The 50676-nt window shown below is 72.1% G+C and carries 30 protein-coding genes, 3 tRNA genes and 1 pseudogene; 24 read left to right on the top strand and 10 right to left on the bottom strand.

Annotation, left to right across the window (positions count from 1 at the left end; genetic code table 11):
- The 3 genes from ACFQ79_RS24145 to ACFQ79_RS24135 all read right to left on the bottom strand — a co-directional run.
- Window positions 1–1142 (bottom strand): ABC transporter ATP-binding protein (locus tag ACFQ79_RS24145; RefSeq protein ID WP_383586769.1); only part of this gene is annotated, 1142 nt, incomplete at its 3' end.
- Between the two features lie 135 nt (window positions 1143–1277).
- Window positions 1278–2717, bottom strand: a complete 1440-nt coding sequence (locus ACFQ79_RS24140) for an FGGY family carbohydrate kinase (RefSeq protein WP_383586767.1) — start codon at window positions 2715–2717, stop codon at window positions 1278–1280.
- A 30-nt stretch (window positions 2718–2747) separates the two neighbouring features.
- Window positions 2748–3059 carry a YtxH domain-containing protein gene (locus ACFQ79_RS24135; RefSeq protein ID WP_383586766.1) on the bottom strand — a complete coding sequence of 104 codons (312 nt, stop codon included), beginning with the start codon at window positions 3057–3059 and terminating at the stop codon, window positions 2748–2750.
- 203 nt (window positions 3060–3262) lie between these two features.
- On the opposite strand from ACFQ79_RS24135, the gene ACFQ79_RS24130 reads away from it, so the two are divergent.
- From ACFQ79_RS24130 to ACFQ79_RS24120, 3 genes are all read left to right on the top strand, one after another.
- Window positions 3263–3335 (top strand) — tRNA-Asn (locus tag ACFQ79_RS24130).
- A gap of 5 nt (window positions 3336–3340) precedes the next feature.
- Window positions 3341–3413, top strand: a tRNA-Asn gene (locus ACFQ79_RS24125).
- A 166-nt stretch (window positions 3414–3579) separates the two neighbouring features.
- Window positions 3580–3656 (top strand) — tRNA-Ile (locus ACFQ79_RS24120).
- Window positions 3657–3967: 311 nt separating this feature from the next.
- On the opposite strand, the gene ACFQ79_RS24115 is transcribed toward ACFQ79_RS24120, so the two are convergent.
- Both ACFQ79_RS24115 and ACFQ79_RS24110 read right to left on the bottom strand, forming a co-directional pair.
- Window positions 3968–6154 (bottom strand): FG-GAP repeat domain-containing protein, encoded by a 2187-nt coding sequence (locus tag ACFQ79_RS24115; protein ID WP_383586764.1) that lies wholly within the window; start codon window positions 6152–6154, stop codon window positions 3968–3970.
- 288 nt (window positions 6155–6442) lie between these two features.
- Entirely contained in the window at window positions 6443–7438 is a 996-nt protein-coding gene (locus ACFQ79_RS24110) for a LuxR C-terminal-related transcriptional regulator (protein WP_383586762.1), read from the bottom strand.
- Window positions 7439–7623: 185 nt separating this feature from the next.
- On the opposite strand from ACFQ79_RS24110, the gene ACFQ79_RS24105 reads away from it, so the two are divergent.
- The 16 genes and pseudogenes from ACFQ79_RS24105 (at window position 7624) to ACFQ79_RS24030 (ending at window position 34714) form a co-directional block, all read left to right on the top strand.
- The gene (locus ACFQ79_RS24105) at window positions 7624–8010 is read left to right on the top strand and encodes a hypothetical protein (RefSeq protein ID WP_383586760.1); all 387 of its coding nucleotides are present in this window, start codon (window positions 7624–7626) and stop codon (window positions 8008–8010) included.
- A gap of 98 nt (window positions 8011–8108) precedes the next feature.
- Complete coding sequence (locus tag ACFQ79_RS24100; RefSeq protein WP_383586758.1) at window positions 8109–8279, top strand: hypothetical protein; 171 nt, start codon at window positions 8109–8111, stop codon at window positions 8277–8279.
- Between the two features lie 168 nt (window positions 8280–8447).
- Window positions 8448–15024 (top strand): annotated as a pseudogene (locus ACFQ79_RS24095) (RHS repeat-associated core domain-containing protein).
- Between the two features lie 75 nt (window positions 15025–15099).
- A complete protein-coding gene (locus tag ACFQ79_RS24090) occupies window positions 15100–15495 on the top strand; it encodes a hypothetical protein (protein WP_383586756.1) in 396 nt (131 codons plus the stop codon).
- 161 nt (window positions 15496–15656) lie between these two features.
- The gene (locus tag ACFQ79_RS24085; protein WP_383586754.1) at window positions 15657–16448 is read left to right on the top strand and encodes an FG-GAP repeat domain-containing protein; all 792 of its coding nucleotides are present in this window, start codon (window positions 15657–15659) and stop codon (window positions 16446–16448) included.
- 174 nt (window positions 16449–16622) lie between these two features.
- On the top strand, window positions 16623–20306 hold the full coding sequence (locus ACFQ79_RS24080) for a LamG domain-containing protein (RefSeq protein WP_383586752.1): 3684 nt from the start codon (window positions 16623–16625) through the stop codon (window positions 20304–20306).
- Window positions 20307–20825: 519 nt separating this feature from the next.
- Window positions 20826–21245 carry a hypothetical protein gene (locus tag ACFQ79_RS24075; protein ID WP_383586750.1) on the top strand — a complete coding sequence of 140 codons (420 nt, stop codon included), beginning with the start codon at window positions 20826–20828 and terminating at the stop codon, window positions 21243–21245.
- Window positions 21242–22258, top strand: a complete 1017-nt coding sequence (gene pstC / locus ACFQ79_RS24070) for a phosphate ABC transporter permease subunit PstC (RefSeq protein WP_383586748.1) — start codon at window positions 21242–21244, stop codon at window positions 22256–22258. Before ACFQ79_RS24075 ends, pstC begins: the two co-directional genes overlap by 4 nt.
- A complete protein-coding gene (pstA, locus tag ACFQ79_RS24065) occupies window positions 22255–23481 on the top strand; it encodes a phosphate ABC transporter permease PstA (RefSeq protein WP_383586746.1) in 1227 nt (408 codons plus the stop codon). The genes pstC and pstA overlap by 4 nt, the downstream gene beginning before the upstream one ends.
- A 114-nt stretch (window positions 23482–23595) precedes the next feature.
- A complete protein-coding gene (pstS, locus tag ACFQ79_RS24060) occupies window positions 23596–25428 on the top strand; it encodes a phosphate ABC transporter substrate-binding protein PstS (protein WP_383586744.1) in 1833 nt (610 codons plus the stop codon).
- Window positions 25425–28121 (top strand): hypothetical protein, encoded by a 2697-nt coding sequence (locus ACFQ79_RS24055; RefSeq protein WP_383586742.1) that lies wholly within the window; start codon window positions 25425–25427, stop codon window positions 28119–28121. Before pstS ends, ACFQ79_RS24055 begins: the two co-directional genes overlap by 4 nt.
- A gap of 95 nt (window positions 28122–28216) precedes the next feature.
- The gene (locus ACFQ79_RS24050) at window positions 28217–29212 is read left to right on the top strand and encodes a hypothetical protein (RefSeq protein WP_383586740.1); all 996 of its coding nucleotides are present in this window, start codon (window positions 28217–28219) and stop codon (window positions 29210–29212) included.
- Window positions 29213–29228: 16 nt separating this feature from the next.
- The gene (locus tag ACFQ79_RS24045) at window positions 29229–30800 is read left to right on the top strand and encodes an Ig-like domain repeat protein (protein WP_383586738.1); all 1572 of its coding nucleotides are present in this window, start codon (window positions 29229–29231) and stop codon (window positions 30798–30800) included.
- A gap of 97 nt (window positions 30801–30897) precedes the next feature.
- Entirely contained in the window at window positions 30898–32958 is a 2061-nt protein-coding gene (locus ACFQ79_RS24040) for a WxL protein peptidoglycan domain-containing protein (RefSeq protein WP_383586736.1), read from the top strand.
- 17 nt (window positions 32959–32975) lie between these two features.
- Window positions 32976–33929, top strand: coding sequence for a class E sortase (locus ACFQ79_RS24035; RefSeq protein ID WP_383586734.1), 954 nt, complete (start codon window positions 32976–32978; stop codon window positions 33927–33929).
- Window positions 33930–33937: 8 nt separating this feature from the next.
- Window positions 33938–34714 (top strand): phosphate ABC transporter ATP-binding protein, encoded by a 777-nt coding sequence (locus ACFQ79_RS24030; RefSeq protein ID WP_229314289.1) that lies wholly within the window; start codon window positions 33938–33940, stop codon window positions 34712–34714.
- Window positions 34715–34833: 119 nt separating this feature from the next.
- Here ACFQ79_RS24030 and ACFQ79_RS24025 read toward each other — a convergent pair whose 3' ends face one another.
- Together ACFQ79_RS24025 and ACFQ79_RS24020 are read right to left on the bottom strand one after the other, a co-directional pair.
- Window positions 34834–36888 carry a phosphocholine-specific phospholipase C gene (locus ACFQ79_RS24025; protein ID WP_383586732.1) on the bottom strand — a complete coding sequence of 685 codons (2055 nt, stop codon included), beginning with the start codon at window positions 36886–36888 and terminating at the stop codon, window positions 34834–34836.
- Window positions 36889–37121: 233 nt separating this feature from the next.
- A complete protein-coding gene (locus ACFQ79_RS24020) occupies window positions 37122–37538 on the bottom strand; it encodes an organic hydroperoxide resistance protein (protein ID WP_383586730.1) in 417 nt (138 codons plus the stop codon).
- Between the two features lie 113 nt (window positions 37539–37651).
- On the opposite strand from ACFQ79_RS24020, the gene ACFQ79_RS24015 reads away from it, so the two are divergent.
- Window positions 37652–38134 carry a MarR family winged helix-turn-helix transcriptional regulator gene (locus ACFQ79_RS24015; RefSeq protein WP_383586728.1) on the top strand — a complete coding sequence of 161 codons (483 nt, stop codon included), beginning with the start codon at window positions 37652–37654 and terminating at the stop codon, window positions 38132–38134.
- 121 nt (window positions 38135–38255) lie between these two features.
- Here ACFQ79_RS24015 and ACFQ79_RS24010 read toward each other — a convergent pair whose 3' ends face one another.
- The 3 genes from ACFQ79_RS24010 to ACFQ79_RS24000 all read right to left on the bottom strand — a co-directional run bounded on the left by ACFQ79_RS24010 (window position 38256) and on the right by ACFQ79_RS24000 (window position 41320).
- Window positions 38256–39737 (bottom strand): MFS transporter, encoded by a 1482-nt coding sequence (locus tag ACFQ79_RS24010; protein WP_383586726.1) that lies wholly within the window; start codon window positions 39735–39737, stop codon window positions 38256–38258.
- The gene (locus ACFQ79_RS24005; RefSeq protein WP_383586724.1) at window positions 39734–40444 is read right to left on the bottom strand and encodes an NAD(P)H oxidoreductase; all 711 of its coding nucleotides are present in this window, start codon (window positions 40442–40444) and stop codon (window positions 39734–39736) included. Before ACFQ79_RS24005 ends, ACFQ79_RS24010 begins: the two co-directional genes overlap by 4 nt.
- A gap of 108 nt (window positions 40445–40552) precedes the next feature.
- Window positions 40553–41320: an SDR family oxidoreductase gene (locus ACFQ79_RS24000; RefSeq protein ID WP_383586722.1), complete on the bottom strand. Its 768-nt coding sequence runs from the start codon at window positions 41318–41320 to the stop codon at window positions 40553–40555.
- Between the two features lie 211 nt (window positions 41321–41531).
- On the opposite strand from ACFQ79_RS24000, the gene ACFQ79_RS23995 reads away from it, so the two are divergent.
- The 4 genes from ACFQ79_RS23995 to ACFQ79_RS23980 all read left to right on the top strand — a co-directional run bounded on the left by ACFQ79_RS23995 (window position 41532) and on the right by ACFQ79_RS23980 (window position 50618).
- Complete coding sequence (locus ACFQ79_RS23995) at window positions 41532–44990, top strand: BTAD domain-containing putative transcriptional regulator (RefSeq protein WP_383586720.1); 3459 nt, start codon at window positions 41532–41534, stop codon at window positions 44988–44990.
- Window positions 44991–45025: 35 nt separating this feature from the next.
- On the top strand, window positions 45026–45472 hold the full coding sequence (locus ACFQ79_RS23990; protein ID WP_383586718.1) for a GNAT family N-acetyltransferase: 447 nt from the start codon (window positions 45026–45028) through the stop codon (window positions 45470–45472).
- Complete coding sequence (locus ACFQ79_RS23985) at window positions 45469–46776, top strand: MFS transporter (RefSeq protein ID WP_383586716.1); 1308 nt, start codon at window positions 45469–45471, stop codon at window positions 46774–46776. The genes ACFQ79_RS23990 and ACFQ79_RS23985 overlap by 4 nt, the downstream gene beginning before the upstream one ends.
- Window positions 46777–46931: 155 nt before the next feature.
- The gene (locus ACFQ79_RS23980; protein ID WP_383586714.1) at window positions 46932–50618 is read left to right on the top strand and encodes a S8 family serine peptidase; all 3687 of its coding nucleotides are present in this window, start codon (window positions 46932–46934) and stop codon (window positions 50616–50618) included.
- The last annotated feature ends 58 nt before the right edge of the window (window positions 50619–50676 follow it).

Raw genomic sequence — 50676 nt, 5'->3', positions numbered from 1 at the left:
ACGAGTCCGAGGAGGGTCGACTTGCCGCTGCCGGTGGAGCCGATGATCGCGGTCGTCTCGCCCGGCCGGGCTTCGAGCCCGACGTCCCTGAGGACGGACTCCTCCGCACCCGGGTACCGGAAGTCCGCACCACGGACCTCCAGATGACCCCGCCGGCCGAGCTCGGTCACCGGGTTCGCCGGCGGCACCACGCTGGACTCGGTCGCGAGGACCTCCTCGACGCGCTCGGCACAGACCTCGGCCCGCGGCACCATCATGAACATGAAGGTGGCCATCATGACCGCCATCACGATCTGCATCAGATAGGCGAGGAACGCGGTCAGCGCGCCGATCTGCATCCCGCCGCTGTCGATGCGGTGCGCACCGAACCAGACGACCGCCACGCTGGAGATGTTCACGACGGTCATGACCACCGGGAACATCAGGGCCATCAGCCGGCCGGTCGCCATCGAGACATCGGTCAGCTCCGCGTTGGCGCCGCGGAACCGCTCCTCCTCGTAGTCGTCCTTCACGAACGCCCGGATCACGCGGTTGCCGGTGATCTGCTCGCGCAGCACCCGGTTCACCGTGTCGAGACGCTCCTGCATCGTCCGGAAGAGCGGCCGCATCTTCCGCACGATTAGGGAGACCGAGACGGCGAGGATCGGCACCACGGCGAGCAGCACGGCCGAGAGCGGCACGTCCTGGCCGAGGGCCATCACGATGCCGCCGACGCACATGATGGGCGCCGAGACCATCAGGGTGAACGCCATCAGGACCAGCATCTGGATCTGCTGCACGTCATTGGTCGTACGGGTGATCAGCGAGGGTGCGCCGAACTGCCCCAGCTCCCGGGCGGAGAACGACTGCACCCGGTCGAAGACCGCGGCACGCACGTCCCGGCCCAGGGCGGACGCGGTGCGGGCACCGTAGAACACGGCTCCGATGTTGCAGACGACCTGGACGACGGAGACGCCGACCATCAGGGCGCCGAAACGCAGGATGTATCCGGTGTCCCCCTCGACGACACCGTTGTCGATGATGTCCGCGTTCAGTGTCGGCAGGTAGAGGCTCGCGCAGGTCTGCAGGAACTGCAGCAGCACGAGCAGGGCGATGGGTTTTCGATAGGGCCGGAGGTGGGTTCGGAGAAGTCTTATGAGCACGGCTCCACTATCGCCCGCACGCCCGGGGCGTTACGACTCCGTTTCGGGGTGCGGGGCGAGCCCTGGGAAAGACTTTACGAACGGGGATTCGGGCCCCGGGGGACGTGACGGACGGGGTGCGATCCCCCGGTGACGCTACGAACCGAAGGCGCCCGGGTGGAGCTGGTCCCGCGTCGCCACGTACTGCTGCCGCACCGCCCGTCCCGCGGCCAGGTCCTCGCCCGGCTCCAGGATCTGTGCTGCCGCGCCCTGCCAGGCCGGGGGAGTGGACGGCGACAGCGTGCCCCGCGCCACCCCGAGGGCCCAGGCGGCCTGCCGGGCCGCGCCGAGCGCCGCGTAGTCGGCGGGCTGGGGGACGACGACCTGCGCGCCGAACAGCGCGGGCGCGAGCGCCTGCACCGCCGGAAGCGCGGCCGCGGCGCCGAGCAGGAATACCCGGCGCACCTCGACACCGCGGCCGCGCAGCACGTCCATGGCGTCGGTGAGCGCGCAGAGCATGCCCTCGAACGACGCCCGCGCCAGGTGCTCGGGCTTCATCGACTCGCGCCGCAGTCCGCTGAGCGTGCCCGCGGTGTGCGGCAGGTTCGGGGTCCGCTCGCCCTCCAGATAGGGCAGCAGGACGAGCCCGGAGGCGCCGGGCGTCGACTTCAGGGCCAGCGCGGACAGCTCTTCGAGGGAGTCGACGCCCAGCATCTCGGCGGTGCCGCGCAGCGCGCGCACGGCGTTCGAGGTGTGGACGACGGGCAGGTGCATGCCGGTGGCGTCGGCGAAGGAGGTGATCATGCCGCTGGGGTCGGCGAGGGCCTCGTGGTGGACGGCCATCACGGAGCCGGAGGCGCCGAGCGAGACCACCGCGTCCCCGGGGCCGAGCCCCAGGCCCAGCGCGGCGGCCATCGTCTCGCCCGTGCCGGCGGAGATGAGGAGCCCCTCGGGCGTGGTGCCGGCCGCGTCGGCCGGGCCGAGGACCTCGGGCAGCACCGCCTGGTGGCCGAGGGCCAGCTCGACGAGGTCGGGGCGGTACGTGCCGGTGCGGGCCGACCAGTAGCCGGTGCCGGAGGCGGCGCCGCGATCGGTGGTGCGCCGGGCGGGCCGGCCGAGGAGCTGCCAGACCAGCCAGTCGTGCGGCTGGAGGACCATCGCGACCCGCCGGGCGTGCTCGGGCTCGGTACGGGCCAGCCAGCGCAGCTTGGCCACCGGCTGCCCGGCGCCGGGCACGGAGCCGACGGCCTCGGCCCAGGCCTGCCGGCCGCCGAGCGACTCGACGAGGTCGGCGGCGGCGATCTGGGCCCGCTTGTCGTTGCGGACGAGCGCGGGCCGCACCAGGCCGCCCTGCGCGTCGAGCGGTACGAGTCCGTGCTGCTGTGCGGACACGCCGATGGCCTGCACGCCCTCCAGGAGCCCGCCGGTGGCGGCCTCCCCGAGCGAGAGCAGCCAGGTCTGCGGGTCGACGTCGACGGCCTTGGGTTCGCCCGGGTGAGGGGCGTAACCCTGCCGCAGTACGGCACCCGTGTCCGTGTCACAGACGACGATGCGTGTGAACTCCGCTGAGCTGTCGAGTCCGGCGACTATCCCCATGACACTTGATTCTGCCGCACGCGGGGCGGTTCAGGTGTTGGTGGTGCCCCAGTCGTCGTCCTCGACCTTCCCGTTGGCCCCGCCGCGCCCGGACAGCGAGTGGAACCGGTCGGTCACCGAGGCCGGCAGCCTGTCGCCCACCTTGTCGCCCACGACGTGCGCGGCCTTGCCCGCGACCTGCCGTCCGGTCTGGGCGGCTGACTCGGCGGCGTTGCGCACGGCCGGGTTCTGCGCGAACTCCTTGGCGGACTTCTTCATCTGCTCGTAGCGCTCGCGTCCGGCCCGCGTGCCGACCACGTAACCGAGGGCGAGTCCTACGACGAACGTCAGCTTGTATCGCATGGCCACCACCTTCCCTGGAGAGGTTCCCTGATGCCTGCCCGACGCGTCTCCGACGTGTCGGGGATGCGTCGCCGGTGCCCGGGCGGTGCCCCCGGCGATACCGATTGGCGGAGCACCCCCCTGCTTGCGCTAATGTATGTGTCGCAGCGAGCAACCGCCCGCCCGGAGCATCCGGAGTGGGTACGTTCGGTGCAACGCAGCAATCCCCTGTAGCTCAATTGGCAGAGCAGCCGGCTGTTAACCGGCAGGTTACTGGTTCGAGTCCAGTCGGGGGAGCGCGATCCCCTGTAGCTCAATTGGCAGAGCATTCGGCTGTTAACCGGAGGGTTACTGGTTCGAGTCCAGTCGGGGGAGCGGAACGGAAAAGGACCCTTAGGGGTCCTTTTTCGCGTCTCGGGGAACCATGCGGAGCGCGGTGCGGTCTTCATGGTCGAGCAGAGCCGATCTTCCGGAGCAGGAGATCGTATGAGCGGCTATGCTGCGGCAGACGGCGCGCACACATGTACGCGCCTCACCGTTCGGGGCGGTAGCTCAGCCGGTTAGAGCAGCGGACTCATAATCCGTCGGCCGTGGGTTCGAGTCCCACCCGCCCCACCATAGAAAAACGTTCTGACCTGCGACAACGCCCCCGAAGGGGTGGTTCCGCGGGTGGCGGTCGCCTCGCATCGGTGCGGCGAAACGGATGTCACCGGCCTGCCTCGCCCCGTCCGTGCCGTGGTGACCCGCGGTGGTGGCCGGAGCGTCGAGGCGGAACCACATCGATGGTCCCATGGCGATCCTGCGGATCCCGCGTGTGACACGCCGCACATTCCGTCTCCGGCTCGTCGAGTCGTACGGCCGGGGCATCCGGCTCGGGGCGGAGGAGCCGGCGCCGGGACGGCCCGGGGGCCGTGCCGGCGCCGGGACGGTCAGCCCAGCAGGGTGTCGTCGTAGTCCCCGCCGCGGAGCTCCTGCGGACGGGTGTACGGCGCGGTCCAGTAGCCCGTGCCGAGGTAGAGCCTGGCGTCGCCGAGGCCGTTGATGCCGACGAGGTCGTCGACGCCGTTGCCGTTCGCGTCCGCCACCGAGGTGACGTCGGTGTAGGCGTTCCAGCCGCCGCCGATCTTCGTCCGGGCCGCGAAGGTGCCGTCTCCCCTGCCCAGGTAGAGCCAGAGGACACCGGACCGGTCGCGGGCGACGAGGTCGCCGGACGGGTCGCCGCCGATGTTCCCGGTCGCGGCGATGCGGTCATAGGCGTTCCAGCCGTGCCCGATCCTCGTGCGGGAGGCGAAGGGGGCCTTGGCGACACCGGTGCCCTTGTAGAGCCAGAGGGCGCCGGCCTTGTCGGTGGCGACGAGGTCGGGGCGCCCGTCGCGGTTCAGGTCGGAGCCGGCCGCGATCTGGTCGTAGACCTGCCAGCCGCCGCCGATCCGGCTGCGGCCGTCGTACCCGCCCTCGTTGTTGCCCTGGTAGAGCCAGAGGTCGCCCTTCTTGTCGCGGGCGACGAGGTCGGGCAGCGCCGAGCCGGCGATGTTCCGGGTGGTCTCGACGCGGTCGTAGATGGACCAGGCGTAGCCGATCTCGGTGCGGACGGTACCGAAGCCCGGCATCGCCGAGGAGTGGGTGAGGTCCAGGCGGTCGAGGTTGCCGTTGTTCCGGACGATCAGGTCCGGGGAGCCGTTGTCCGTCAGGTCGCTCGCGTTCGCCTTGCGAACGACGGTGAACGAGCCGGAGGCCGTGGCCGCCGGGCCGAGCCGGTCCTGCGGGGTGGCGGTCACCTGCCAGTCGTAGGCGCCGTTGAAGGCGCGCCCGCCGCCGTCGAGGGTGCCGTCCCAGGCGAAGCGGAGCAGGTTCTCGGCGACGTAGTCGTTGCTCGACGGGTGGATGACCGTGGTGCGCGCCGTGCCGGTGCGCTGGTGGCGGAGGGTGACGGTGACCTCGGCGTTGAGCCGGGACAGCGGCCAGTCGAGGTTCACGCCGGTGCGGTGCTTGTCGAGGTCGAGCACCGCCGGGATCTTCGAGGGGCCGATGGTGAGCTTCACCGGCTTGTCGTTGGAGGCGATCCGGGTCGCCTCCGGCCTGCCGTCGGCGCCGATGCGGATCCGGTAGAGGCCCTGGCCGTCGGCCAGGGTGCCGCCCTGGACGAGGAGCGAGCCGTCGGGCTCGTCGACGGCCTTCGTGACGGTGTCGAGGAGGCGGACCTCTTCGCCGGCCACGGTCCGGCCGCGGAGCGACTGGACCGGGGACGGCTCGTAGAAGGTCCGGGCGTCGGCGAAGAGCACCCAGTCGCCGAGGGCGCGGACCACCGGGCGGTAGGTGTTCCCGAGGTCGACGGAGGACCGGGCGCCGCTCTTCAGGTCCTCGATGACGAGGGGCGTGTGGTTGTTCGCCTGCCAGGCGCGGGTGGTCTCCGACTGGTCGCCGGCCCAGGCGTTGAGCGGGAACGAGGAGCGTTCGGCGCTGCTGACCGTGCTCGTCGCGAGGTCGAGCACGGCGTTGTACCGCACGCGGCCGACCTCGTAGCCGACGGCGACGGTGCCGCCCTTGACCGTACCGACAGCGACTCTCGTCGCGTCGGAAGGCAGGCCGGTCGCGAGGGTGGTCGCGTCGGGGCGGTACACGTGCAGCTTCTGGAATCCTGTGGTCCCGTCCGTGGAGAGGGACAGGAGGGTGGAGCCGACGGCACCCAGGACGGACTCCTGGTACAGCGCGGAGTTGGGGACGGTCCGGACGACCGCGCCCGTCGTCATGTCCCGGATCGTCGCGCTGACGCGGTCCTCGGAGACGACGCTGTCCGAGCCGTTGAGGTGCCGGACGGTGTAGTCGTTGGGTATCAGGGTCGCCGCACCGTCGGAGTAGCGGACCCAGCGGAAGTGGACGCCCTCGCGTCCCAGGTCCTCGCGGGTCAGGTAACCGCTCGTCCCCGTCCCCGCGAGGATGCCCCGCAGCGGCAGGAGCTGCCCGGTCGCGTCGGCGGCGGCCGGGGCGGAGACGGTGGTCGGGGCGGCGACGGCCGGCGGCGTCAGGGCGACGCCGGCGGTGACGGCGAGCACCGTTCCGGCCGCGACGGCGAGCGCGCGACGGGTCGGACGGGTCGGACGGAGGGGGAGGGGCATGGCGTGGTCCTCGTGGACGGGTCCGGTGAAAGGAGATGCGGGTGTGACGGAGGTTCCGTCACACCCGCGAGACCCACGAGGATGTCGAAAGGTTGTACGACCGAGCTGCCCGGGATGACGGCGACGGGACGAACGGGTCGCCCTTCGGGCGGATCGGGCGTGGCCGGGACCTGGCGACCAGATCGGCCTTGGCTCCGGAGTCGCCGCCGATCCTCGTACGAGGGCGAAGGCACCGCCGCTCGCTGGGGATTGGCCTGCACTCTTGCCCGTGACGCGGCCTTCCGGCCGCTACACGGACCTCGGCAGCCAGCCCCGCTGGACCGCGCGGGCGCCTGCCTCGAAGCGGCTGCGCGCGCCGAGCCGGTCCATGAGGTCGGTGGCGATCCGCCGGGACGTGCGGGAGGAGACGCCGAGACGCTTGGCTATGGCGTCGTCCGTGTGTCCGGCGGCAAGGAGCTGCAGAGCCGTGCTCTGCTGACCGGTGAGACCGTGCTCGTCCTGGGCGGAGCCGGACCCGAGGGGCCGGGCGGAGGCCCAGATGGTCTCGAAGAGCGCGCAGAGGGCCGTGACGATGCCGTCGCTCGTCAGACACACGGCGCCCATCGCCGTGTCATGGCTGGTGAGCGGGATGACCGCGGTCTTGCGGTCGACCACGATCATCCGGGTCGGCAGCGTCGGAGCGGTACGGACCTGGCCCCCGGCATCGGTCAGCCAGTCCGCGTACCCGAGCGTCGGTTCGTCGTTGCGGACGCTGTCGAGATAGACGGTCCGCATCCGCACGCCGCGGTCGAGGAGGTCCTGGTCCAGGGGGCGGGACGCCTCCATGGCCTCGGCGGTCTGGGCTCCGTCGGTGTTGAGGCCCAGTACCTCGTCACGTACGTCCCGGGTCAGGGCGGTGAGCCGGTCGCGGATCTGGTCCAGGCCCATGAGCTGCTCGACTCCCGGGCCACTGATCGTGGGCGTCAGGGCCGCGTAGTCGGCGATGAGGCGGGCGGCTGCGGCACGCGAGTCCTCCAGGCGCTGTTGCCGTGCGGCGAGCTCGGCCTGTTGGCGGGCCATCAGGACTTCCATGCCCAGAGCGGGGGGCACGGCTCGCATCCGGTCCCGGGACTCGTACGACGGGCGGACGAGCGTCAGTTCGCTGAGCGTGTCCAGGGCGCGACGGACCTCGGCCTCGGTGAGGTCCAGCAGCCCCGCGATGGCATGCACCCCGTGCCGGGGGTGGGCGAGCATGGTCCGGTACACGGCCTCCGCCGTGCCGTCCAGCCCGAGTTCGGTAAGCATCTCTGAACATCCCCCCCGGAACGCCTTCGATGTGGAATCGACGATCGCGAATCATGCCAGGTGAATATGCGCCATGGCCAGGCAGGAAGGCATCGCCTCCAGGCCCGGGGACGGTTTCGGCCGTGGCCCAAACCGTCCCTGCCGTGAACGGTCCGCTGGGGTACCGGATTTGGAACCCTGGGCGTATGTATCTGGTTCACGCCCACATGCGTTCTCCCGCAGGTGCCCACATTCCGGAGGGGATCGGCATATGGGTGGCGGACGCGGCCGATTCCGGTGATATCGAGCACGTCACCGTCCATGCCTCGACGCTCGCCCACCCCGTGCTCGGCGTGTTCGTGCTCGCCGACCGTCTGGAGGAGGCCGAGGAGGTGGTGGTGGCGGCCTGCCGCCGCATGCTGGCCACCCGGCCCGAGTTGCGGGGGTGGGAACTCGCCGAGGGGCACGTGCCCCTGCTCGCACCTCTCTATGACGCCGTAGGCGGCGACGGTCCGGCCCTGGACGAAACCGTCCAGGGCCGATTCCGTCCACGCGGAAGCCCTTCACCCGCGCCCGAACCGGGGGAAATCTAGTAGGTGCCGACCGGGAGACCGGTCGGGGCACCGGATTCGCCATCACCGCGGGATGCGATCCGGAGTCGTATCGCCCACTCGGAAGAAGGAACCACGTCATGCTGCGCACCCGCATCGCCGAGACCGCCGCGGTCGCCGTCCTCGCCCTCGGTGCCGTCCTCCTCGGCTCCGCCGTCGCCACCGCTCCGGCGGGCGCCGGGTCCGTCGTCGCCGAGGCGCCCGCGGTCGCCGCTCCGGCCGTCGGAACCCACAACATGACCTGGCAGTAGCCATGCCTCGCCCGGGAAGGGCGGCACACGATCCTCGCGCGGGGGCCGCCGGGGCGGCGTGACACCTCCGCCGCACCCCGGGCCCTCGCTCGCCCGCGCGCTCCTCCTCTCCGTCACCGGTGCCTCGGGGCGGCGGTGACGATCTGTCGGATTCTCACTTCAGTACGGATGGAGGCGGAACGCACCTTGTTCGGCACAAGCACCACAAGACAGCCGTCGCGCAGCGCGCCACGGCGCCGCAGACGGTTCCTGGCCCACTCGCTGGTCCTGGCCCTCCTTGCTCCCCTGGGTGCCGCATCGGTGGCGCAGGCCGACCCCGGCACGACCGGGCTCGGCCGTCCCGAGCTGCCCGCACCGCGGGCGAGCAAGGTCAGGACGCTCGACGGACCAGGGGCGAAGCAGGCCCGGGACAAGGTCGCGAAGGACCGCAGGACCAATGAGGAGCAGGCCCGACGTGCACGGGCCGAGCAGACCTCCGGGACCTGGCCCGCACCCGGCACCGCCAAGGTCGAGCTGACGACCGGCAGGGTCAGGACCGCCGCAGGAGGACTGCCGCTGTCCCTGGCACCGGCGGCCGGTGCGAAGGGCTCCGCCCCGGCGGGCACCTCCGCCGACGTCAACCTGCTGGACCAGAAGACGGCCGAGCGCCTCGGCATCACGGGTGTGGTTCTCACCGCCGCCGCGGAGACCGCGGGGCGCGCCGACATCAGCGTCGGCTACGGGGACTTCGCGTCCGCGCTCGGCGGAGGCTGGGCGGGCCGTCTGCGTCTCGTGCGGCTTCCCGCCTGCGCGCTGACCACCCCGGAGAAGGCCGCCTGCCGCACCCAGACGCCACTCGGTTCGACCAACGACACCCGCGCCGGAACGGTCTCCGCCCAGGTGCCGCTCGCCGCGGCGCCGGACGGGCTCGCAGCCCGCAAGAGCTCCGCCACGTCCGGCGTCACGGTGCTGGCCCTCACCGCCTCGTCCGCCGGAGCGGGCGAGTCGGCCTCCGGCAGCGGTGACTTCTCCGCCACCGAGCTGTCCGAGTCGTCCTCCTGGGCCGCCGGCAGCAGCTCCGGCACGTTCACCTGGTCGCACGACTTCAAGCTCCCGCTCGCGGCTGCCGGGCCCGCTCCGAAGATCTCGCTGTCGTACGACTCCGGGAGCGTCGACGGGCGTACCGCCACGACCAACAACCAGGGGACGTCCGTCGGCGAGGGCTTCGGTCTCACCGAGTCCTACGTGGAGCGTTCGTACGGCAGTTGTGACGACGACGGACAGACGGACGTCTTCGACCAGTGCTGGAAGTACGACAACGCCCGGCTCGTGCTCAACGGCAAGTCCTCCACCCTGGTGAAGGACGACACCTCGGGCGAATGGCGTCTCCAGGGCGACGACGCCTCGGTCGTCACCCGCTCCGTCGGCGCGGAGAACGGCGACGACAACGGCGAGTACTGGACCGTGATCACCGGCGACGGATCGAAGTACGTCTTCGGCCTCGACAAGCTCGCCGGAGCGGCCGGCCAGCGCACCAACTCCGTGTGGACCGTGCCCGTGTTCGGCGACGACACCGGCGAACCGGGCTACGCCGGAGGCTCCGCCTTCGCCGACCGGTCCCTGACCCAGGCATGGCGCTGGAACCTCGACTACGTCGAGGACACCCGGGGCAACGCCGCCACCTACTGGTACACGGCCGAGAAGAACCACTACCGGAAGAACAAGGCGACCAAGGCCGACGCGGAGTACACGCGGGGCGGCTACCTCACGGAGGTCAAGTACGGCCTGCGCAAGGACGCCCTGTTCACCGATGACGCCGACGCCAGGCTCACCCTGTCGTACGCCGAGCGCTGCACCGCCTCGGACTGCGGGTCGCTGACCAAGGCGACGGCCGACCGCTGGCCCGACGTGCCCTTCGACGCCCTCTGCACCGAGGGAGCCGACGACTGCCAGGCCCTCGCCCCCGCGTTCTTCACCCGCAAGCGCCTGACGAACATCGACACCTTCACCTGGTCGACCGCGGGCAAGGCCTACGAAGCGGTGGACTCCTGGGCGCTGACCCAGGAGTACCTGGACGGCGGAGACATAGGCGACACCTCCGACCAGGTGCTCACCCTGAAGTCCCTCAAGCGCACCGCGAAGGCCGGCACGGCCATCGGCCTCGACCCGATCTCCTTCACCTACCACATGCGGCCGAACCGGGTGGACGCCACCGATGACGTCCTTCCCCTGACAAGGCCCCGCATCTCCACGATCACCTCCGAGGCCGGCGCGATCACGACGGTCGCCCTCTCCTCACCCGAGTGCGTCCGCAGCGAGGTCCTCGGTGCGGCGGAGGACACCAACACCCGTAGCTGCTATCCGCAGTACTGGAACATCAACGGCGCCGCGGACGCGTCGGTGGACTGGTTCCACAAGTACCGCGTCCTCGCCGTGATGACCTCCGACCCCGCCGGACAGAACGAGGCGGTCGAACAGGCCTACAGCTACACGGGCGCGGCCTGGCACTACAACGACTCGCCGTTCGTCCCCGAGGACGAGCGGACCTGGTCGGACTGGCGCGGCTACCGCCAGGTGACGGTGTCCAAGGGCGCCGTCGGCGTACCGGGCCGCGCCAAGACGGTCTCCGTGTACATGCAGGGCATGAACGGCGACCCGAAGAAGGACGGGACGACCAAGTCCGTCACCCTCTCCGCCGTCCCGGTCACCGGTCTGTCGATCCCCTCGCTCGCCGACGACGGCGCCTTCGGCGGACAGTTGCGCCAGCAGATCACCTATGAGGGCGGCACGCCCGTCGCCGTCGTCGTCAACGCACCCTGGGCGTCGGAGACGGCACGGCAGAAGGTGCCCGGTGCGGGCGACCACGTCGCGCGGTACGTCCGTACCCGAGCGACCACGACCCACACCTACCTGACCGTTCCGGAGACCTGGCGGTCCCGCACCGTCACGACCGAGTACGACGCCTTCGGCATGCCGTTCAAGGTGGAGGACGGCGGCGACGCGGCCGTCACCGACGACGAGACCTGCACCCGTACCTGGTACGGCCGCAACACCGAGGCCGGTATCACGGCTCTGCCCTCCCGCACCCGAGCGGTCGGCAGGAAGTGCGCCGTCCTCGACGCCCTTCTGGACCTGCCGGTCAACGAAGAGAGCAGGGGGGACGTGCTGTCGGACACGGCCGTCGCCTACGACGGAGTGACCTGGTCGGTCGGAAGCTCAGAAGCCGACCAAGGGGCTCGCCACCTGGACCGGTCGTGCCTCCGCGTACAGCACCGCGGACCTGCCGACCTGGCAGACCGTGTCCACCACTGCCTACGACACCCTGGGGCGTCCGACCAGCGTCGCCGACGCCGACGGCAAGACCACGACGACGGCCTACACCCCGTCCGCCGCAGGCCCGCTGACCCAGACCGTCACCACCAACGCCCTGGGCTTCAAGACGACCAGCGTCCTCGACCCGCGGCGCAGCCAGCCCGTGCGGACCTATGACGCCAACTCGAGGAAGACCGAGGCGTCCTATGACGCCCTCGGCCGGCTGACCGATGTCTGGCTGCCCCACCGCAACCGTGCCGCCGGACAGATCCCCAGCCAGAAGTTCGCCTATCAGCTCAGCAACTCCAAGCCGTCGGCCGTCTCCACCTCGGTCCTGAAGAAGGACGGCGAGACCTACAACACCAGCTACGCGATCTACGACGCCCTGCTGCGGCCGCTCCAGACGCAGACGCCGACCCCGCAGGGCGGCCGCATCCTCACCGACACCCGCTACGACTCCCGCGGTCTCGCCTACGAGACGTTCGCGGACATCTTCGACACCTCGACCACGCCGAACCCGGACTACACCCGGGCCGAGTACGGTGAGTCCCCGACCCAGACGGAGATCGTCTTCGACGGCGCAGGCCGGGAGACCTCGCGGTCGGTCTACTTCTTCGGTGTGAAGAAGTGGACCACCTCCACCGTCCACACCGGTGACTCGACCGCCTCGACGGCGCTCGCGGGCGGCACGGCCCGGCGCGTCATCGTCGACGCCCGAGGCCGTACGGTCGAGACCCGCACCTATGCCGGCCCGAACCCGGTCGACCCCGACTACGGCGGCGGCCTCGGCACCTCCCACACCAAGGTCAAGACCAGCTACACCCTGGATGCCAAGGAGACCTCCGTCACCGGTCCCGACGGCAGCGCCTGGTCGTACGGCTACGACCTGTTCGGGCGCCGCACCAGCGCCGAGGACCCGGACAAGGGCGAGGCACGCACGGCGTACAACGCCCTGGACCAGGTCACCAGGATCACCGATGAGCGCAAGCAGGCGGTCATCACCGCCTACGACCAGATCGGCCGCATCACCGGCACCTGGGCCAACACCAAGACCGACGCCAACCAGCTCACCGCGCACACCTACGACACGGTGCTGAAGGGCAAGCCGACCGCGTCCATCCGCTATGTCAACGGCAGGAACGGCCTGGCATACGGCCGGGAGGTCACGGCCTACGACACGCTGGACCGCCCGGTCGGAACCAGGATCACCCTGCCCGCCTCCGACCCCCTGGTCGTCGCGGGCGCCCCGCAGTCCATCGCGTTCTCCGGGTACTACAACATCGACGGCACCCGTCAGAACTCCGTGGAACCGGCCCTGGGCGGACTGCCCTCCGAGGTCGTCGAGTACGGCTACAACGGTCTCGGCGACGTCAAGTCCATCGTGGGCACGACGGGTTACCTGCTGAACACCGACTACTCGGCACTCGGACGGCCCCAGCAGCTCGTCCTCGGCGCGGCCGACACCGAGGCGCACCGGAAGATGTACGTCACCAACACGTACGAGGAGGGCACCGGCCGGCTCACCCGCAGCCACGTCACGGACCAGACCCACCCGTACATGCTGCAGGACCTCAACTACAGCTACGACCAGGCCGGCAACGTGACGTCGGTGGCGGACCCGACCACCCTCGGTGGCACCGGCAAGGCCGAGACGCAGTGCTTCGCGTACGACGGCTTCCGCCGCCTCGTCGAGGCGTGGACGCCCGCGTCCCAGTCGTGCGGCAGCGCCCCGCAGGCCGGCAGTCTCTCCGGCCCCGCCCCGTACTGGACCGGCTACACCTACGACAACGCCGGCCAGCGCACCTCCGAGACACAGCACCGGACCGGGGGAGACACCACCACGACCTACTGCTACGAAGGGGCCCAGCCGCACACCCTGACCGGTACGAGCACCAAGGACGACTGTGAGGCTCCCAGCCGCACATACGGCTACGACGCCTCCGGCAACACCACGTCCCGGCCCGGTGCCACCGGCGCGCAGATCCTCACGTGGAACGCCGAGGGCAGGCTCAGCGGGCTGACCGAGGGAGCGAAGGCCACCGACTACCTCTACGACGCCGACGGCAACCTGCTCATCCGCACCGAGAAGAACGGCGAGCGGGTGCTCTACGCGGGTGCCACGGAGCTGCACCTCACGTCCGGCAACACGTTCTGGGCCCAGCGCTTCTACGGCAGCCAGGACCTCACCGTCGCCGTCCGCAGCAACCGGACGGGGGCCAACAAGCTCTCCTACCTGACCTCCGACCGTCACGGCTCGTCGAACCTCGCGGTCGCCGCCGACACCCAGGCGATCGTCAAGCGCTACCTGACCGTCTTCGGCGCGGAACGCTCCGGTGCCGTCGGTACGTGGGTCGACGACCGCGGTTTCCTGGGGAAGACGCAGGACAAGGCCACCGGCCTCACCCATGTCGACGCCCGCGAGTACGACGCCGTCCTGGGACGCTTCATGAGCGTGGACCCGATGCTGGAACCGGAGAAGCACCAGTCACTCAACGGCTACGGCTACGCCGAGAACAACCCGGTGACCTTCAGCGACCCCACCGGCCAGGCCAGTTCCACCTGCATGCCCGGTGTGGACTGCAGCATCGCCGTGATCATCAACGAGGCCTTCGTGTCACCGGCGCTCTGGGGCGCCAGCAGCACCGGCACCTCGGGTACGTCCTGGACCTCGTCCGGGGGATTCACCGGCAACTCCGGCTCGCCGCTGGTCGCGACGCCGCCGCCGTTGCTGATGGGCCCCGACCCCCTGCAGCTGCAGTTCACCGGGCCGACCAGCCCGGAGATGCAGAAGCTGCAGAAGATGTTCATGGAGGCACAGGCGAGATGCTCGATTCCGTCGGGCGAGCTCGTCAACTCCCAGCACGGGGGCGACGGCAAGGTCAAGAGCGGCGGTCCCTGGAGTGTGGCCTTCCGCTGGCTCCTGGGCAGCAGTGTGCTGACGGGCCACCCGGGAGGGAACGTGATGGCGGGCGACTTCGGCGGGAACACCGTGCCCGACGTGTCGTACGACGGTGACGACGAGCTGACCCAGTCGCTGATCGCGAGCGAGAGCATGAAGGACACCCGGCAGATGGTCGCCGACCAGTTCCGGATGACCGGCCAGAAGTCCGGCAAGGACACCTACAGCACGACCAGACACCACGACGGCAAGGACCGGACCCTGGCCCAGATCGCCGGCGTGTTCGGCTCCGACTTCGTGGGCCTGATCATCGGGCAGGACGACAGAGAGGCCCAGGGAGTCCTGGGGTCCTATGTGGTGGACTACACCATCACCAAGAGCAAGGGCAACACGCTCACCGTCAACTACAAGGCGTGGACCAATATCAACAACGAGTCGTTCGTGCCCGGCCACGGCACGTGGCAGGAGGCCTTCAATGCGGCACCTCAGTACACCGGAGGGTTCACGGCTGGATTCCGCGTCGACATCCGCTGGCAAGAGACGATCTACAAGTAAGGCGGATGCGACGTGAGGTCATGGAGCTTTCGGCGTAAGGCCGTCATCGCGGTATCGGCAGTGATCCTGCTCCTCATGGGAGGTTGCCTCGCCGGGATCTCCGAGCGGCCCGAGCGCATCGACCGCACGCGGATCGCCGGTACCTGGACGGGTGACGGCGGTGCGCGGGTGGAACTGCGCCCGGACGGCCGGTTCGCGATGTCCGGCATTCCCCGCGACGCCGTCACCTTCAGTTTCATCGATCCGCCGCCGGGTGACGGGAAGATCTCCGGGAGCGGGACCTGGAAGCCCGCGGTGGACGGCGACAGCGTGGACGGCATCCTGCTGCACGTCGACGCGGGCGGGTCGTTCTCCGACAGCACGGAGACCCAGGAGCTGCGTGTCGCCCGGAGCGGCGAGAAGCCGGTCCTCTACTTCGCCACCAGTGCCGACGAGTGGCACGGGTTCGAGATCCGCAAGACCGACCAGTGATCCCGGCATCACCCCCTCCGCACGGAGGGGGTGATGCCGGGCGGCTCGCCGCCCCCCGGCGGCCATCGATTCCTCACCTTCTTTTCCTCTGAAACGCGACAACGGAGAGTGGCATGCCCCGCAGGCGTAGATATAAGCGCATATGTCTGGCAACTCTGATCATGGCCCTCGTCGCCGGTGGTACGGCGGCGACGGTCGCCGCGAGCGCGGAGACCACGGGCATGGGCGAGATCGTGGTGACCGACCTCGACGGAGACGCGTTCGACGACGTGGTGGCCGTCGAGAGGTCCACCGGCAAGCTGTGGCTCTACGGAGGCGGCGGCCGGGTCGAGATCGGAACCGGTGGCTGGAACGGCATGCACGATCTGTCGGGCGGCGAGTTCAACGGGGACGGCAAGGCGGACCTCGTCGGTGTGGAGGAGGCCACCGGAAAGCTGTGGCTCTACCCGGGCACGGGGAGAGGGCTGAGCGGCCGGGTCGAGATCGGAACCGGTGGCTGGAACGGCATGCACGATCTGTCGGGCGGCGACTTCAACGGGGACGGCAAGGCGGACCTCGTCGGTGTGGAGGAGGCCACCGGAAAGCTGTGGCTCTACCCGGGCACGGGGTCAGGCCTCAGCGGCCGGGTCGAGATCGGCAGCGGTGGCTGGAACGGCATGCACGACCTGGTCGCCATGGACCTCGGTGACGACGGGAAGAGCGACGTCGCCGCGGTGGAGACCTCCACGGGCAAGCTCTGGTCGTACAAGGGCACCGGCACCGGCCTTGAGACCCGCGTCGAGATCGGTAGCGGCGCCTGGAACGGCATGAGCGATCTGGCCGGTGGGGACTTCGTCAAGAGCGAGCACGACGACCTGGTGGGCGTCGAGACGTCGAGCGGCACGTTGTTCGTCTACCCCGGCAATGCGACGGGTCTGGACCCGAGAAAGCAGATCGGCACCGCCGACTGGTGACCGACGCGGCGGCGCCGCAGGCCCGCGGGTGAGTCCTCCCCGTGAGGTCGGGTGGGCCGTACGCCCTTCACATAAGACAAGTCTTGATCGAACTTCTTTGGGGTGGGGATGAACAAGTGGAGACGGTCGGCCGGCAGCGCGCCTGGCAGGGGCATGCCCTGTCTGATCGCGGGCATGGCCACGGCCATCGTCCTGTCCGCCGTGCCGGCGCTGGGAACCAGCGCGGCGGCAGCGTCGGTCGCGGGACAGCCGAACGCGACGGATGTCACGGAGGCGCAGCGCGCACTGACGAGTGCCGAGGAGACGGGTGCCCGCGTCGAGGTGACCGGTGAGCGGACGGAACGTACGACCGTCTACGCCAACCCGGACGGCTACAGCTTCACCCTGGAGGAGTCCGCCGTGCCCGTCCGCGTCGCCACGCCCGGTGGCGGGTGGCAGGCACCTGACGCGACGCTGGAGAAGCGCTCCGACGGAACGGTCGCGCCCAAGGCGGCGGCCGTGGACATGGAGTTCTCCGGAGGCGGAACGAACGATCCGCTGGTGAAGATCGAGGAGCAGGGCCGCTCCCTCGCCCTCAGCTGGCCCGGGACCCTCCCGGAACCGGAGCTCGACGGCTCGAACGCGGTCTACAGGGACGTCATGGAGGGCGTCGACCTGCAGGTGATCGCCTCGACCGAGGGCTTCCGGCACGTCCTCGTCGTCAAGACCCCGCAGGCCGCGGCCAATCCGGAGCTCCAGCAGATCGACTACTCGCTGAAGTCCGAGGGCTTGAAGATCCTCAAGGGGAAGGCCGGCAACCTCACGGCGGTGGACGCGGACGGCAGTCGTGTCTTCCGCGCGCCGCCGGCACAGATGTGGGACTCGGCAGGTTCCTCCCAGACCACCCCGGCCCCTCAGACCCCCCAGGCCCCCGAGGCTCTGGCGGGCCGCCGCACCGAGGCCGCCCACGGACCGGCGATGAAGGCTCTCTCCGCCGATTCCGCCGACTCCGCCGACAGCGCCGCGGAACCGCCGAGCGGTGAGCCGGCGGACGGCGACACGGTGGCGACGATGGACGTCAAAGTCACGCCCGACTCGCTGACCGTCGTCCCCGACGCGGACATGCTCCGCGGTACGGAGACGGAGCACTTCCCCCTGTACATCGACCCCACGGTGACCTGGGGCGCGTCGGAGCGCACGCTGCTGCGTTCGGACGGCTACGAGTCGTACGGCTGGGGGAACGGCGACGACAACCTGGGCAAGGGCGTCGGCGAGTGCGAGAGGTGGGGGAACTACTACTGCGGCGAGGGCTATGTCCAGCGGCTGTACTTCGAGTTCTCGCCCGCCAGCCTCAAGGGCAAGCACGTGCTGGACGCGACGTTCCGTGTGACGGAGCCGTGGGCCTTCCAGTGTGATCCCCGATGGGTGGACCTGGTCCGGACGAACAACATCTCCACCTCCACCACCTGGTCCTCGCGACCGGCGGAGCTCGACTGGATGGTGGACCGGAACGTGTCGGCCGGCCGGGGCTCGCTCTGCGACCCGGATTCGCCGGACGCCCCGATCGAGTTCAACGACAACCCCGAGGAGCCCAACGAGAACCTCACCCCGACCGTCAAGAGCTTCGCGGCGGGCAGCATCTCGCGGCTCACTCTGGAGCTGAGGGCACAGGACGAGACGGACACCTCGGCGTGGAAGAGGTTCCGCAACGACGCCGTTCTCGCGGTCGACTTCGTGGGGCTGCCGGACAAGCCGACCGGCGTGGGAGTGGTGACGGGTTCGGGCACGGTGTGCGACAGGTCGGAATCGGACCCCGCGGTGGTCTCCGACCCCACCCCGCTGCTCTCGGCGTACGCACAGACGAAGGCCGGAGGGGAGAAGGAAGCCCAGCTGCGCATCTACTTCGACCTGGACCACAAGAACGCCAACGGCACCTGGACGGACACCAACGCCGGCAACGGGTCCATCCGTCCCTCGACGAACTACCTCGCGGACGGCCAGTCCGCCACGCTGCCCTGGTCCTCACTCACCGACGGCACGCTGTACCGGTACCAGGCGTGGACGTATTCCTACTACAACGGCGGGGCGAGCTACCTGGTCGGCCCCACGTCGGGCTTCTGCTACTTCAAGATCGACAGCTCGGCGCCCAAGGCCCCGCAGATCATGATGCGCGGTCCGTACTCGGAGTGCCTGCCCAACGCGTGCAAGGCAGCGGGCGGACCGGGAACCAAGGCCACCTTCCTCTTCTCACCCGCCGCGGGCGACGGCAACGTCACCGACTTCCAGTACCGGATCACCGAATCGGGCCCCTGGGTCTCGGTGTGCAAGCCGGGCGCTTCCTGCCTGTTCACGGGCAGCTACGTGCCCGACAAGTCGGGAACCCCCAGGATCTACGCCCGTGCCAAGGACAACCTCGGCCGGTGGGGCGCCCAGAGCATGATCGACTTCAAGGTGGACATCGGCGAAGAGCCGGTGGGCCGCTGGCACTTCGACGAGGCCACCGGCCCGGCCATCGACGGGTCGACCGGCGGTGGCGGTGTGCGGCAGGACGCGACCCTGGGCGGCGGCGCCGTCCGTGACGATCGCGGACGCCGCGGGCTGATCGCGTACGACGCGCAGGGCGAGCCGCTGAAGGAGCCCGTGAACGACCGCGGGCTGGCACTCAACGGCACGGGCGCCTACGCGGCGACCGGCGCGCCCGTTCTGAACACCGGGACCGCCTACACCGTCTCGGCGTGGGTGCGGCTGGACAGCAAGGCGCAGGACGGCGTCGTCCTCTCCCAGGACGGCGCGAGCTACAGCCCCTTCAGGCTCTCCTACGACAAGGGGGCGGACCGATGGGCGTTCGGCGTCAAGGAGAAGGACGCGGACCCCGGGACGTCGTACGTCGCCGTGACCGGCAAGGACCCGGCCACGGTGGGGGTGTGGACGCATCTGGCGGGCAGCTACGACCCCGTCGACAAGGAGGTACGCCTGTACGTCAACGGGGTGCCGCAGGGGACGCGGGAAGCGACCGGTTCCTGGTCCGCCACCGGACCCTTCAACGTGGGCCGCTCCCTCTGGGCGGGCACGCGGAGCGCGCCGTTCAAGGGGTCGATCGACGAGGTGGCCGCCTGGCAGCGGGAGCTGATCGACAAGGAGGTCAAGGATGAGGCACGGCTGCTGATCTCCGATGCGTACGCGGGCGCCGAACTCGTCGCGCACTGGTCCCCCGACGGGGCTTCCGGGAGCACGGTCACCGATTCCACCTCGGGCTACGGCAGGTCGCTGACCTTGTCCGGCGGTGCGACGGTCGTGAACGGCGAGATCGTCCTCGACGGTGTGGACGGCGCCGCCACCTCGTCGGGCCTGCTCGTGGACGACACGGGTTCCTTCACCGTCACCGCGCTGGCGGCCCTGGACGGCACCAAGCTCGCCGGCAAGGACGTGGGCTTCAAGGGGCAGGTGCTGGGCCAGCGCGCGGCGGACGGCTCGGCGTGGGGCTTCTGGTACGAGATCACCGCCAAGGGCACGGCGTTCGACATCGAGACGTCCACGGAGCGTGTCATCCCGGTCGGCTTCTGGCACTTCGGCCGGCTGAACGCCGACGGTACGTTCTCCTCGGTCGCCTCCGACCAGGTGGCCGCGCTGGACGGGCTGGTCCGTCTCACCGGTGTCCACGACGCGCAGTCCGGGACGATCGGTCTCTCTCTCGGGTACAACGAGAACGCCGATGCCAAGGCGTTCACGGCGAAGCTCGGGTCCGGTGACTTCTCCCTCGGCAAGGCGTTCACCGGAGACGGCGCGCAGCACTACCTCCCTGCCAGGATCGCCGAGGTGCGGGTGTGGGCAGGGGCGATGGCGAGTCCCGAGCAGATCAGGACCAGCGTGGGCGACTGACCCGTCGCTGATGTGAACAGGGCCTCCTGGGCTCTCGACGGCCGCTGACGCCGTCGGGTGATCCCAGGGGGCCCTGGCGTCATGGGGGCCGGAATCGTTCCGACCCGTGCGGGGCCGGTCGGACGGTTCGGCGCCGAAGGCCGGCTCCACCCCTCCTCCTCTGGTGAGTCGTCCCGCACCCCCCCGAACGCCTCCCGCCTGGCCGGATGTCGTCCCGTCCGGCCGGACGGCCTCGTTCCGGGCGGGGCGGAGGCGGTGCTTCCCCCGTCTGTCGCCGTTCTCCGTGAAGCCGTACATCCGGGACCGATCGGCCGGTGTCTCGCCGATTCCTCCCAAGGGCTTCTACCTCTCGTTCATGTGTTATGCGTCGCTGCTTCACCGGTCTGTGGAGTGGTCAGCGCTCAGCGACGTGATTGTCATGCCCGCAGCCACGGTTGCGTGGTCGATTGTCGGCCACGCCGAGTTCCGGGCGAAGGGGGCGGTTCCGTGTCTCGGCCACGGTTTCTGTTTGTCTCATGGGTGGATGTCGAAAGACGCCAGGCGCCGCACGCCTGGTCGCCGGGCGCGGGTACCGCGGAAGCGGTGAGCTGGCGGCTCGTCGGCGCCAACAACCACGACCTCGGGCGCGGCCCGGACCTCCACCGGGGCCACACCGCATGCCACGCCGCCGTCGTACGGCTGCGCGACGGTCTCGACCGCGCGGTCCCCCTCATCACCATGGCCGCCACCTCCAACGGCACCTGGACCTGGCAGCTCGCCATGGACGAACGCTGCGTGGCGGTCGCCGCCCGCGAGTTCCGGCGCCAGCGCGAATGCCGCGACAGCCTCCAGCTCTTCCTCGCGGCCGTCATCGAGGGGCAGGTGGCCGCGGGCGTGACGTACACGCGCAGGCTGCGCGGCCTGCGGCTGCCCGACGCCGTCCAGGGGAACGCCTCTTGAGTACCGTCACCACCACCACGACCGCCGCCGCGGACACCGAGGTGCCTCGCGCCACGTCCGCGTCCAAGGACCCCGCCGACCGGTTCTTCCGCGTCGGCGCCCGCGGCGCCGGAGCGCTCGTCCTGGTCACCATGACCCTGGTCGGCGTCTTCCTCGGCGTCCGCGCGAGCGAGGCCCTCGGCGAGGCCGGCGGGTCGTTCGTGACCACCCCGGCCTGGGAGCCCGACTCCCGGCACTTCGGCATCGCCGCCGTCCTGCCCGGCACCATCCTCATCGGCCTGACCGCGATCGCCTTCGCCCTGCCGCTCGCCCTCGGCACCTCGCTCTACATCACCGAGTACGCGCCCCGCCGGCTGCGCAGGACCCTGGTCAGCCTCGTCGACCTGATGGCCGCCGTGCCCAGCGTGGTCTACGGCCTCTGGGGCTTCTTCTTCCTCCAGCCGCACATCACCGGCCTGGCCCGCTGGATCTCCACCTACTTCTGCTGGATCCCGTTCTTCGCGGTGGACGGCGTCGACCCGGACGACCCGCTCGCCCCCGCCACCGTCTACACCTCCTCCACCTTCATCGCCGGGATCGTCGTGGCCCTGATGGTCACCCCGATCGCCTGCTCGGTGATGCGCGAGGCCTTCGCGCAGGCCCCGCCCGGCGAACGCGAGGGGGCCTTCGCGCTCGGCGCCAGCCAGTGGGGCGTCATCCGCACCGTCGTCCTGCCCTTCGGCAAGGGCGGCATCATCGGCGGCACGATGCTGGGGCTCGGCCGGGCGCTCGGCGAGACCATCGCCGTCGTCATGATCATCTCGCCGGTCTTCTTCTTCCAGCCGCACATCCTGGAGAACGGCGCCAACTCCGTCTCCGCGCTGATCGCCCTGCGCTACGGAGCCGCCAGCCCGTTCGGCATGTCCGCGCTGATGGCCGCCGGCCTCTCCCTCTTCCTGATGACCCTCGTCGTCAACTTCATCGCATCCTCCGTGGTCGCCCGCAGCCGGTCCGGAGCAGGAGCCGAGGCATGACCCTGACCACCGAAGAGATCCGGCCGACCGCCACGGTCACGCCCGACGTCGTCCCCGACGGCCCCGGCGCGCCCGCCGAGAACCGCCGCACCACGTCCGCCCTGCACGCCCGCGACGTCTTCGCCCTCGTCGGCGCGGGCGCCGCCGCCGTGGCCCTGACCTCGGTGCTCTTCGGCCGGGTGCTGCCCTTCGACGCCCCGCTCGGCTTCACCGTCTTCGCGTACCTCGCCTTCATGGCGCTGTACGCGGTGCTGATCTCCCTCGACGAGAACGGCGCCACGATCCGCGCCCGGCTCGCCCAGACGATCGTCCACGCCCTCGCCGCCCTGCTGCTCGCGGCGCTGCTCTTCATCGTGGGGTACGCCCTGTGGCGCGGCCGCGAGGCCCTGCCCCATCTGAACTTCTTCACCGAGGACATGTCCGGCACCGGACCCCTCCAGCCGATCACCGACGGCGGCATGCTGCACGCCATCGTCGGCACGCTCCAGCAGATCGGCATCTCGCTGCTGATCACGGTGCCGCTCGGACTCGCCTGCGCGGTCTTCCTCAACGAGGTGCCCGGCCGGTACGCCAAGTTCGTGCGCACCATCGTGGAGGCGATGACCGCCCTGCCGTCCATCGTGGCCGGCCTGTTCATCTACGCCACCGCGATCCTCGCCCTCGGCCTGGACAAGTCCGGGTTCGCCGCCTCCCTCGCCCTCTCGGTGATGATGCTGCCGATCATCATCCGGGCCGCGGACGTGGTCATCCGGCTGGTGCCCGGCTCGCTCAAGGAGGCCTCGTACGCGCTGGGGGCCGGGCAGTGGCGCACGGTCTGGACGGTGACACTGCCCACCGCACGCTCGGGTCTGACCACCGCCGTCATCCTCGGCACCGCCCGCGGCATCGGCGAGACCTCCCCGGTGCTGCTGACCTCGGGCGCCGCGACCGGCCTCAACCTCAACCCCTTCGAGGGGCCGCAGACCTCGCTGCCGCTGGCCACCTTCACCCTGGTGGCCTCGCCGGAGAAGAACATGATCGCCCGCGGCTTCGGCTGCGCGGCCCTGCTGATGGCCCTGGTCCTGCTGCTCTTCCTGATCGCCCGTGTCATCGGCGGGCGCGGCCCCGGCCAGCTGAGCCGGCGTCAGCAGCGACGCAGGACGGCGGCCTCGCTGCGGGACCTGGAACGGATGGGGGACCGCCCACCCGTGACGACGCCCGCCCTGGGCGACGCCCACCCCTAGCGACGCCCACCCGTCATCACACCCGCCCCGTACGACGCCCGCCCCGCCCGTGACGACGCACGTCCCGAACCGCCCGCTCGACCGTACGACCCGCCACCGATCAGGAGATCCCCGATGTCCGGACGCCCACCGGCCTTCCCCGCGCGCGTGCTGCGGCGCACCCTGGCCGTGCTCGTCACCGCCCTCGCGCTCGTGGTGCCCGCCGCTCTGCCCGCCGCCGCCGAGAGCTACGTACCGGTCTCCGGCGCGGGCTCCACCTGGAGCCAGAACGCCCTCGACCAGTGGCGGGCCAACGTCAAGCAGTACGGGATGACGGTCAACTACAACGGCACCGGCTCCTCCGACGGACGCAACCAGTTCCGCAACGGCACCGTCGACTTCGCCGTCTCGGAGATCCCGTACGGCATCAACGACTCGGGCGTCGCCGACCCGCCGCCCTCGCGGAAGTTCAGCTACATGCCGATCGTCGCGGGCGGCACGGCCTTCATGTACAACCTGCGGATCGGCAACCGCCGGGTGACCAACCTCCGGCTCTCCGGAGAGAACGTCGCCAAGATCTTCACCGGTTCGATCACCATGTGGAACGACCCGGCCGTCAAGGCCGACAACCCCGGTCTCGCGGCGAGCCTTCCCGCCCGCCGGATCGTCCCCGTGGTCCGCTCCGACGGCTCGGGCACGACGGCCCAGCTGACCACCTGGCTGAGCAAGAAGCACCCCGCCCTGTGGGACGCGTACTGCGGCCAGGCCGGCCGTCGCACGCCCTGCGGACCGACCTCCAACTTCCCCGTCGTCGGCGGCAAGGGCTTCGTCGGCCAGTCAGGGTCCAACGGTGTCTCCGGCTACGTCGCCCAGGAGGGCAACCAGGGCACGATCACCTACGTCGAGTACTCGTACGCGGTGTCCACCACCGGCTTCCCGGTGGCCAAGATCCTCAACGCCAGGGGCTACTACACCGAGCCCACCGCCCAGAACGTGGCGGTCTCGCTGACCGAGGCGCGCATCAACCCCGACCTCACCCAGCGTCTCGACGAGGTCTACGACAGCCGGGACCCGCGGACCTACCCGCTCTCCAGCTACAGCTACATGATCGTCCCGACGGCGGTGGAGTCGAACTTCAACCCGCAGAAGGGCAAGTCCCTCGGCGCCTTCGCCTACTACTTCCTGTGCCAGGGACAGCAGTCGGTGGACCGGCTCGGCTACTCGCCGCTGCCCGTCAACCTGGTCCAGGCCGGACTGACGCAGGTCCGCCGGATCCCCGGCGTGGTCGCCGAGAGCATCGACATCAAGAAGTGCAAGAACCCGACGTTCTCCAGCGACGGCACCAACACCCTCGCCAAGACCGCCCCGATGCCGCCGGCCTGTGACCTCAAGGGCGCGAGCCAGTGCGACACCGGCACCGGCGGCAACAAGACCCCCACCCCCACCGGCAGTTCCTCCGGCGGGACCGGCGGGTCGACCGGGGGTGCGACCGGTGGCAGCGGGGGCGCGACCGGCGGGAGCGGCGGAGGCGGGTCCGGAGGCACGGGCGGCGCCGGCGGGACCGGGGCCACGGGCGGTTCCGGCGGAGCCACCGGCTCCGGCTCCGGCGGTACGGCGGCCGGCGGCGCGACCGGCGGTGCCACGGGCGGCACCGGCGGCACGGCCGGCGCGGGCGGAGCCGGTACGACCGGCGGATCCGGCGGGACCACGGGAGGCGCCCTCGACCCCGACACAGGCCAGCCCGTCGGCGCGGGTGACACGGGCGGCACCGGTGGCGCCGCCGGCGGTGCGGCGGGAGGCGGCGGCGAGCTGTACGGCGTCCCGGTGACCACGGCCGCGAGCGTGGGCGGCGGAGTCCAGACCACCCTCATGGTGATCGGCGCCCTGATGCTGTGCGCCGTCACGGTGGGCCCGCCGCTGCTGCACCGGCGCCTCGCCGCCCGCCGCGCGGGGGAGGACCCCCGATGACCGGCATACGTCCCCCGCGCGGGGCCCGCCGGACGAGGGGTGGCCGCCCCGCGCGCCCCGGCAGGATGCGGACCCTCCTCGGCACCCTCTGTCTCGTCCTCGTCCCCGTCGTCGCGACCGTCGGCACCGGCCTGGACCCGGCCGCCCCGCCCGCGTACGCCGCCACCGGGGACGGCTCGCCGGTGACGGTCTCCGGCACCGGCGAGTTCGCCGACCTCAAGATCACCGTCAGTCAGACCCGCAACCTCGTCAACCAGGTCGTCAAGGTGTCGTGGACCGGCGGCGCGCCCACCGTCTCCGACACCGCGTACGCCGCCAACTACCTCCAGATCATGCAGTGCTGGGGCGACGAGCGCGGACCCTCCACCGACCAGTGCCAGTTCGGCGGCTCCTCCGCGCTCGGCGCGGGCGCCGGCAACCAGGCCGCCGGCGCGTACACCAACGGCCGGCAGCTCAACTACGGCGCCCACCTCAAGGACTCGGAGAACCAGCCGCTGCCCCCGCCGACCCCGAGCGGCATCTCGTACGCGCCGTTCCGCTCGGTCACCGGCGACGACGTCAGCCCCGGCAACTGGAACGAGTTCTTCGACGTCAACAGCACCAACGAGATCCCGTACGCCCGCACCGACGCCCGCGGCGTCGGCGAGGTCTACTTCGAGGCGCAGACCGGTGTCGAGGCCCCCGGCCTCGGCTGCGGCGCCGCGGTCGAGACGGAGGGCACGGTCACCGGCCGCGGCTGCTGGCTGGTCGTCGTGCCCCGCGGCACCTCCGAGGTCGACGGCACCCCGTACACCGCCCAGTCCAGCGGCCAGCTGCAGTCCTCGCCGCTCAGCCCGGCCAACTGGAAGCACCGCGTCACCGTCCCGCTCGGCTTCGAGCCCATCGGCAGCTACTGCCCGATCGGCGCCGAGGAACGCGGCACCCTGGGCAGCGAGATGGCCGCCGAGGCCGTCACCCGCTGGCAGCCCGCGCTCTGCCGGACCGGTGCCCAGGCCATCTACGGCTACGCCCAGGTCCCCGACGAGACCGCCCGCGTCAAGCTGATGTCGGGCACGCCCGGTCTGGTCTTCGTCGGCCGCGCCGCCGCCCCGTCACCGGCCGGCCGCAAGCCCGTCTACGCCCCGGTCGCCCTCTCCGGCATCACCATCGGCTACTCCGTCGAGAGCCAGGCGTCCTTCCGGGCCCCCGACGAGGTCAAACGGCGCAACGGCACCCGGATGACGACCCTGCGGCTCACCCCGCGCCTGGTCGCCAAGCTCCTCACCGAGTCGTACCGCGACGGCGTCTCGCGCTTCGCCGACAGCGTCGCGGGGAACCCCGAGAACCTCGGCCGCGACCCGGAGTTCATCCGCCACAACCCGGAGTACGCCGACCTCGACTTCGGCGGCAAGCTCGGCGACGCCCTCGTCCCGCAGCCGCTCGCCGACACCACCCGGCAGCTGTGGGAGTGGGTCGCGCAGGACCCGGCCGCCGCCGAGTTCCTGAAGGGCACCCCCGACGACGAGGGCACCCACGGCGACCCCGGGAACGCCGGCATGAAGGTCAACCCGCACTACCGGAACGTGACCCTGCCGCTCGACTCCTTCCCCAAGAGCGACCCGTACTGCCAGGCCTTCGAGGAGCGGCCGGACTTCCCGCTCTGCATCCAGGACAAGCACCCGTACGCCACCGACATGCACGCCGCGGCGCGCGCCGCGGGCCGCGGCGACACCCTGGCCCGGACGTCCTGGGACGCGACCGCCACCCCGCCCGCGTACAAGAAGGACCCGCCGCAGCCGGCCGGGCAGCGGGCCGTGCTCGCGGTGACGGACACCGCGACCGCCGAGCGGTACGGCCTGATGCGCGCCGAACTCCTCAACGCGGCAGGGAGGTTCACCGCACCCGACGCCGCGTCCCTGACCGCCGCCGCGAGCGCCCGCAAGCCCGGCCCGAACGGGGTCAGCGTGCCCGACCCCGGCACGCGGAACGCGGCCGCCTACCCGCTCACCGTCCTCACCTACGCCGCCACCGTGCCGGCCGACCTCACGGCCGCCGAGGGGCGCGACTACGGCACCCTGCTCACGTACGCCGCCGGAGCCGGCCAGACCCCCGGCGTCGCCGCCGGCAACCTGCCGCACGGCTACGCCCCGCTCCCGCAGGCCCTCCGCGAGCAGACCCGGAAGGCCGCCCACCAGGTGACGACGGAGGCGGGCAGGACGCCGCAGACGGCGACACCGACACCCGCGCCGACCACTCCGAAGCCGTCCGCCACGCCCAGCACCGGCGCCACATCGGGCGGCACGTCCGGCTCCTCCGGCACCACGTCCGGCGGCGACACGGGCGGATCCACCGGCGGATCGAGCGGGTCCGGAGGATCCGGCGGCTCCGGCGGGTCCGGAGGGACGGGCGGGGCCGGGTCCACCGGCGGGTCGGCCGGAGCCGCGGGCCCCGGCGGCGCCGCGACGGGCGGCCGTACGGGCTCCTCCGCGAGCCCGAGCGCGCCCACCACACCACCCACGAGCGCGAAGCCCACCCCGGCGCCGCAGACCGTCACGGCCGTCGGCGCACCGACGCCCGCGTGGACGGTCGGCGCCGTGCGGAACGTGCTGCTCGTCTGTCTGATCGTCGGCGCGTTCGCGGCCTTCGCCGGTCCGATGCTGCCGAGGTACCTGCCGCGTCTGGTCGCGGCCGCACGCCACCGCGTGGGGCGGTGATGCCCGAGTACGTCTGATTCGTCCGCGCCAACGGAAGTCCTGCACACGCGCACCGGGCACCACCCGGAGCGCAGCCTAGCTGAGGAGAACCCCCAGTGAACAAGAAGAAGACCGGCCTCGCGTTCGCCGTGGCGGCGCTCGCGGTCGTCACCATCGGCGGTGGGCTCGCCACCGCCGACCCGGCCGGCCCCCCGCAGTTCCGCCAGCTCTCCGGCGTCGGCTCCGACACCACCCAGGACGTCATGAACGGCCTCGCCGACGTCGTCACGGTGAACGGGCAGAAGGTCATCGGCTCCTACGACGCCACGGGGTCCGCGAACATCACCACCAAGTCCGCGGCGACCAACCCCAACTGCACCATCGCCCGCCCCAACGGCTCGGGCGCCGGCCGCTCCGCGCTGCTGAACTCGCTCCAGGCGGGCAACGGGTGCCTCGACTTCGCCCGTTCCTCCTCGCTGAGCCTGGGCGCGGCCAACCCGGGCCTCACCTATGTGCCGTTCGCGGTCGACGCGGTCAGCTACGCCATCACCCCGGGCTCCGCGATCCCGCGCAAGCTGACGCTGGCCGACCTGAAGGCCATCTACCACTGCGACCCCGCCTACGTGGGCGCCGGGCCGAACTACGACATGACCGTCTACCTGCCGCAGGCCGGTTCCGGCACGCGTTCCTTCTGGCAGTCGCAGATGGGCATCACCGAGGCCGACGTCGTCGCCGGCATCTACCCCTGCATCAAGGACAAGAAGGGCACCGCCCCGGTCCAGGAGCACGACGGCCGCGTCCTCGACGACAAGTCGATCGTGCCGTTCTCGATCGCGCAGTACCAGTCGCAGTCCTCGCAGACCATCGCCGACCTGCGCGGCCGCGCCATCCTCGGCACCGTCGACGGCCTCTCTCCGACGGTCCTGAACAGCGGCTTCGGCGTGAAGCGCGACGTCTACAACGTCATCCCGACCAGCAAGGTCGGCGTCTCGCCGTGGAGCGACGTCTTCGTGGGCCCGAACTCCGGCGTCTGCAAGCAGACCGCCGTGATCAACACCTACGGCTTCGCGACCAACCCGAACTGCGGCGACACCACCAAGCAGACCCCCTGATCAGGAGCTTCTCGTCATGAAGAACAGATTCTCCCGGGCCCTCGCCCTCGGTGTCGCGGCCGTCACCACCGCCTTCGCGGCGGGCCTCGCCACCGCGGGCTCCGCCTACGCCGCGCCCATCGGCACCCTCGACATCACCCCCGCCACCGGTGCCGACACCAGCGGCGTCTCCTTCACCACCTCGGGCGCCTGCCCGGCGAACGCCACCAACGTCCTGGTCAAGGTGGAGGGTTCCGGCTTCCCGGCCGGCGGCCTCAACGTGGTCGGCAACTCGCCGATCACCACCTACCCCCAGGCCGGCAACGGCGGCATGGTCATCCCGCTGACCATGACCATGCGCGACTACGCCTCCCAGGCGGGCTTCACCACCCTCCAGGGCAAGTACGACTTCACCGTCATCTGCCGGACCGCGTTCAACGGCACCAGCCTCGGCGACTTCACCGGCGCCATGTGGTTCACGTCCAACACCACGTACCAGACGAACGACCCGGCCGTGAAGACGGACACCACCACCTCGCTCGCGGTCACCCCGGGCGGACCGGTCCAGGCGGGCACCGCGGTCACCCTGACCGCCACCGTCGGCCCCTCCGGCGCCGCCGGCACCGTGCAGTTCAAGAACGGCTCCGCCGACCTCGGCACCCCGGTCACCGTCAACGGCGGGACCGCGGCGCTGACCACGAGCAACCTGACGGCCGGCACGCACGCGCTCACCGCCGTGTTCACGCCGTCCAACGCCTCGTACAACGGCTCCACCTCGACGGCCGTCTCCTACGAGGTCAAGCCGGCTGCGGCGACGCAGACCAGCACCGCCCTCGCGGTCTCCCCGGCGGCGAGCACCCCGCAGTACAGCCCCGTCACCCTCACCGGCACGGTCTCCCCGGCCGGCGCCGCGGGCTCGCTGAAGTTCGTGGACACCGTCGGTGGCGCCGCCACCCCGCTCGGCACGGTCCCGGTCAGCAACGGCACCGCCGTCCTGACCACCTCCAGCCTGCCGGCCGGCCCGCACTCCTTCACCGCCGTCTTCGTCCCGGCCGACCCGGCCCGGTACACCGGCAGCGACTCCAACGCCATCCCGTACACGATCGGCGCCTTCACCGGAGTCACGGCCTCGGAGACCATCACCACCACGGTCAACGCCGGCGCGCTCGTCATCAGCGTCGACAACCCGCGGGTCACGCTCCCCTCGCCGGTCCTGAACAACGACGGCGACCTGCTCACCACGGCCGGCGCCCTCAGCCCCGTCACCCTGACCGACACCCGCGCCGGCAACCCCGGCTGGACCGTCAGCGGCCAGGTCGGCGACTTCACCGACGGCGCCACCCACACCATCAACGGCCAGAACCTCGGCTGGTCCCCGAAGGTCGTCGACAAGGCGCCCGCGCAGACCGTCACCGCCGGCTCCACCGTCCCCGCGGCCTCCGGCGCGGCCCCCGCCGACTCCGGCACCGCGGGTCTGCGGTCCGCCCGCACGCTGGCCAACGGCACCGGCCTCGGCACCGCCCACATCGGCGCCGACCTCGCCCTCAACGTCCCGACCTCCACCCAGGCCGGCACGTACACCACCACCCTCACCCTCACCGCCATCTGATCCAGGCGTGAGCTCCGGGGCGGAGCCGCGCCGCGCGCCGCGCACCACCGACCGCGCGCCGGGGTTCCGCCCCGCCCCTGACTTCTGGAGAACCGCCATGACCGTGCCCCGCTCCGCCCGACGGACAGGCTCCGTGGGCCTGTTGCTCTGCCTCCTCCTCACGGCCGTGTCCTTCACGGCCGGCCCGGCCCGCGCCGCCGACGGCGGCAAGGACACGAAGGCCGTCTTCGGCGTCCAGCCCGCCGGACCGAAGAAGCCCGACCAGCGGCCCCACTTCTCGTACGGGGTCACCGGCGGCGCCGCGATCCGCGACCAGATCGCCCTCTGGAACTACGGCTCCGAGCCGCTGACCCTCGCCGTCTACGCGAGCGACGCCGTCAACACCGTCGACGGCGGCTTCGACCTGCTTCCCGCGGCCGAGAAGCCGACGGACACCGGCAGTTGGATCAAGCTGGCGAAGAACAAGGTGACCGTGCCGCCCAAGGGCAACGTCATCGTCCCCTTCACCTTCACCGTGCCCCGCGACGTCACCCCCGGCGACCACACCGGAGGCATCGTCGCCTCGCTCTCCGGCACCGGCAAGGACACCAAGGGCAACCAGGTCCGGCTCGACCAGCGGGTCGGCGCCCGCGTCTACGTCCGGGTGGCGGGCGCGATCAAGCCCGAGCTCACCGTGGAGAACGTCCGCGCCCAGTACCACGGCACCCTCAACCCGTTCGCGGCCGGCTCGGCCACCGTCACCTACACCGTGCGCAACACCGGCAACGTGCGCCTCGGCGCCCGTCAGGCCGTCCGCGTCAACGGCGTCTTCGGCTCCTCGATCATCGCCAAGGGCGTCCGCGACCTCGGCGAACTCCTCCCGGGCAACGCCCTGACCGTCACCGCCGAGGCCGACGGGGTGACCCCGCTGCTGCGCGCCTCGGCCGTCGTCTCCGTACAGCCGGTCGCCACCCGGGACGGCGTCGACCCCCGACTGCCCTCGCTGACCCACTCGGTCCCGCTGTGGACGATGCCGTGGACGGCGCTCGCGCTGCTCCTCCTCCTCGTCGCGGCCGTCCTGTGGCGGTGGCGCCGGCGGCGCGCGGACCGGCACGGCAGGGGCGGCAGGGGCGGCCGGGGCGCGGCGGACGCCGGGACGGACCCGAGTCCGAAGAACACCCCCGAGAACCCGTACAAGGAGCTCATCGTGCAGTTCACACGCCTGCCCAGGCGGACGGCGGCCGGTGCGGCCCTCGCCGCGGCGACGGCCCTCGCCGGTGTCGGTGTCCTCACCGTGCCCACGGCCACGGCCGCCCCGGTGGGCACCGCCGCCCTCACCCCGGGCCGGGGCACCGACGACAGCAGCATCTCCCTGACCACCTCGGGAGCCTGCCCGGCGCCCGCCACCAACGTCCTCGTGAAGGTCACCGGCAAGGGCTTCCCCGCCGAGGGCAAGAACGTCGTCGGCAACGCGCCGCTCACCACCTACCCGCAGGACCCCGGCGGCACCGGCTTCATCGTGCCGCTGACCATGACCATGCGGGACTACGCCAACGAGGCCGGGTTCAGCACCCTCGAAGGCCGGTACGACCTGACGGTCGTCTGCCGCAAGGCGTTCGGCTCCGAGACGTACGGGGACTTCACCGGCTCCCTCTGGTTCACGTCCGGCACCGTCTACCAGGACACCGACCCGGGCGGCCCGGACCCCACGGGCACCCCCACCGGCACGGCCACCCCCACCGGCACGGCCACCCCCACGGGAACCGCCACCCCGACCGGGACCGCCACCCCGACGCCCACGGCGACGGACACCCAGAGCCCCACCCCGACCGGGACCCCGACGGACACGGCCTCGCCCTCCGGCTCCCCCTCGGCCACCGCCACCGCCACCGGCGGTGACAGCGTCGGCATCTCCACCAGCATCCCGCCGAGCGCGTCCGCATCGACGACCGACCCCGGGACCTCCGCCGCGGGCGGCGGCTCCGGCTCCGGCGGCTCGACGGGCTCCGGCGGCTCCTCCGGCTCCGGAGGCACCGGCGGCGGCAACGGCGGCGGTCTCGCCGACACCGGCTCCGACCCCCTCCTGCTCGGCCTGCTCAGCGCCGCCCTGCTCGTCGCCGGCGCCCTCGCCGTCCGGTGGGCGCGCCGCCGCGGACTGATCACCTTCGGCCCCCACTGACGTACGGAGCACACGCGATGACAGCCACCCCCACCCCGGTGGACGTGCGTCCCGCCACCCCCGCCCCGGTGGACGTGCCTCCGGCGCCCACCGGGCCGGGGAAGCCGGCCGCCTTCCCGGCCCCGGCCGGCCGCGCGCCCCGCACCAGCCCGCTGTGGGCCGTCGGCGGCACCCTGGCCATCCTCGGCGCGATGCTCCTCGGCTTCGTCGCCGAGGTCGGCCCGCTCGGCCACCTCCGCCACGAACGGGACCTCCGCGTCGGCTACGCCGACGTCCGCTCGACGCTGGCCAACGCCACCACACCGATCGGCCCGGCCACCGAACCCGGCACGCCCATCGCCCTGCTGACGATTCCGCAGCTCGGCGTGAAGGAGGTCATCCGGGAGGGCAGCTCCGCCGAGGTGCTGTCGGCCGGCCCCGGGCACCGCCGTGACACGGTGCTGCCCGGACAGGCGGGCCTCAGCATCGTCATGGGCCGCCGGGCGGGATACGGGGGACCGTTCCGGCATCTGGCGACCCTCCAGCCCGGCGAGACCATCAAGGTCACCACCGGGCAGGGCGAGCACGGCTACCGGGTCAGCGGCGTCCGGCGCGCGGGCGATCCGCGGCCGCCGGCCCTGCAGCCCGGGACGGGCCGGCTCACCCTGATGACCGCGACCGGCTCCCCGTACCGGCCCGACGGGGTCCTCCAGGTCGACGCCGACCTGATCACCCCGCCGCAACCGGGCGCCGTCCCCGCCTTCCGCTTCGGCCGGGTCCCCGCCGACGAGCTGCCGCTCGCGGGGCAGCCCTCGTCCTGGCTCCCGCTGGTCCTGTGGTCGCAGGCCGTGCTGCTCGCCGCCGCCGGTCTCGTCTGGGCGCGGTCGCGCGTGCCCCGCGTCCATGTCTGGCTGGTCGGCTTCCCGATCCTGGTCGCGCTCGGCCTCACGGTCGGCGACCAGGTGGCGCTCCTCCTTCCCAACCTCCTGTAAGGACAGTCGTGGCTTCCCATCTGGACGCACGTTCCCTCTCCGCCTGGTTCGGCACCCGCAAGGTCCTCAACCGGGTCTCGCTGACCATGCCGGCCGGCCGGGTCACCGCGCTCATCGGGCCCTCCGGCTGCGGCAAGTCGACCTTCCTGCGCATCCTGAACCGGATGCACGAGCTGATCCCGGGCGCCGAGCTCGCCGGCGAGGTGCTCCTGGACGGCGACGACATCTACGCCCGGGGGCGCCGTCTCACCGAGGCCCGCCGCAACATCGGCATGGTCTTCCAGAAGCCGAACCCGTTCCCCGCGATGTCGGTGTACGACAACGTCACGGCGGGTCTGAAGCTGACCGGGACCCGGGTGGCGGCGGCCGACCGGGACGACCTCGTGGAGGAGTGCCTGACCCGGGCGGGCCTGTGGAAGGAGGTCCGCGACCGGCTGCGCCAGCCGGGCGGCGCGCTCTCCGGAGGCCAGCAGCAGCGCCTGTGCATCGCCCGCTCGCTGGCGGTCCGGCCGCGCATCCTGCTGATGGACGAGCCGTGCTCGGCGCTCGACCCGACGTCGACGCGGCGCATCGAGGAGACCATCCGGGACCTCGCGGACGAGGTGACGATCGTGATCGTCACGCACAACATGCAGCAGGCGGCCCGGGTCTCCGACCAGTGCGCCTTCTTCCTCGCCGAGCAGGCCACCCCGGGTGTGATCGTCGAACACGGCCCGACGGACGCCATGTTCTCCAGCCCCCGCGACCGGCGGACCGCGGACTACGTGGAGGGCCGCTTCGGCTGACCCCTGCCGGAGCGGCGGGCGTCACCGCCACCGCTCCCGCCGCACTCCGCCGCCAAGCCCGAGGGCCCGTACGCGCCGCATGGACGCGTACGGGCCCTCGGGGCGTTCCGCCGGGGTGGTCAGTACTGGAGGACGGCCGGGTCCGAGACGCTCGCCGTGCCCGTCTCCACGTGGCCGGCGAGGCGGCGGACGTAGTCCGTGCTCGCGGAGGACGTGACGGTGACGTCGTACCAGTGGTGGGCCGCGGAGACGTCGACGCTGTGGGTGACCGTGGCGCCCTTCGCCACGGAGAGCGTCTTCTGGGCGCCGCCGTAGGCGTTGATGAGCGTCACCGTCGCGGTCGTGCCCGCGTTGGTGAAGGTCAGGTCCAGCCTGCCCGTGGTGGCGTTGTGGCGGGCCGTGACCTCGGGGACGGCGGTCTTGCCGGGGGAGCGGAAGCGGCGGACGAAGCCGTTGGGGCCGTGGACCGTGAGGTCGGTGACGCCCTTCGAGTACGTCGTGTTCCAGGTGTCCGCGATCGACTTGCCGGCCTCGGTCGTGTAGGTCCAGGGCGCGTCGGTGCGGTTGGCCGAGGTCACGTAGAACTGCGCGCCCGCCGAGGGACCGCCGCCGAAGGAGAGGCGGAACTTGCCCGCCGCGGTGTCGGCGGCACCGTCCACGTACGGGGCGTACTTCAGAGGTCGGGTGGGCTTGGAGCCGCGCTCCTGGCGGGGCATGGTGCCGGTCGCCGGGGCGGTGGCGAGGAAGTCGGGGTGGCGGTTCTTGTCGGGCGGGAAGTAGCCGGACGTCGGCGGCAGCGCGGCCGCCGAGGTGTCCGTGCGCGAGAAGTCGAAGGCGGAGGTCAGGTCGCCGCAGACGGCCCGGCGCCAGGGCGAGATCTGGGGCTCCTGCACCCCGAAGCGCTGCTCCATGAAGCGGATGACCGAGGTGTGGTCGAAGGTCTCGGAGCAGGTGTAGCCGCCCTTGGACCAGGGCGAGACGACGAGCATGGGGACGCGCGGGCCGAGGCCGTAGGGGCCTGCCACGTAGCCGGTCTTGCCCGGGAAGTGGTCGAGGCCGGTGGCCACGGTGGAGAGGCCCTGGGCGGCGGAGCCCGGGACGTACGGCGGGACGACGTGGTCGAAGAAGCCGTCGTTCTCGTCGTACGTGATGAACAGGGCCGTACGGGCCCAGACGTCCGGGTTCGAGGTCAGCGCGTCCAGGACCTGCGAGATGTACCAGGCGCCGTAGTTCGCCGGCCAGTTGGAGTGCTCGGAGAAGGCCTCGGGGGCGGCTATCCAGGAGATCTTCGGCAGCCGGCCGCCCTGCACGTCGGCGCGCAGCCGGTCGAAGAAGCCCTCGCCGGCCTTGGCGTTGGTGCCCGTGCGGGCCTTCTCGAACAGCGGGTCGCCGGCCTGTGCGTTGCGGTACGTGTTGAAGTACAGGAGCGAGTTGTCGCCGTAGTTGCCGCGGTAGGCGTCGTTGATCCAGCCCCAGGAACCGGCCGCGTTCAGCCCGTCTCCGATGTCCTGGTAGACCTTCCAGGACACCCCGGCCGCCTCCAGGCGCTCGGGGTAGGTCTTCCAGCCGTAGCCCGCCTCGGCGTTGTTGAGGACCGGGCCGCCGCCGGTGCCGTCGTTGCCGGTGTGGCCGGTCCACAGGTAGTAGCGGTTCGGGTCGGTCGAGCCGATGAACGAACAGTGGTAGGCGTCGCAGATCGTGAACGCGTCGGCGAGCGCGTAGTGGAACGGGATGTCCTCGCGGGTGAGGTACGCCATGGTGGCCTTGGTCTTGGCCGGGATCCAGTTGTCGTACTTGCCCTTGTTGAAGGCGCTCTGGCCGCCGGCCCAGTCGTGGTTGAGGCCCTGGAGGAACTCCATGCCGAGTTTCGCGCTCTCCGGACGGAAGGGCAGCGTGACCTTGCTGCCGTCCGACTGGTTCCAGACCGACTTTCCGCTGGGCAGGGTGACCGGGCGGGGGTCGCCGAAGCCGCGTACGCCCTTCATCGACCCGAAATAGTGGTCGAAGGAACGGTTCTCCTGCATCAGGACGACGATGTGCTCGATGTCCTGGATCGTGCCGGTGGAGCCTTGCGCCGGAATGGCGGCGGCGCGGGCGATGCTCTCCGAGAGCATGGTCAGCGCGGCGGTGCCGCCGGCGAGTTGAAGGAACCGGCGACGGTCGAGGTCGGCCATGGGGGAGTTCTCCTCCGGGTCGAGAGGGGCACGGGTGGGGGTGCGCGTGCGGTGGCCGGGTGGACCGGCCGATGGGCGCCCCAAGGAGAGCGCCCGTGAACCACCGGACGGGGGCCGTTCCATGACTGCCCGTCGTACGGCAGACGAATCCCCCGTGCCCGAACGGAAGAACTCACAAACGAACGCCCCCGGTGGTCGATGACCACCAGGGGTGTACGCGAACCGACAGAAAACTACTCGACGACGAGGTCGACCTTGATGTTGCCGCGGGTCGCCTTGGAGTACGGGCAGAACGCGTGGGTCTTCTCCAGGAGGGACTTGCCGGCCTCGCCCTGGAGGTGGTCCGGGAACTCGGCGCGCATCACGACCGCGAGGCCGAAGCCGCCGTCCGCGACGTCCTTGCCGATGGAGACCTCGGCGGTGATCGAGGCGTCGGAGATGTCGATCTTCTCCTGGCGGGCGACCAGGTTCATCGCGCTGGCGAAGCAGGCCGCGTACCCGGCGGCGAAGAGCTGCTCGGGGTTGGTGCCCTGACCGTTGCCGCCGAGGGCCTGGGGGTGGGCGAGGGGGAGGTCGATGTGGCCGTCGGAGCTGACGGCGCGGCCCTCGCGGCCGTTGGCGGTGGCGACAGCGGTGTAGATCGCGTCCATGGTTTCCGTTCCTGTCCTCGGGAGGTGTGCTGCGGTGGCTCTCTATTAGTAGCGCACGATTCAGTTGTGCACAACTCAATCGCGTGTGAGGTGTCCTCGCGTATCCTGGAGCCATGGAGACGCTCGACACCGTCCCGGACGAGGACTTCCTCCGGCTCGACCACCAGATCTGCTTCTCGCTGCACGCGGCGACCCGCGCGTTCAACGGCGTCTACCGCGAGGCGCTCAAGGAGCTGGGGCTCACCTACCCCCAGTACCTCGCCATGCTGGTGCTCTGGGAGCACGGCGAGCTCCCCGTGAAGGGCATCGGGGAGCGCCTCCGGCTCGACTCCGGAACGCTGTCCCCGCTGCTCAAGCGCCTGGAGACGGCCGGATACGTCGAGCGGCGCCGCAGCCCCGAGGACGAGCGGTCCGTCACCGTACGGCCCACCGCAGAGGGGGCCGCGCTGAAGGAGAAGGCCCGCGACGTGCCGCGCCGGATCGCCACCGCGACGGGCCTCGACCTCGCCGACATCCGTGACCTGCGCGAACGCCTCGACGCCCTGGCCGCCCGACTCGACGACGTCGACCCGGACGACCTGAACGTCTGCCGCTGACCCGCCGCACCGCCGACGGGCCTCCAGGCCCTCGCCCACGAGGCGGCGCCGCAGGCACCACGAGAGCCGCTCGCCGCGCGGTGGGCGCGGCGAGCGGCATGGGCCGGTCCCGGAGGGCCGGTCAGGAGCGGGGCACCTTGCGGAGCAGGGTCAGGACCACGGCCGCCGTCACCAGGGCGAAGACCGCGCTCAGGGCCGAGGCCGAGTGGAGGGCCGTCGTGAAGGCCTCCCGGGCCTGCTCCCGCAGCCCCTCGTCCGGCAGGGCAAGCGCCGCGCCCACGCTCTCGTGGGCCGCGGCCGGCGCGTCCGCCGGGATGCCGCCCCGGTAGACGGCGACCGCCACGCTGCCGGTGACCGCGATGCCCAGGGCGAGACCCAGGTCATAGGCCGTCTGGCCGGTCGCGGCGGCCGCGCCCGCCTTCTCGGCCGGGGCGGAGCCGACCGCGAGAGCCGTGCCCAGGACGCTGATCGGGGCGGCGCCGAACATGATGACCGCGAGGCCGAGGGCGGCCACGGTCACCCCTTCGGCCAGGGCGATCACCGCGTACCCGGCCAGCGAGACCAGGAGCCCGCCGGCGAGGACGTACGCCGGGCGGATCCGCCGCGCCACGAAGGGCGTCAGCTGCGATCCGGCGATCAGGCCCGCCGCTCCGGGAAGCAGCCACAGGCCGGCCTCGAGCGGCGGCAGTCCGGCGACCGCCTGGAGGTACTGCGGGACCAGGTACTCGACACCGTTGAGCGCGGTCATGCCCAGGAGCAGGGTGAGCAGGGCGCCGGTGAAGGCCCGGTTCTTGAAGAGCCGCAGATCGAGGAGCGGGGACTCCAGCCGGTTCTGGCGGCGGACGAACAGGGTCGTGAAGGCCAGCCCCAGGGCGAAGGCGGTGCCCGCCTCGGCCGTCGGGCCGTGCGCGGCGAGGGACTTGACGCCGTACACCAGCGGCAGGACCGCGAGGAGGAAGAGCAGCACGCTCGCCGGGTCGAGACGCCCGGGGTTCGGGTCGCGGTACTCGGGGAGCAGCAGCGGCGCCGTGACCAGCGCGATCAGCATGACGGGCAGGCCCATCAGGAAGACCGAGCCCCACCACCAGGAGGCGAGCAGCACACCGCCGATGACCGGTCCGATCGCGAGTCCGACGGAGAGGGCGGTCACCCACATCGCGATGGCCGTGGCCCGCTGCCGGGCGTCGGCGAACATGTGGCTGATCAGGGCGAGCGTGGAGGGCAGGACCGCCGCCCCGGCGATGCCGAGGAGGGCGCGGGCCGCGATCAGCGTCCCGGCGTCCGGGGCGTACGCGGCGAGGACGGAGGCGAGCAGGAAGCCGGCCGAACCGGCCATCAGGAGCTTGCGGCGGCCGAGCCGGTCGCCGAGCGTGCCCATGATCACGAGGGTGGCGGCGGTGAGGAAGCCGTAGATGTCGGTGATCCAGAGCAACTGGGCGCCGCTGGGCCGGAGATCGGCCGAGAGGTACGGGGTGGCGAGCCACAGGACACCGAGGTCGGCGGTCATCAGGGTGACGGGGAGGAGGAGGACGGCGAGGCCGAGCCACTGGCGGGCTCCGGCGCGGGGCGGTGTCGCGGTGTTCTCCGCGAGGGTCGTGGTCATCGTGCCGGCTCCTCGTTCACGGTGTTTCCGGTGGGGGTCGTGGTGGCGGCCGGGGTGGCCGTCTTCGTGCCGGTGGCGGCGGTCGTCGTCGTGGTGGCCGTCGCGCCGAGGAGTTCCTCCGCCAGGGTCCGTTCGGCCTCGTCGAGCAGTTCGGCGACCCGGCCGGCCCGCAACTCGACCGGAACTCCCGAGAGTTCGGTGCCGTGCAGGACGCGGAGGGCGGCGTCCGGGAGTCCGCAGAACTCGGAGATGCCGGTCACCAGCATCAGGCCGAGCGCGTCGGTCATGCCGAGCCGCTCGATCTCCTCGGGCGTCCCGCCCATCAGGGCCAGCCAGAGCAGCCTCTTCCCCGCCAGTCGGGGGCGGCTCCGGCCGTACGCGAAGCCGTAGTTCCAGACCCGGTCGATCCAGCCCTTGAGGATGGCCGGCGGGGTGAACCACCAGACCGGGAAGACGACCACGATGTCGTCGGCGGCCAGGATGCGGTCCATGTGGGCGTGGACCTCGGGGGAGTAGACCTTCTCGCGGTTCTCCCAGTCCGGCTCGTCCTCCGGGCGGAGCGCCGGGTCGAACCCCTCGGCGTACAGGTCGAGTACGTCGACGGTGCCGCCCTCGTCCTCGAGGCGGGCGTGCAGCCGGGCGGCGACCTGGGCGGTGAGCGAGTCGGTACGGGGGTGGGCGAGGACGAGGAGCGTGTGAGCTGCCATGGCGTGGGCTTCCTTCGCGGGGGTGGGGAGGGGCGTGGGCGCGTGCGGGGGGCGGGGCGGGCCCGGGGTGGTCGCGGGCCCGCCGTCGGATGGCCGGCACCGGGGCCGTCAGAGGCCGAGGCCGGAGCCGCCGCTCGCGTCGATGTTCTGGCCGGTGACCCAGCGGGAGTCGTCGGAGGCGAGGAAGCCGACGACATCGGCCACGTCACCCGGCTGCCCCACCCGGTTGAAGACCGAGAACCGGGCGGCGTGCGCCTTCGCGGTCGGGTCGGCCATCCACGGGTGGATGTCGGTCTCGATCGTGCCCGGCGAGACCGCGTTGACCGTGATGCCCCGGTCGCCGAGGGTCTGGGCGAGGGTGAGGGTCAGCACCTCGACGGCGCCCTTGGCGGCGGCGTACGAGGTCATGCCGGGGAAGGCGACCTTGGTGACTCCGGAGGAGATGTTGACGATCCTGCCGCCGTCGCGGAGCCGGTCCAGGCCCTTCTGGATGATGAAGAACGGCGCCTTGGCGTTGACCGCGAACACCCGGTCGTAGTGGTCCTCCTCGACCTCGTGGATCAGGCCGGGGCCAGCGATCCCGGCGTTGTTGACCAGGATGTCGAGACCGTGGTCGCCCTCGGTCTCCGCGTCGAAGGCCGCCCAGAGGGCGTCGGCGTCGCCGGGGACGCCCAGTTCGGCGCGGAGGGCGAAGGCGGAGCCGCCGGCCGCCTCGATCGCGGCGACCGTCTCCTTCGCGGCCGTCTCGTTGCTGGCGTAGTGGACGCCGACCCGGGCGCCGTCCGCGCCGAGGCGGAGGGCGATCGCCCGGCCGATGCCGCGGCTGCCGCCGGTGACGAGGGCGGTCTTGCCGGCGAGGGGCTTGTCGCTGCTCATGTCCTGCTCCTTGGTGTTCGGTGTGTCGCTTCCTGCTGACGGGGATGACTCTGGCGGCCGGCTGTTCGGGAACGGCTCGGGTTCTGTTCGGGCCGGGTTCGGGGCCGGGTTCGGGTGGGGTTCGGGGCCGGGTTCGGGCCGGGTTCGGTTGGGGAACGGGCCCGTTCGGACCGGCTCGGGCGGGTGCTCGAAGCCGGGTTACGGTGGCCGTATGCGATTCGCGGTGCTGGGGGAGACGGCCGTACGGACCGAGGACGGCACACCCGTCCGGGTCCCTGAGCTCAAGGTGCGGGCCCTGCTCGCCGCGCTCCTCGTCGACGCGGGCCGGCCGGTCGCCGCGTTCCGGCTCGTCGACGACCTCTGGGGCGACGAGCCGCCCGGCAATCCGCTGCGGGCCCTCCAGGCCAAGGTCTCCCAGCTGCGCCGCGCCTTCGAGGAGGCCGAGTCGGGCGGGCGCGACCTCGTCGTCACGCAGGCGCCCGGCTATCTCCTCGCCGTACCCGAAGGGGCCCTGGACGCACTTGAGTTCGCGCGGCTCGCCGCCCGGGCCCGGGAGACGACGGACCCGCGCGGCAGGGCCGTGCTGCTCGGCGAGGCGCTCGACCTGTGGCGGGGCCCGGCGTTCGCCGAGTTCGCGGAGGAGCCGTTCGCGCGGGCGGCGGCGGACCGGCTGGAGGAGGAACGGCTCGCCGTTCGCGAGGCACTGGCCGAGGCGCGCCTGGACTCCGGTGAACAGGACGTACTGGCGGGGGAGTTGACGGAGCTCGTCGCCCTGCATCCCCTGCGCGAGCGGCTACGGGCGGTGCAGCTGCGGGCCCTCTACCGGGCCGGCCGGCAGAGCGAGGCGCTCGCCGGGTACGAGGAGCTGCGCACCCTCCTCGCCGACGAGCTCGGCCTCGACCCGAGCCCCGAACTGACCGCGCTCCACGCGGCGATGCTCCGCCAGGACGCCTCGCTCTCGGTGCCGGCGGCCGCGCCGTCCGGCACGGTCCCCGCGCCACGGCCGGCCGTGAGCGGGGTTCCCGTACGCGGCAATCTCCTCACGCCGCTCACCGGGATCGTCGGGCGCGACGCGGCCGTCGCCGAGGTGCGGGGGCTGCTCGCCGAGCGGCGGCTCGTCACGCTCACCGGGCCCGGCGGGGTCGGGAAGACCCGGCTCGCCGTCGAGGCGGCCGGGCAGGCGCGCGAGGAGTTCGCGGACGGGGTGTGGCTCGTCGAGTTCGCCGGCGCGCGCGGGGAGCTCGCCGAGGTCGTCGCCGCCGCGCTCGAACTCCGCGACGACGGGGTGTGGGGGCTGCGGCCCGAGGGGGAGAGGGCGCTCACCACGGCGGAACGGCTCGCCGAGGTGCTGCGCGGCAAGCGCACGCTGCTCGTCCTCGACAACTGCGAACACGTCGTCGACGAGGCGGCCTCGCTCGCCGAGCTGCTGCTGCGCACCGCGCCCGGTCTGGTCGTCCTGACCACCAGCCAGGAGCCGCTCGCCCTCGCGGGCGAGACGCTGTGGGCGGTGGAGCCGCTCGACCGGGACGGGGCGGTGGAACTGTTCATGGCGCGGGCGGCGGCCTCGGCGCCCGGGTTCGCGTCCGGCGCGGCGCTCGATCCCGCCGGCCTGGAGGCGGTCCGGGCCGTCTGCCGCCGCCTCGACGGCATCCCGCTCGCCCTGGAACTGGCCGCGACCCGCGTCCGGGCCCTCGGGGTGCACGGGCTCCTGGCACGGCTCGACGACCGCTTCCGCCTCCTCGACGCGGGGCTGCGCGGCGCGCCGGCCCGGCAGCAGACCCTGCGGGCGGTCATCGACTGGAGCTGGGATCTGCTCGGCGAACAGGAGCGAACGGTGCTGCGCCGCCTGGCCGTTCACGCGGAGGGCTGCACGCTGGGGGCGGCGGAGGAGGTGTGCGCGGACGGGACGGCGTCGGGAGGCGCGGAATCCGGAGCTGCCGAGGAGGTGTCCGCAGGGGACGTCCTCGGACTCCTCGCCCGCCTGGTCGACCGCTCGCTCGTCGTGGCGGTGGACGGTCCGGACGGACCGCGCTACCGGCTCCTGGAGTCCGTCGCCGCGTACTGCCTCGAACGTCTGGGGGACGCGGGCGAGACGGAGGCCGTACGGGACCGGCATCTGACCCACTACCTGCGGCTGGCCGAGGACGCCGGGCCCGCCCTGCGCGGTCCCGGCCAGCGCCGTCGGCTCGGCCACCTCGACGCCGACACGTCGAACCTGCGGGCCGCCCTCGACCGGGCGCTCGCCGCGCCCGGCACCGGGCGGAACGCCGGGGCGGCGCTCCGGCTCGTCGACGCGCTCGCCTGGTACTGGGTCATGCGGGGCCGTCTGGGTGAGGCGCTCCGCCATGCGACGGCGGCGCTGCGGGCGGTCCCCCCGCAGACCCCGCAGGCACCGGAGCCCCTGCAGACCCCGGTGGGCCCGCAGACCCCGCAGGCACCGGAGCAGACCCCGGGGGCCCCGCAGGCACCGGACCGGACGCCGGGGGCCCCGCAGACCCCGGCGCGCCCGGAACAGGCCGCGCTCCGCGCCCGCGTGGAGGTCTGGCGCACGGGCCTGGCGATCATGGGCGGCGACGGCACGGACCGGCGGCAGCGGATCGCGAAGGCCCTCACGGCCTACGAAGGGACCGAGCCGCTCCGCCCCTCGGACCACGCCTGGGCGCGCTGGTTCCTCGCGCACGCGCTCTGCGGGACGGGCAGCCAGAGCGAGGGCGGCCGGCTGACGGGGGAGGCGCTCGACGGGGCACGGGCCCACGGGGACCGCTGGGTCGAGGCGGCGGCGCTCGCGGACCGCTCGGTGCAGCGGCTGCTCGGCGGTGACGTGGCGGGCGCGGAGCAGGACGCGGCCCGGTCGGACGCGCTGTTCGCGGAGGTCGGGGACGCGTGCTGCCGGCTGTGGTCGGTGTACCCGCTGGCGACCGTCGCCGAGATCCACGGGGAGTACGAGCGTGCGGACCGGCTCAAGCGGGCAGGCCTGGCGGCGGCGGAGGGTCTCGGCCTGACGACCGAGGTGCCGGACCTGCTGGCCGGGATCGGCCGTACGGCCCTGCTGAGGGGCGATCTGGCCGAGGCGCGGGCGTACCACGCGGCGGCCCGGGAGCGGGCGGTCGAGGTCGGGTTCCGGGCCGGCGAGATCAACGCGGTGCTCGGCCTCGGCCTGGGCGCCCGACGCGAGGGCCTGATCGACGAGGCCGAGGCGCACATGAGGGAGGTCCTCGACTGGCACCGGGCGGTCGGCCTCGACTCGGCCAACGCGCTGATCCTGGCCGAGCTGGGCTTCTCGGCGCTGGCGCGGGGTGACGCGGCGGGCGCGCTGAAGCTCCAGCAGGAGGGCTACGGCACCGCCCTGACCTCCGGCGACCCGCGCGCGGTCGCACTCGCCCTGGAGGGCCTGGCCTCGGCCCACGCGGGCGCGGGCCGGGCGGAGGAGGCCGCCCTCCTCCTGGGCGCGGCGTCGGCCCTGCGCGCCTCGACGGGCGCGCCCCTGCCTCCGGCGGAACGCTCGGACGTCGACGCCACGGAGACGAGGGCCCGGGCGACCCTGGGCCCGGAGGCCTTCGCGAAGACCTTCGCCCACGGCACGACCCTGTCCCACGGACAGGCGGTGACGGAGGCGGGGCCGCCCGAGGGGGCCCCGGATCCGACGCTTGAACCCTTGACCAAAACGTAAGGATCGACTGCCATGACCGCCCCTATACTCGGCCCATGTCCGAGTTCACTGTCCGGCGTGCCGTCGCCGACGATTCCAAGCGGCTCACCCGGCTGGTCAGGAGCTCCCGGGCCTATCGCGGGGACTACGCCACGATGGTCGAGGGGTACCAGGTCGGGGGTGCGTACATCGAGCACCATCCCGTCTTCGTCGCGGTCGACGCGAGCGACCGGGTGCTCGGGTTCTACGCGCTGCTCGTCGACGACGCCGAGCTCGACCTCGCGTTCGTCGCCGACAGCGCGCAGGGGCTCGGCATCGGCCGGCTGCTCATGGAGCACATGACGGGGCAGGCCGGGGCCGCCGGGCTCACGGCCGTACGGGTCGTCGCGCATCCGCCCGCCGAGGAGTTCTACCTGCGCACCGGCGCCGTCCGGACCGGAACCGTCCCGCCCACCGGTCACATCCACTGGGAGCGCCCCGAGCTCCGTTACGACATCGCGTGACCGCCACCCAGCCGCGGTCGCAGCCGCAGCCCTCCGAGTCCCGGCCCGCCGATTCCCGGGCCCCCGTCCCCGAGCGGCGCCGGCTCTTCGCCGATCTCACCCCGCTGCGGACCTCCGCCCACTACCGCCGCCTCTGGTTCGGCAGCACCGTCTCCTGGGTCGGGCAGGGGATGACCTCGCTCGCCGTCTCCCTCCAGGTGTACGACATCACCCGGTCGCCCTTCTCCGTCGGGCTCGTCGGACTGTTCTCGCTCGTTCCGCTCGTCGTCTTCGGGCTGTACGGCGGTGCCATCGCCGACACCGTCGACCGCCGCAAGCTCGGGCTCTACAGCGCCTGCGGTTCCGCCGTGCTCTCGGTCGCGCTCGCCACCGCCGCGTTCGCCGGGTTCCACCGGGTCTGGTTCCTCTACGGGATCGTCGCCCTGCAGGCCGTCTGCGCCGCGCTCAACTCGCCCGCCCGCTCCTCGATGATCCCCCGGCTCCTGCCGCCCGAGCAGCTGCGCGCCGCCAACGCGCTGAACTCGATGGTCACGACCTTCGGCATGCTCGTCGGGCCGAGCCTCGGCGGACTGATCGTCGGGTTCGCCGGGTACCAGACCGCGTACCTCGTCGACGCCTTCGCCTTCGCCGCGAGCCTGTACGCGATGTGGCGGCTGCCGTCGATGCTTCCGGACCGGAAGGGAGGCGGCAAGAGGGCCTCCGTCCTCGACGGGCTGCGGTTCCTCGCGACCCGGCCCAACCTCCGCATGACGTTCTTCTCGGACTTCTGCGCGATGATCCTGGCCCACCCCCGCGCCCTGTTCCCCGCCATCGCCGTGCTCTGGTTCGGCGGCGACGCGAAGACCGCAGGACTCCTCGTCGCCGCGCCCGCGTTCGGGGCGCTGCTCGGCGGGGTGCTCTCCGGCTGGCAGGGACGCATCCGGCACCACGGACAGGCGATCCTGATCGCCGTCGCCTGCTGGGGGACCGCCATCGCCGTCTTCGGGCTCACCAGGAACCTGTGGCTCGGGCTGCTCCTGCTCGCCCTCGCCGGCTACTCCGACACCGTATCGATGATCTTCCGCAACACGATGATGCAGGTCGCGGCGCCGGACGAGATGCGCGGCCGGCTCCAGGGCGTGTTCATCGTGGTGGTCGCCGGCGGGCCCCGGCTCGGGGACTTCCTCGCGGGCTCGGTGGCCGACCTGACCTCGCCCGCCGTCGCCGTCACGGGCGGCGGAATCGCCTGTGTCGTCGCGGTCGGCGTCCTCGCCCTGTATGGGCGCGGTTTCCGCCGGTACGACGCGCTCGACCCGACTCCGTGAGCAATTCTCCCCGAACGGCACGTCCTGTTCTGGCGGTTGGCCGCCACGGCACATAACCGCCAGGACCGAACGGAGTCAACTCCCGTCCACCTGGCCAAGACTCCTCGCGGCACCCGGAAACACCCCCGACCCCGGGTCCACGAGGAGTTCGAACGATGACGTCGAGGACCACACCCTTCGACAGAGGGAGGGCCGCGCTGATCGCCGCGGGCATCTCCCTCGTGATGCTCTCGGCGGGGCAGACCTCCGCCGCCGGGACCACCGCCTCAGCCGTACCGGACACCTTCAAGGGCGCGGCGCCGAGCACCACCGTCACCCTCGTCACCGGCGACCGCGTCACCCTCACCGACCTCGGCGGCGGGCAGCAGACCGTCACCGTCGACCGGGCCAAGGGCGCCACCGGCGCGATACGCAGCCAGATCGCGAACGGCCGGGTCACGGTCGTCCCCGACGAGGCCCGCCCCTACCTGGCCTCCGGCGCGCTCGACCCGCGCCTCTTCGACGTCACCGGACTCGTCGAGCAGGGCGTCACCGGCGACCTGCCGCTGATCGTCACCTACGGCGGCAAGGGCGCCCGTACCGCCGCGGCGACCCCGCGCGGTGCCGAGACCGTCCGCCCGCTGCCCAGCATCGGCGGCGCCGCCGTCACCGCCACCGACCCCGCCGCCTTCTGGCAGGGCTTCACCGCAGCCCCGACCGCGCGGACCGCCGCCCCCGCCAAGGTGTGGCTCGACGGCCGGGTCGAGGCCGCCATGGCCGAGTCCAACGCGCAGATCGGCACCCCGAAGGCCTGGGAGGCCGGGCTCACCGGCAAGGGCGTGAAGGTCGCCGTCCTCGACACCGGCGCCGACCTCGCCCACCCCGACCTCGCGGGCCGGGTCACCGAGTCCAAGTCGTTCATCGCCGGCCAGGAGGTCGCCGACCGCAACGGCCACGGCACCCACGTCGCCTCCACCGTCGGCGGCAGCGGCGCCGGCTCCGACGGCAAGGAGAAGGGCGTCGCCCCCGGCGCCACCCTCGCCGTCGGCAAGGTCCTCGACGACGAGGGCTCCGGCTCCGAGTCGGAGATCATCGCCGGCATGGAGTGGGCCGCCAAGGACATCGACGCGAAGATCGTCTCGATGAGCCTCGGCTCCCGCGAACCCAGCGACGGCACCGACCCGATGGCCCAGGCCGTCAACACCCTCACCGCCGAGACCGGCGCCCTCTTCGTCATCGCCGCCGGCAACTCCGGCGCCCCCGGCTCCATCGGCTCGCCCGGCGCCGCCGACTCCGCGCTCACCATCGGCGCCGTCGACCCCGCCGACGAGGCCGCCTACTTCACGAGCCAGGGCCCCCGCTACGGCGACCAGGCCCTCAAGCCCGACCTGTCGGCGCCCGGCGTGGGCATCCTCGCCGCCCGCTCCCAGCTGGTCTCCGGCAGCGGCCTCTACACCTCCATGAGCGGTACGTCGATGGCGACCCCGCACGTCGCCGGTGTCGCCGCCCTGCTCGCCGAGCGGCACCCCGACTGGACCGGCGCCCAGCTCAAGACCGCGCTGATGTCCTCGTCGAAGACCCTCGACGCCTCCTCGTACGCGCTCGGCTCCGGCCGGGTCGACGTGGCCGCCGCGATCACCGCGAACGTCACCGCGACCGGCTCCGCCGACCTCGGCTTCTTCGCCTGGCCGTACGAGGCGAACAAGCCGGTCACCAAGACCGTCACCTACACCAACTCCTCCGACACCCCCGTCGCGTTGAACCTGGCCGTCGAGGGCATGCCGGCCGGTGTCGCCGCCCTCGCCGACACCACCCTCACCGTGCCCGCCCACGGGACCGCGAGCACCACCGTCACCGGTGACGGCGCCAAGGCCCCCGTCGGCCAGTCCTCCGGCCGGGTCACCGCCACCGCCGCCGGCACCGTCGTCGCGCACACCGCGCTCGGCCTGGTCAAGGAGGAGGAGCGCTACACCCTCACCGTCCACGTCAAGGACCGTGACGGCGCCGCCACCCCCGCCTACCTGGGCGTGCAGCAGCTCACCCGGGGTGTCGACCCCTTCCCGGCCACGGTCGGCGAGTCCGGCACCCTCGAACTGCGCCTGAAGCCCGGCACGTACACCGTCGACACCTTCCTCGACGTGCGCGGCTCCCACGGCAAGGACTCCCTCGGCCTCGGCTTCCTCACCGCGCCCGAGATCACCCTCGACCGCGACCGCGAGATCACCCTCGACGGGCGGCAGCTCCGCGAGATCCGCGCCGAGGTCGAGAAGCGCACCGAGACCCGGCAGCTCCTGATGGAGTTCGACCGGGAGGCCAACGGCGCCTCCTACGGCGGAGCCGTCCAGGTCCCGCCGACCTACGACTCGATCTTCGCGGCGCCCACCGCCAAGCCCGCCACCGGAACCTTCGAGTACCGGACCGTCTGGCGCCTCGGCAAGCCCATGCTGGAGGCGAGCGTCGACGGCACCCGCCTCTCCGAGGCCACGCCCCAGGGCGGCAGCACCCTCCTGGAGGGCGGCCACCGTCTCGGCGTCGTCGACGCGGGCACCGGAACCCCCGCCGAATACACCGGCAAGAACGTCACGGGCAAGGCCGTCCTCGTCCGGCTGACCGAGGGCGCCGACCCGAAGCAGCTCGCCCAGAACGCCCAGGACGCCGGCGCCAAGGCCCTGTTCGTCACCGACGACCAGCCCGGCCGGCTGATGAAGTTCTTCGGCACCGCCGACTACGAGGACCGGCCGCTCGCCGTCGCCACCGTCAACACCGCCGACGCCCAGCGGCTCGCCGCCGCCGCGGCCCGCGGCAAGCGCGTCGACCTGACCGGCACCCGCTTCACCCCGTTCACGTACGACCTCTCCGAGGGCCACCCCGGTGCCATCGGCAAGGACCTCGTCTTCCGGCCCGACGAGGACGAGCTCGCCACCATCCGCTCCACCTTCTACGCGCCCACCAAGCGCAAGGAACTGGGCGGCGAGTTCCGCTACTCGATCACCGACACCTTCCCGATCGGCTTCGGCTTCAAGGAGTGGATCTCCTTCCCGACCGAGCGCACCGAGTACGTCTCCACCGGCACCGGCCAGCGCTGGCACGAGTCCGTCGACCTCGGCGAGTCCCTCGAACAGCGCGGCGGCACGCCGTCCTACCGGGGCGGCAGCCGGGTGGACCTCGACTGGTTCGGCCCCGTCTGGCACCCGTGGCTGGGCACCGGCCTCGGCTGGGGCCAGCAGCGCACCGGCAACGACCTGCGCTTCAACACCCCCGGCTGGGGCGACTCCGGCACCGACCACACCGGCTTCGGCAACGTGTGGAACGACGACTCGATGACCCAGTACACCGAGGTGTACGTCAACGGCACCCGCGTCGACCGCAAGATGAGCTCCGGCGCCTACGCCTGGGACGCCCCGGCCGAGGAGGCGACCTACAAGGTCGTCACCGACACCACGCTCGACCCGACGCGCTGGCGGCTCGCCGGCAAGGGCCACAGCGAGTGGACCTTCCGCTCCGCCGAGACCCCGACCGACCGGATCACCTACCTGCCGATGCTCAACCTCGGCTTCGACGTGGACACCGACGTCGACGGTGACGTCCGCGCCGGACGCAAGCTGTCCGTCGGGATCTTCGCCGAGTACGTGAAGGGCGCCACCGGCACCGGCAGCATCACCGGCGGCACCCTGGAGGTCTCCTACGACGAGGGCAGGACCTGGACGAAGGTCGCCCTGAAGAAGGCGCGGCACGGCGCCGCCTGGGACGGCGAGCTGCGCGTCCCGTCCGGCGCGGCCTCCGTCTCGCTGCGGGCCGGGGCGAGCGACGACCGGGGCGGCTCGGTCACGCAGGAACTGATCCGCGCGGTGGGCGTGAAGTAGCCACGCGGCCACCTGCTCGGGTGCGCACGGCCGGGCCCCCTCCCGCTCACCGCGGGAG

It is taken from the genome of Streptomyces sp. NPDC056480, from assembly GCF_042795405.1.
Classification (GTDB): Bacteria; Actinomycetota; Actinomycetes; order Streptomycetales; family Streptomycetaceae; genus Streptomyces.
Note: the sequence above shows the minus strand (reverse complement) of the source record. Positions and strands in the feature narration are given on the sequence as shown.

Coding starts and splice junctions, on each gene's coding strand:
- ACFQ79_RS24110 (WP_383586762.1), bottom strand. CDS start 7,438: ATGCTTACCGAACTCGGGCTGGACGGCACGGCGGAGGCCGTGTACCGG.
- ACFQ79_RS24135 (WP_383586766.1), bottom strand. CDS start 3,059: ATGCGATACAAGCTGACGTTCGTCGTAGGACTCGCCCTCGGTTACGTG.
- ACFQ79_RS24025 (WP_383586732.1), bottom strand. CDS start 36,888: ATGGCCGACCTCGACCGTCGCCGGTTCCTTCAACTCGCCGGCGGCACC.
- ACFQ79_RS24010 (WP_383586726.1), bottom strand. CDS start 39,737: ATGACCACGACCCTCGCGGAGAACACCGCGACACCGCCCCGCGCCGGA.
- ACFQ79_RS24040 (WP_383586736.1), top strand. CDS start 30,898: ATGACCGTGCCCCGCTCCGCCCGACGGACAGGCTCCGTGGGCCTGTTG.
- ACFQ79_RS24020 (WP_383586730.1), bottom strand. CDS start 37,538: ATGGACGCGATCTACACCGCTGTCGCCACCGCCAACGGCCGCGAGGGC.
- ACFQ79_RS24005 (WP_383586724.1), bottom strand. CDS start 40,444: ATGGCAGCTCACACGCTCCTCGTCCTCGCCCACCCCCGTACCGACTCG.
- ACFQ79_RS24090 (WP_383586756.1), top strand. CDS start 15,100: ATGGGAGGTTGCCTCGCCGGGATCTCCGAGCGGCCCGAGCGCATCGAC.
- ACFQ79_RS23990 (WP_383586718.1), top strand. CDS start 45,026: ATGTCCGAGTTCACTGTCCGGCGTGCCGTCGCCGACGATTCCAAGCGG.
- pstA (WP_383586746.1), top strand. CDS start 22,255: ATGACCCTGACCACCGAAGAGATCCGGCCGACCGCCACGGTCACGCCC.
- pstS (WP_383586744.1), top strand. CDS start 23,596: ATGTCCGGACGCCCACCGGCCTTCCCCGCGCGCGTGCTGCGGCGCACC.
- ACFQ79_RS24140 (WP_383586767.1), bottom strand. CDS start 2,717: ATGGGGATAGTCGCCGGACTCGACAGCTCAGCGGAGTTCACACGCATC.
- ACFQ79_RS24085 (WP_383586754.1), top strand. CDS start 15,657: ATGGCCCTCGTCGCCGGTGGTACGGCGGCGACGGTCGCCGCGAGCGCG.
- ACFQ79_RS24015 (WP_383586728.1), top strand. CDS start 37,652: ATGGAGACGCTCGACACCGTCCCGGACGAGGACTTCCTCCGGCTCGAC.
- ACFQ79_RS24100 (WP_383586758.1), top strand. CDS start 8,109: ATGCTGCGCACCCGCATCGCCGAGACCGCCGCGGTCGCCGTCCTCGCC.
- ACFQ79_RS24115 (WP_383586764.1), bottom strand. CDS start 6,154: ATGCCCCTCCCCCTCCGTCCGACCCGTCCGACCCGTCGCGCGCTCGCC.
- ACFQ79_RS24000 (WP_383586722.1), bottom strand. CDS start 41,320: ATGAGCAGCGACAAGCCCCTCGCCGGCAAGACCGCCCTCGTCACCGGC.
- ACFQ79_RS23995 (WP_383586720.1), top strand. CDS start 41,532: ATGCGATTCGCGGTGCTGGGGGAGACGGCCGTACGGACCGAGGACGGC.
- ACFQ79_RS24080 (WP_383586752.1), top strand. CDS start 16,623: ATGGCCACGGCCATCGTCCTGTCCGCCGTGCCGGCGCTGGGAACCAGC.
- ACFQ79_RS23980 (WP_383586714.1), top strand. CDS start 46,932: ATGACGTCGAGGACCACACCCTTCGACAGAGGGAGGGCCGCGCTGATC.
- ACFQ79_RS24045 (WP_383586738.1), top strand. CDS start 29,229: ATGAAGAACAGATTCTCCCGGGCCCTCGCCCTCGGTGTCGCGGCCGTC.
- ACFQ79_RS24055 (WP_383586742.1), top strand. CDS start 25,425: ATGACCGGCATACGTCCCCCGCGCGGGGCCCGCCGGACGAGGGGTGGC.
- ACFQ79_RS24035 (WP_383586734.1), top strand. CDS start 32,976: ATGACAGCCACCCCCACCCCGGTGGACGTGCGTCCCGCCACCCCCGCC.
- ACFQ79_RS24105 (WP_383586760.1), top strand. CDS start 7,624: ATGTATCTGGTTCACGCCCACATGCGTTCTCCCGCAGGTGCCCACATT.